The 57,671-nt window shown below is 48.4% G+C and carries 44 protein-coding genes, 2 tRNA genes and 1 pseudogene (1 of these 47 only partly in view); 26 read left to right on the top strand and 21 right to left on the bottom strand.

Annotated elements, in window-relative coordinates; all coding sequences use genetic code 11:
* From BSZ32_RS17660 to BSZ32_RS17645, 4 genes are all read left to right on the top strand, one after another.
* On the top strand, window positions 1-650 hold the 3' portion of the coding sequence (locus BSZ32_RS17660) for an HD family phosphohydrolase (RefSeq protein WP_240610680.1). It extends 985 nt beyond the left edge of the window; only the last 650 of its 1,635 coding nucleotides appear in the window; its start codon lies beyond the left edge, outside the window; it ends in the stop codon at window positions 648-650.
* A 2-nt stretch (window positions 651-652) separates the two neighbouring features.
* Window positions 653-1,108: an rRNA maturation RNase YbeY gene (gene ybeY / locus BSZ32_RS17655; RefSeq protein WP_105044635.1), complete on the top strand. Its 456-nt coding sequence runs from the start codon at window positions 653-655 to the stop codon at window positions 1,106-1,108.
* A gap of 567 nt (window positions 1,109-1,675) precedes the next feature.
* Window positions 1,676-3,004, top strand: coding sequence for an adenosylmethionine--8-amino-7-oxononanoate transaminase (bioA, locus tag BSZ32_RS17650; RefSeq protein WP_105044634.1), 1,329 nt, complete (start codon window positions 1,676-1,678; stop codon window positions 3,002-3,004).
* 72 nt (window positions 3,005-3,076) lie between these two features.
* Window positions 3,077-3,153, top strand: a tRNA-Cys gene (locus BSZ32_RS17645).
* A gap of 300 nt (window positions 3,154-3,453) precedes the next feature.
* Here BSZ32_RS17645 and BSZ32_RS17640 read toward each other — a convergent pair.
* Together BSZ32_RS17640 and BSZ32_RS17635 are read right to left on the bottom strand one after the other, a co-directional pair.
* Window positions 3,454-3,527: transfer RNA gene (locus tag BSZ32_RS17640), tRNA-Gln, on the bottom strand.
* Between the two features lie 298 nt (window positions 3,528-3,825).
* On the bottom strand, window positions 3,826-4,890 hold the full coding sequence (locus tag BSZ32_RS17635; RefSeq protein ID WP_105044633.1) for a 3-deoxy-7-phosphoheptulonate synthase: 1,065 nt from the start codon (window positions 4,888-4,890) through the stop codon (window positions 3,826-3,828).
* 82 nt (window positions 4,891-4,972) lie between these two features.
* Between BSZ32_RS17635 and BSZ32_RS17630 the strand changes: the two genes are divergently transcribed.
* On the top strand, window positions 4,973-5,647 hold the full coding sequence (locus BSZ32_RS17630) for a lipoate--protein ligase family protein (RefSeq protein WP_105044632.1): 675 nt from the start codon (window positions 4,973-4,975) through the stop codon (window positions 5,645-5,647).
* Between the two features lies 1 nt (window position 5,648).
* Here the strand turns inward: BSZ32_RS17630 and BSZ32_RS17625 are convergent, their stop codons facing one another.
* Complete coding sequence (locus BSZ32_RS17625) at window positions 5,649-6,254, bottom strand: FHA domain-containing protein (protein WP_105044631.1); 606 nt, start codon at window positions 6,252-6,254, stop codon at window positions 5,649-5,651.
* Between the two features lie 197 nt (window positions 6,255-6,451).
* On the bottom strand, window positions 6,452-7,915 hold the full coding sequence (gene modF, locus BSZ32_RS17620; RefSeq protein WP_105044630.1) for a molybdate ABC transporter ATP-binding protein ModF: 1,464 nt from the start codon (window positions 7,913-7,915) through the stop codon (window positions 6,452-6,454).
* Window positions 7,916-7,968: 53 nt separating this feature from the next.
* Here modF and ilvY point away from each other — a divergent pair, with 53 nt between their 5' ends.
* The 4 genes and pseudogenes from ilvY to BSZ32_RS17600 all read left to right on the top strand — a co-directional run bounded on the left by ilvY (window position 7,969) and on the right by BSZ32_RS17600 (window position 12,537).
* Window positions 7,969-9,660 carry an HTH-type transcriptional activator IlvY gene (gene ilvY / locus BSZ32_RS19490; RefSeq protein WP_206018898.1) on the top strand — a complete coding sequence of 564 codons (1,692 nt, stop codon included), beginning with the start codon at window positions 7,969-7,971 and terminating at the stop codon, window positions 9,658-9,660.
* 201 nt (window positions 9,661-9,861) lie between these two features.
* A complete protein-coding gene (locus BSZ32_RS17605) occupies window positions 9,862-11,013 on the top strand; it encodes a porin (protein WP_105044628.1) in 1,152 nt (383 codons plus the stop codon).
* A 354-nt stretch (window positions 11,014-11,367) separates the two neighbouring features.
* A pseudogene (locus BSZ32_RS19925) lies at window positions 11,368-11,670 on the top strand (IS4 family transposase); the annotation flags it as partial.
* Window positions 11,671-11,847: 177 nt separating this feature from the next.
* Entirely contained in the window at window positions 11,848-12,537 is a 690-nt protein-coding gene (locus tag BSZ32_RS17600) for a carbonic anhydrase family protein (protein ID WP_105044627.1), read from the top strand.
* A gap of 94 nt (window positions 12,538-12,631) precedes the next feature.
* Here the strand turns inward: BSZ32_RS17600 and moaC are convergent, their stop codons facing one another.
* Window positions 12,632-13,111 carry a cyclic pyranopterin monophosphate synthase MoaC gene (gene moaC, locus BSZ32_RS17595; protein ID WP_105044902.1) on the bottom strand — a complete coding sequence of 160 codons (480 nt, stop codon included), beginning with the start codon at window positions 13,109-13,111 and terminating at the stop codon, window positions 12,632-12,634.
* Between the two features lie 119 nt (window positions 13,112-13,230).
* Between moaC and BSZ32_RS17590 the strand changes: the two genes are divergently transcribed.
* Complete coding sequence (locus tag BSZ32_RS17590) at window positions 13,231-13,734, top strand: MOSC domain-containing protein (RefSeq protein WP_105044901.1); 504 nt, start codon at window positions 13,231-13,233, stop codon at window positions 13,732-13,734.
* Window positions 13,691-14,518 carry a formate dehydrogenase accessory sulfurtransferase FdhD gene (gene fdhD / locus BSZ32_RS17585; protein ID WP_338066247.1) on the top strand — a complete coding sequence of 276 codons (828 nt, stop codon included), beginning with the start codon at window positions 13,691-13,693 and terminating at the stop codon, window positions 14,516-14,518. Before BSZ32_RS17590 ends, fdhD begins: the two co-directional genes overlap by 44 nt.
* Window positions 14,519-14,671: 153 nt before the next feature.
* Here fdhD and BSZ32_RS17580 read toward each other — a convergent pair whose 3' ends face one another.
* From BSZ32_RS17580 to BSZ32_RS20445, 4 genes are all read right to left on the bottom strand, one after another.
* On the bottom strand, window positions 14,672-15,202 hold the full coding sequence (locus tag BSZ32_RS17580; protein ID WP_105044625.1) for a hypothetical protein: 531 nt from the start codon (window positions 15,200-15,202) through the stop codon (window positions 14,672-14,674).
* Between the two features lie 23 nt (window positions 15,203-15,225).
* Window positions 15,226-16,263, bottom strand: coding sequence for a flotillin-like protein FloA (gene floA, locus BSZ32_RS17575; RefSeq protein WP_105044624.1), 1,038 nt, complete (start codon window positions 16,261-16,263; stop codon window positions 15,226-15,228).
* A 17-nt stretch (window positions 16,264-16,280) separates the two neighbouring features.
* On the bottom strand, window positions 16,281-18,005 hold the full coding sequence (polX, locus tag BSZ32_RS17570) for a DNA polymerase/3'-5' exonuclease PolX (RefSeq protein ID WP_105044623.1): 1,725 nt from the start codon (window positions 18,003-18,005) through the stop codon (window positions 16,281-16,283).
* Window positions 18,006-18,145: 140 nt separating this feature from the next.
* On the bottom strand, window positions 18,146-18,328 hold the full coding sequence (locus BSZ32_RS20445; protein WP_343125957.1) for a DUF1289 domain-containing protein: 183 nt from the start codon (window positions 18,326-18,328) through the stop codon (window positions 18,146-18,148).
* A 161-nt stretch (window positions 18,329-18,489) separates the two neighbouring features.
* Here BSZ32_RS20445 and uvrB point away from each other — a divergent pair, with 161 nt between their 5' ends.
* From uvrB to BSZ32_RS17550, 3 genes are all read left to right on the top strand, one after another.
* Window positions 18,490-20,661, top strand: coding sequence for an excinuclease ABC subunit UvrB (gene uvrB, locus BSZ32_RS17560; protein ID WP_105044622.1), 2,172 nt, complete (start codon window positions 18,490-18,492; stop codon window positions 20,659-20,661).
* Between the two features lie 79 nt (window positions 20,662-20,740).
* Window positions 20,741-21,238, top strand: coding sequence for a rhodanese-like domain-containing protein (locus BSZ32_RS17555; RefSeq protein WP_105044621.1), 498 nt, complete (start codon window positions 20,741-20,743; stop codon window positions 21,236-21,238).
* Window positions 21,239-21,241: 3 nt separating this feature from the next.
* A complete protein-coding gene (locus tag BSZ32_RS17550) occupies window positions 21,242-21,931 on the top strand; it encodes a DUF3109 family protein (protein WP_105044620.1) in 690 nt (229 codons plus the stop codon).
* On the opposite strand, the gene alr is transcribed toward BSZ32_RS17550, so the two are convergent.
* Window positions 21,925-23,013, bottom strand: coding sequence for an alanine racemase (gene alr, locus BSZ32_RS17545; RefSeq protein WP_240610678.1), 1,089 nt, complete (start codon window positions 23,011-23,013; stop codon window positions 21,925-21,927). The genes BSZ32_RS17550 and alr overlap by 7 nt on opposite strands.
* Before the next feature lie 103 nt (window positions 23,014-23,116).
* On the opposite strand from alr, the gene BSZ32_RS17540 reads away from it, so the two are divergent.
* The 4 genes from BSZ32_RS17540 (at window position 23,117) to BSZ32_RS17525 (ending at window position 29,973) form a co-directional block, all read left to right on the top strand.
* On the top strand, window positions 23,117-25,504 hold the full coding sequence (locus tag BSZ32_RS17540; RefSeq protein ID WP_105044619.1) for an ATP-binding protein: 2,388 nt from the start codon (window positions 23,117-23,119) through the stop codon (window positions 25,502-25,504).
* Window positions 25,505-25,591: 87 nt separating this feature from the next.
* Window positions 25,592-27,430 carry a DNA mismatch repair endonuclease MutL gene (mutL, locus tag BSZ32_RS17535; protein WP_105044618.1) on the top strand — a complete coding sequence of 613 codons (1,839 nt, stop codon included), beginning with the start codon at window positions 25,592-25,594 and terminating at the stop codon, window positions 27,428-27,430.
* Between the two features lie 102 nt (window positions 27,431-27,532).
* Window positions 27,533-28,462: a c-type cytochrome gene (locus BSZ32_RS17530; RefSeq protein ID WP_105044617.1), complete on the top strand. Its 930-nt coding sequence runs from the start codon at window positions 27,533-27,535 to the stop codon at window positions 28,460-28,462.
* A gap of 11 nt (window positions 28,463-28,473) precedes the next feature.
* A complete protein-coding gene (locus BSZ32_RS17525) occupies window positions 28,474-29,973 on the top strand; it encodes a DUF7133 domain-containing protein (RefSeq protein ID WP_105044616.1) in 1,500 nt (499 codons plus the stop codon).
* 105 nt (window positions 29,974-30,078) lie between these two features.
* Here the strand turns inward: BSZ32_RS17525 and nirD are convergent, their stop codons facing one another.
* The 4 genes from nirD to BSZ32_RS17505 all read right to left on the bottom strand — a co-directional run bounded on the left by nirD (window position 30,079) and on the right by BSZ32_RS17505 (window position 35,564).
* Window positions 30,079-30,414 (bottom strand): nitrite reductase small subunit NirD, encoded by a 336-nt coding sequence (gene nirD, locus BSZ32_RS17520; protein ID WP_105044615.1) that lies wholly within the window; start codon window positions 30,412-30,414, stop codon window positions 30,079-30,081.
* Between the two features lie 244 nt (window positions 30,415-30,658).
* Window positions 30,659-33,190 carry a nitrite reductase large subunit NirB gene (nirB, locus tag BSZ32_RS17515; protein ID WP_105044614.1) on the bottom strand — a complete coding sequence of 844 codons (2,532 nt, stop codon included), beginning with the start codon at window positions 33,188-33,190 and terminating at the stop codon, window positions 30,659-30,661.
* Between the two features lie 116 nt (window positions 33,191-33,306).
* Window positions 33,307-34,542 (bottom strand): alginate export family protein, encoded by a 1,236-nt coding sequence (locus tag BSZ32_RS17510; RefSeq protein ID WP_105044613.1) that lies wholly within the window; start codon window positions 34,540-34,542, stop codon window positions 33,307-33,309.
* 89 nt (window positions 34,543-34,631) lie between these two features.
* A complete protein-coding gene (locus tag BSZ32_RS17505) occupies window positions 34,632-35,564 on the bottom strand; it encodes a LysR family transcriptional regulator (protein WP_105044612.1) in 933 nt (310 codons plus the stop codon).
* Between the two features lie 214 nt (window positions 35,565-35,778).
* Between BSZ32_RS17505 and BSZ32_RS17500 the strand changes: the two genes are divergently transcribed.
* The 8 genes from BSZ32_RS17500 to BSZ32_RS17465 all read left to right on the top strand — a co-directional run bounded on the left by BSZ32_RS17500 (window position 35,779) and on the right by BSZ32_RS17465 (window position 48,315).
* Complete coding sequence (locus BSZ32_RS17500; RefSeq protein WP_343125956.1) at window positions 35,779-37,113, top strand: CmpA/NrtA family ABC transporter substrate-binding protein; 1,335 nt, start codon at window positions 35,779-35,781, stop codon at window positions 37,111-37,113.
* A 309-nt stretch (window positions 37,114-37,422) separates the two neighbouring features.
* Window positions 37,423-39,042 carry an ABC transporter permease gene (locus BSZ32_RS17495; protein ID WP_206018895.1) on the top strand — a complete coding sequence of 540 codons (1,620 nt, stop codon included), beginning with the start codon at window positions 37,423-37,425 and terminating at the stop codon, window positions 39,040-39,042.
* A 21-nt stretch (window positions 39,043-39,063) separates the two neighbouring features.
* Complete coding sequence (locus BSZ32_RS17490) at window positions 39,064-39,966, top strand: ABC transporter ATP-binding protein (protein ID WP_105044610.1); 903 nt, start codon at window positions 39,064-39,066, stop codon at window positions 39,964-39,966.
* Between the two features lie 2 nt (window positions 39,967-39,968).
* Complete coding sequence (locus tag BSZ32_RS17485; RefSeq protein ID WP_105044609.1) at window positions 39,969-40,859, top strand: ABC transporter ATP-binding protein; 891 nt, start codon at window positions 39,969-39,971, stop codon at window positions 40,857-40,859.
* A gap of 114 nt (window positions 40,860-40,973) precedes the next feature.
* Window positions 40,974-42,446: a NarK family nitrate/nitrite MFS transporter gene (locus tag BSZ32_RS17480; RefSeq protein WP_105044608.1), complete on the top strand. Its 1,473-nt coding sequence runs from the start codon at window positions 40,974-40,976 to the stop codon at window positions 42,444-42,446.
* 115 nt (window positions 42,447-42,561) lie between these two features.
* Entirely contained in the window at window positions 42,562-44,313 is a 1,752-nt protein-coding gene (locus tag BSZ32_RS17475) for a bifunctional protein-serine/threonine kinase/phosphatase (RefSeq protein WP_105044607.1), read from the top strand.
* 76 nt (window positions 44,314-44,389) lie between these two features.
* Entirely contained in the window at window positions 44,390-46,090 is a 1,701-nt protein-coding gene (locus tag BSZ32_RS17470) for a DmsC/YnfH family molybdoenzyme membrane anchor subunit (protein WP_105044606.1), read from the top strand.
* Window positions 46,091-46,095: 5 nt separating this feature from the next.
* Window positions 46,096-48,315, top strand: coding sequence for a molybdopterin oxidoreductase family protein (locus tag BSZ32_RS17465; RefSeq protein ID WP_105044605.1), 2,220 nt, complete (start codon window positions 46,096-46,098; stop codon window positions 48,313-48,315).
* Between the two features lie 618 nt (window positions 48,316-48,933).
* On the opposite strand, the gene BSZ32_RS17460 is transcribed toward BSZ32_RS17465, so the two are convergent.
* The 7 genes from BSZ32_RS17460 to BSZ32_RS17430 form a co-directional block, all read right to left on the bottom strand.
* A complete protein-coding gene (locus BSZ32_RS17460) occupies window positions 48,934-52,068 on the bottom strand; it encodes a type I restriction endonuclease subunit R (protein WP_105044604.1) in 3,135 nt (1,044 codons plus the stop codon).
* 352 nt (window positions 52,069-52,420) lie between these two features.
* Entirely contained in the window at window positions 52,421-53,257 is an 837-nt protein-coding gene (locus BSZ32_RS17455) for a hypothetical protein (RefSeq protein ID WP_105044603.1), read from the bottom strand.
* Window positions 53,254-54,363: a hypothetical protein gene (locus BSZ32_RS17450; protein WP_105044602.1), complete on the bottom strand. Its 1,110-nt coding sequence runs from the start codon at window positions 54,361-54,363 to the stop codon at window positions 53,254-53,256. The genes BSZ32_RS17455 and BSZ32_RS17450 overlap by 4 nt, the downstream gene beginning before the upstream one ends.
* A gap of 220 nt (window positions 54,364-54,583) precedes the next feature.
* Window positions 54,584-54,940: a four helix bundle protein gene (locus tag BSZ32_RS17445; protein ID WP_105044601.1), complete on the bottom strand. Its 357-nt coding sequence runs from the start codon at window positions 54,938-54,940 to the stop codon at window positions 54,584-54,586.
* 70 nt (window positions 54,941-55,010) lie between these two features.
* Window positions 55,011-55,346, bottom strand: a complete 336-nt coding sequence (locus tag BSZ32_RS17440) for a GIY-YIG nuclease family protein (RefSeq protein WP_105044600.1) — start codon at window positions 55,344-55,346, stop codon at window positions 55,011-55,013.
* Window positions 55,347-55,348: 2 nt separating this feature from the next.
* Window positions 55,349-56,131, bottom strand: coding sequence for an HNH endonuclease (locus BSZ32_RS17435; RefSeq protein ID WP_206018894.1), 783 nt, complete (start codon window positions 56,129-56,131; stop codon window positions 55,349-55,351).
* 75 nt (window positions 56,132-56,206) lie between these two features.
* Window positions 56,207-57,671: AAA family ATPase (locus BSZ32_RS17430; RefSeq protein ID WP_105044598.1), on the bottom strand; the 1,465-nt coding region annotated here is incomplete at its 5' end.

Genomic DNA, 57,671 nt, shown 5'->3' with positions numbered 1-57,671 from the left:
ACGATAGTTTGACGCCAAGTATGTCGGCATTGATAATCATTGCGCATGTCAAAGATGGGGTGGATCTAGCAATCAAGAAGAAGTTGAATCCAGTGATTATTGATGTGATTCGCGAGCATCATGGTGACTCTTTAGTCTATTATTTCTACCACAAGGCGAGAGAAGCTCGAAGAGACGCTGAGAATAAGGCAGGTAAAGGTTTGGAGAATATCGAAGACCTTCCAGATGTAGACGAGAAAAACTTCCGCTATGCCGGGCCACGGCCGCGCACACCAGAGAGTGGGATTATCAGCCTTGCTGACTGTGTGGAGAGTGCCTCACGCTCGTTGACTAAGCCTACAGCAGCTAAGATCGGGAGCTTGGTGAATGATATCGTAGCTAAACGTATCGCCGAAGGGCAGATGGATGACTGTGGTTTGACGCTTAAAGATCTGAAAAAAGTCCGTGAGAGTTTCTCTAAAACTCTTCGAAGCATGCTTCACAGCCGCATTGATTATCCCAAAGAGGCTGATCGTAAAAATGATGCTGAGTTGCGTATGGCTGGACGTCCTTCGTCACTTCAGCGCAAAAATGAGAATTCTTTAGAGAATAGGAAGTCTGGTAAACGGACTGGTAAACAGACAGACAAGCTTGACCAATCTGCCAAGTAAACATGGTAGAGGTTTATAATAATCAAGATGCTGTCGCTCTGAGCGACACGATTCTTGATAGGCTGGAGGAGGTGGCTCAACTGGCATTACCACTAGCGTTAGCAAATCCAGCTCATGGAGGAGGTGTCTTGCCTGAGCTTGATCTCGTGGAGGTTAGTATCGTGGATGACCCGACGATCGATCAGGTCCATCGCGATTTCATGGATATCTCAGGGCCCACAGATGTGATTACTTTTGCCCACGGTGAGATTGTTATTAGTGTGGAGACTGCCCAGCGCTACGCCAAGGAGTACAGCAATGGCTTTGAGAGAGAGCTGATGCTCTACATTGTTCATGGACTATTACACCTTTCCGGGCACGAAGACGCAATTGATTCAGAGCGACAAGCGATGGAGAAGGTGCAGTTCGAGATCCTTGAGAAGGTTTGGACGGGCACCAGGACTGAGGAGAAACGCTGATTTATCAAGAATCAGCGCCCAGCGCGCACTCATTCCGCAAAGCGCATTTTCCTAAAAGCCCAAAAAACAACATTGGTCTCTTTTGATTCACTAAGTGGTATTAGGTATCTAGCCCAGTGAAGCTATTTTACCGCGAAAAAGACGAAAGCTTCGAAAGGCCAGGGATGTTTCTCAGAAATCGTCCAGCGAGGTTGGCTCCCCGCCGTCCCAGCTCCTCATCTATCACCCGCATTACGCACTAATTCGGATTGCACCTCACCACACTAACTAGCCCAACGGGCTAACGCCACTAAGCCTAGGGTTGGCACAGCGTGGCTACCCTAGGTCACCACATGAAACACAGCCAACGCTGAAAGTGTTGTGTATGAGCGAACACCCCCCACATTCCACCAATCTGGGTAGTCGAATTACATCACACTCAGCAAATTCACAGCTACAGCCAATTTTGTTAATTCTGTAAATTCTGTCTAAAAAGAAACCCATCGTCCCGGCTCCTCACTTCTTTATCATCTATCACCCGTTCCACGCTCTAATTGGGATTGCACCTCACCACCATCTTGGCTACCCATGACTGCATCAATGAATGAGCAACTCGCAGATTGGATAGCCAAAGACAAGGCGTATTGCTGGCACCCCTTTACCGCCCAGGACACATGGACTGCCTCTGAGCACGAACCTCTGATGCTCGTCTCCGGCGATGGTGTCTGGCTAGAAGACGCACACGGCAAGCGTTATATCGATGGCAATTCCTCGATATGGACTAACATCCACGGCCACGCTCACCCACAGCTCAATGCCGCGATCAGCGCACAGTTAGCCAAAGTGGCGCACACCTCATTCCTCGGGTATTCCCATCCACTAGCAGCCGAGCTATCCGCCAGACTCGCCGAATTTTTCCCAAACTCCTCATTGTCCCGGACATTCTTCTCCGACGATGGATCCACCGCCATCGAATGCGCACTGAAAATGGCACTGCAGTACCGAATGCAGACCGGCCAGCCTGAGCGATGCGAGTTCGTCGCATTTATCAATTGCTACCACGGCGACACCATGGGCGCAGCCTCGCTCGGTGGAGTGGAAGCCTTCTTCTCACGCTTTCGTAAATTCGGCATGACAGTACGCTTCGTCCGCGACCTCGATGAACTGCGCGCGTTGGAAGGTCTTGATAGGGTTGCAGGTGTAGTGATCGAGCCGCTGGTCCAGGGGGTAAATCAGATTCACGTCTGGCCGCAGGGGATGCTCAGTGAGCTAAGGGAATTCACCCAAGAGCAGGGGATTCACCTGATTTTAGACGAGGTCATGACCGGATTCGGCCGCACCGGCACCATGTTTGCCTGCCAGCAAGAACAAGTCGTGCCTGATTTCCTCTGTCTCGCCAAAGGACTCACCGCGGGCTACCTGCCGATGGCTGCCACCATGGTGCGCGAGGAAATCTACGATGGATTCAGCGGGGAACGCGAAAACGCCTTCTACTACGGTCACAGCTACACCGCCAACCCGCTCGGATGCGCTGCCGCTCTCGCGTCGCTAGACCTCTTCACCAGCGACCAAGTCCTCGAGCTACTCCCAGCGAAGATAAACCACCTGCAACAAGCGCTCCAACAACTAGCCGACAGCCACCCCGAAGTCTGGCAAACGCGCCAATGCGGCATGATCGCAGGCATAGAGCTCCGCCAAGCCGATGGCTCCCCATACCCCCAAGCCCTACGAATAGGCGAAAAAGTCTGCCTCGCTGCCCGCGAATTTGGCCTGCTCACACGGCCAGTGCTCGACACCATTGTGTTTCTCCCACCACTCAGCATCACCTCGGAAGAAATCGATCTTTCCTTTGCTGCTATTGCTCAAGGGATTACTGCCGTTCTTTCGGATGGCCGCAAAAACAATACCATTGAATAGTTGACAGCTGGGCCCCCTAGAGTTATCAAATCCCCGCACTGAAGGATCTCCTTCGGCGCATCAATACAAGCAGGCGGAGTGGCCAAGTGGTCTAAGGCGCGGGTTTGCAAAATCTGTATTCGCGGGTTCGAATCCCGCCTCCGCCTCCAGTGTTAATAAAAAAGAGCAACCATTGTGGTTGCTCTTTTTGTTTGGCGGAGTGGGGTTCGAACGCGGTTTGACTACTCAGCGTGTATCACGCGATTTAATCATGAAAATGCGGAGGTGCGTTTTGCTAACCGTAGATCAGGAACGAAAAATGGTCACTTATATTTCTGAAAAATCAGGTCAAAGCCTGTCGCAAGTGATCAGAAGAATACGAGTGATCCAGACAACAAAAAACCCTTACAAAGTAAGGGTTCAGTGAGCTTTAGTCTCTCTCTGTCGCAACCAGTCGGTTGGGAAGAAAATGGTAGGCCTACCAGGGCTCGAACCTGGAATGACGGAATCAAAATCCGGAGTGTTACCATTACACTATAGGCCTATCTATTTGTTTACTGCCTTGCGGCTGCGGGCGAATAATTACGCTCACTCTGGCTTAGATGCAATAAAAAACTGCATGAATATCGGAGTTTTTTTGAGTTTATGAAATGCGCTTAGATTCCAGTGAATAGGTTGATTTCTTTAAATAGATTATAAGCCATTTAGATTCTGAGATCAAGGTGGTTGCTTATGAGGATCGGGGGAGGGACTGAAGCTTTATTTAAGCTGTGAATAAAAAACAGCCGAGAGGAAGTAGATTCCCGCTCGGCTGTGGTTTTAAATTGGTTTGAGCCTAAAGTTTAGTGTGCGCGGCGTGCTTTTACCGCGACTGAGAGAGCGTCGATGACGTCCTCGGTGCTCTGCCAGCTGATACATTGGTCGGTGACGGACTGGCCGTAGACGAGCTTCGATGAGTCGTCGCCAAGTTTCTGAGCACCTTCGATCAGGTTAGATTCGATCATGACGGAGGCAACGGCTTTGGAGCCGGCTGCGACCTGAGTGCAGAGGTCTTCGATGACTGCGGGCTGGTTGCGGTAGTCTTTTTTCGAGTTGCCGTGTGAGGCGTCTACCATCAGTTGTTCTGGTAGGCCTTTCGCAGTGAGGCGGGCAGCGCAGGCGGCGACGTCTTCTTTAGAGAAGTTAGGGCCATCTGAGGAACCGCGGAGGATGATATGTCCGGCATTGTTGCCAGTGGTGGTGACAATCGCTGAGACGCCTTGCTTGGTGACAGAAAGGAAGTGGTGTGAACCTTGGGCTGCCTGGATGGCATCGAGGGCGATTTGGATAGAACCGCCGGTGCCATTCTTGAAGCCGATTGGCATCGAGAGGCCAGAGGCTAGTTCGCGGTGGACTTGTGACTCAGTGGTGCGAGCACCGATAGCTCCCCAGGAGATGAGGTCGGCTATGAACTGAGGGGAAATGGCATCGAGGAATTCTGTGGCAGCAGGCATGCCCATGGTGTTGAGTTCGAGTAGCAGCTCACGTGCGATATGGAGTCCGCGGTTGATGTCGAATGTGCCATCGAGGTGTGGGTCGTTGATCAGACCTTTCCAGCCAACAGTGGTGCGAGGCTTCTCAAAATAGACGCGCATGATGATGCAAAGGTCGTCTGTGTAGCGGTCGGCGAGCGCCTTGAGGCGTTCAGCGTATTCGATCGCAGCGCTAGGGTCATGGATGGAACATGGGCCAACGACAACGAGGATGCGGTCGTCATTGCCGCAGAGGATAGCTTCAGCTTGTTGGCGCGCTTTAGTCACGGTGTCAGCCGCTTTTTCAGTGATTGGAAGGTAGTAGGACAGCACCGCCGGTGAAATCAGAGGGGAAATGGCTTTGATACGTAAGTCTTCAGTTGGAGAATGGTTCACGGCAAATAACTTTGCCCTGATCAGGCAGGGGTTCAAGTATTAGTTTGTGGCAGAATGAAAATCTCTCTACAGGATGTAGAGGATGGCAGTATTTTCAGAACTAGAAGTATGGATTGACCCACTTGCACGGAGTGGTGCCGAGAATATGGCGGTGGATGAAATGCTCCACATTACTAGTGGTGAGCTTCCGCTGCTGCGCATTTACCATTGGCGTCGTGCTGCTGTTAGCTTTGGCTATTTTGAAAAACTGAGTGATGCGATGCGCGATTTCCCAGGTGAGGAGATCGAGTACGTGCGTCGCTGGACTGGTGGCGGGATTGTGGATCATCGAGTTGATCTAACTTACACGCTGAGTATTCCAAAAGGACACCCGCTAGAGCAACAACGCGGCAGTGCGAGTTATGCCGTGATTCACCAGGCGCTAGCAACGTCGATGCAGGCCTGTGGGGTGGCGTGTGAGTTGGCTGAGGTAGGGACTGACAACGAGAAGCGATCATGTTTCGTCAAGCCAGTGCCATTTGATATCGTTGATCCTAGCGGTCGAAAGTTGGCTGGCGCAGGTCAAAAGCGCTCGCGCCATGGTTTACTGCATCAGGGGAGTGTGCAGGGAGTGGAGAATAGCGAGGCTTGGCAAGTGGCATTGATCCAGTCTCTGACTACCAATGCCAAAGAAAAAGGCTTAAGCGATCCCGGTGATGTCTCAAAAGTGGTGAGCGCGCGTTATGGGAACTCAGCTTGGACGCGAAAGCGCCTTTAGCTTACTCAGTAGGAGTAGCCGGTGCGGCTGGAGCCACTGGTGCTTCTTTGGCTGGTGCCGATAGAACGTCTTGATAATGACGAATGTAGAAGCCTAGAGCGAGAGCGAGGATGGCAAGAACAACGAAGAGAATGGTGTCCATGCCACCTTTGGCAACAGCAGGAGTGGCGAAGGAGTCTTCTTCCTGTTCTTCTTCCTTATCAATAAATTCTTCCTCAGCCACTTCTTCTTCTTCTGTGGGCACTTGGCTTGGAAGCATTGCTTGCTGCTGGCTTTCGAATTCTTCTGAACCAAGCTCTGCAATTTCTTCCTCAGTGAGAGTGAACTCTAGTGTGACGTCATCGCCAATTTTCACCGACATTCCATCTTCTAGGTCAATGACGCGAAAGAGTGTGTTATCAGTTTTGATACCATTAGTCGAACCTAGATCCTCCAGAGTAAAGCCACCAAGCGCACGTTTCATAAAGCAGTGGTGGGTAGATGCCGAGCCAGCTTCGATAATGATGTCATTGTCACTTCCTCGGCCAATCGTAGTCATGGCGCGGTCAACTTTAAGGCGGTAGGGTTGTGCTGATTTCCCTGGTTCATTGATAATGATTTTTGGCATAAATTACTTGTTAAGTGTGAGGTTAGAATAGGCTACAATGCTTGACTGACAATAAAAAGATTTTTGGAAACGAGCTGATATTCCTAGCAGGATACTGTAGCTATAAATAATCCTGCTAAGTTACAGACTAAGGTCATTTCTTCTAATTTTTTTTTAGAAAAGCTCCTGATCACAGTTTTCTACTCACAATCCATAAGTTAGAGTTGCCTGAGATGAACAGAATAAAGAGGTGCTGTGGATGGGGCTGCTTCTGTAAACTCTGGAATGGAGGTGAAACTAAGCTCATGGGTGAGGCATTGAAGTTTATTTTCAGGCTCGTGAGAGATGTAGATGATTTGCGCAATCTTGCGGCAAGCGATCTGCTCGATCAGCTGAATCACTAGGGCTCTATTGATGGGGTCGAGCCCTTGGCAAGGTTCATCGAGAATCAATAAATAAGGACGCTTGATCAATGCTCTAGCAATCAGCAGCATCCGTTGTTGGCCAAAGGATAAGTTCTGAAAGTGTGTGTCCTTGAATTTGTCGAGACCGATAAACTTTAACCACTCATTAGCAATTTGTTTATGTGTGGGAGTCACGGGTCGATAAACTCCTATAGTGTCAAAAAATCCAGAGAGAACGACTGTCTCAGCTGTCACTGTGATCCTGTATTGTTGGTGTAGGCTAGTAGACATCAATCCCATGTGGTGTTTCACCTCCCAGATGGATTCGGCACCGCCACGTTTTTGCCCGAAAAGGTGGATGTTGTTAGAGTAGCATTGTGGGTGGTCGCCAGAGATAAGGTTGACGAGGGTGGATTTACCGCATCCATTTGGGCCACTGACTTTCCAGTGCTGACCGGGCATGATTTCCCAGTTTAAGCCGTCGAGGATCGTCTTATTGTGGTAGGCGACTCTTATGTCGCTGAGGCTGATGACTGCCTTATTAGGAACAGGAGTGTACGGCGAGTTGACTGTGGGGATTTTGGATGGAAGAGGCTGGTGCGGACCTTGGTCTAACGACTGAAGTTGCTGGAAGAGTTTGCTAGAGAGAGCGCCTTCCTTGGTGTCTTGGTAGACTAACTCCATCTGATGGAGGCAGGCAATGTGAGTAGTGGCTTCTGAGATGTGAGACAGACGGTTGACGATGAGGACTGTGGGTGTAGTCCTGGAAATGGAAGTGATGACTGTGGAGAGGTGGCTAGTAAATTCCTTATCCAGCCCATCGTATGGTTCGTCTAGGATGAGTAGCATAGGGCTGGCTGCTAGAGCACGCGCTAGCATAAGCCGTCTACGTTCCCCAGTGGAGAGTAGCCGAAACCCTGTGTCTATACATTGCTGGAGCTGGAGAGTTTCAATAAGCGTCTCTATTGTAACGTCGTTAGATAAATTCTCAGTGATGAGCTCTCTGGTAGTTCTACCGTTATCCACTTGGTTCAGCCATTCACTGTCATCCTCATAGATTTCACGTTCGAGCAAGGCTTGCTCATTTTCGAAGGAAACGAATTGAGCTCGTAGGGAGGAGTCAGCGTCTTTAAGCATCCTTGCGAAAGTAGATTTCCCAGATCCGTTGCCACCAATGACTACCCAATGTTGTTGTTTCTCGAGGCTGAAGTTTTCCACCTCAATTGTGGGAAGAGGAGTGAGTGAGCTGGAACTATTTTTGATTTGGAGGATCGACATTGATACGACTGCGTGGTTGCGATGCTATTGATTATGCCTATGCTGAATGAGATTTGAACCACCACGAGATAAAAAATTTTCTAACTGTAGCCGAACAACTCCATTTTGGACGTGCAAGTGTGCTGTGTAATCTGAGTCCATCAGCACTGACTCGCAGTATTCAGAGGCTAGAAAATGAACTCGATCAAGAGTTATTCATTCGTGACAAGCGACAGGTACAGCTCACTTTGGCTGGTGAGAAGTTTCTTCGATATGCAGTCAAGGCGATGAGGGATTGGCAGAGTGTTTGCGAAGATCTAGTGGATGATGGCTCTGTAGAGGGAGTGGTTTCTATCTACGCATCGGTGACTGCTGTCTATTCTGTGCTTCCAGATTTATTAGAAGCTTACAGAGATGCTTACCCGAAGGTGCGCTTGAGCCTGAGAACTGGCGCTGCAGAGGATTCATTGGATAAGCTATTTACTGGCGATATTGATATGGCTGTTGCGGCTTTGCCTGATAGGCAACTGGAGCGTGTGGATTTCATTCCTCTAGTGACGACTCGTTTAGTTTTTGTTGGGCCAAAGAATCCGTTGCCAGATCTGCGCTATAATGAACCGAACGACCTCAAAAAATTGCCCTTAGTTTTGGCTAGGAGCGGTGTTTCGCGTTCTCGAGTCAATCAATGTTTACGGGAGCTAGGCGCACATACTGCTAGAATTAGTGAGGTTTCAGGCAATGAGGCAATTCTGGCAATGGTTCGGCTAGGTTGTGGCGTTGGGGTTGTGCCTGAACTTGTGTTAGAGCGTAGCCCGTTCAGACAGGATCTAGAGGTCTTAGAGAACACACCGGTGTTGGATCCCTATATCGTTGGCTTGTGCTCCAGCCAGAAAAGTCAAGCGAGAGCGAGTGTGGCAGCCTCTGGGAGTTGGCTCAAAAGCGATCTTCAGAGAAATATTAATAAGTCATTTCGGCTGAGATTGTTGCTTGCCATGTGTGGGAATCGTGAAGAGAATCCGCGCGTGACTTCGACATCCTCACCCACTGGCTATGCACTATTCGATCTCGACCAGACAATTGTTCCCTGGGATACGCAGTTGTTATTCTGCAATTTCATTTTAAAGCGTCAGCGCATCAGAACGCTCTATTTGTTGGGGTTTATCCCATTTTCTCCTTTTGCCAAACTCTTGGGGCCTGAGACAATGAAGCGGGTATTTTTAAATTACCTAGCAGGTATGGATGGCCAAGTACTCGACCAATACGCGCGCGATTTTGTAGATGACCTCGTGCCTAATGGTTTGTATTCTGAGGTTGTTAAAATTGTGGAGAAGCACAAGGCTGATGGATTACTGACTATCCTCAACTCAGCGAGCCCGGAGATCTGGGTGCAGCATCTCTCTGAGAAGTTAGGTTTCGACCATTACTATGGCACGCAGGTAGTTATCAATGGGAGGGTTTCACTTTTTCCCGATATCCAAGGGAAGAATAACAAGGGGGAGGTGAAAATAGGTAGAATGCGCCACCACTTTCCTGCTGATTGGGCAGAGGGTGACGTCTTACCCAATAGCTATGGTTATTCTGATAGTCACGCGGATCTGCCGATGCTGATGTTGTGTGAGCGCAATGTGATGGTTCATCCTACTGATAAATTGCGGGAATATGGCAAAAGATTCGGTTGGCTTGAGATTAACCCATTGAGGCCAACGCAGTCGAAGTGGGAATTCGCAGTTGCATGCGCAAAACAGGCCATAGGTTTTTATCCATAGTTGATTAGATATTTCATTGAATACTTAAAGTGTCACTGGACTTTGTAAATAGATCCATGATTCCCCGAGTGTTTTTTGGATTGTGACAAATCTTACACACAAATATATTTCCGTAATCCTCAATATATCCTAAACAGATTGTGCGAAACGAAATAGCGAGAGTTTCTACTCTTAGCCAATTCGCAAAACCACATATTAATTATGAAAAACAAAGTAGTAACAACAATGATCAGCGCTGCAGCTTTTGCCGGTGCTGCTTACGCTGGTGAAGTAGTAGCTGAACAACCACAGCCTACAGCTGAGAGTCACACATGTGATGCGCTTAAGTCGCTCGGTAAGCTTTACAAGGATGATTTTAATCCATTCATTCAGGAAGTTAAGTTCTTCGGTCGCGGTCAGTTCCAGTACGGATATGTTGATGGCTCAGAAGAGTCAGAAGGCTATTCTGAATGGCGTCGTGTTCGTCTCGGAGCTCAGGTGAAATTTGCTAAATTCTTCGACGTAATGCTACGCGCAAACTTAGAAAATGGTGGTAGAAATGATCACAACTTTGAATTTGGTGGTTATGATGAAGCTAAAGTTGGTGTAAACTTAGGTAAGGCATTTGGTATCGATTCTTTCGATAAAGTTTACCTTTCTTATGGTCGTGACAAGATTGAGATCGGTGAAGATGTGCACACCTCTTCTAAGAAGATCAAAACTGTAGAGCGTACAGCTCTCACTGGCAAAATTCGCCCAGATAACTCAACAGGATTCGCTCTGAGCCTTGAAAAAGGTGACTGGAAAGGCGCCGTTGGTGTATTCTCTGCAGACGAAGGTGACGATGAAGTACTTTTTGATGACTTCAGTTCAGAAAAGTTTTTCTACGCGACTTCAACATTCGGGCTTACGGGTGGAGATCTCATCGTCGATCTCATTATCAATCCTGATGCAGACGAAGTTGATAGTGACTATAGAAATAATTGGGCAACATCTGTAGCATACCGTACAGAGGTGTTTGACTGGGATCTGGCTCTCAACGCAGTACTCGGTGACGAGGAGGAAGACGGCCTTTTCTATGGTCTTGTAGTGCAGCCATCTAAGTACATCATCGAAGATAAGCTTGAGATTGTAGGTCGTTACTACTTCCAGGCATCTGATAACGAAAGTGGTATTAAGCCAAATAGCCGTGTTTCAAGTAAAGCTCTTGGTGGGAGTGGTGACATGCACCATAGTGTCTATGCTGGTCTTAACTACTATCTTTGCGGACATAACGCTAAGCTAGTGACTGGTATTGAGTACGAAGCTTTGGATACTCCAGATGGCGGCAACAATGCCACTACTCTTTGGGGTGCATTCCGTTTCTACTTCTAAGATGATTGCTGCGACTTAGATCCTCATTAAATCGAACATAAAATGCTCTATTCGACTTTCGGATAGAGCATTTTTTATTTACCTTCTTTAGCAATATCTCTCTATCCTGAATCCGTGAGTTAGTTTTGAGAAAATATTGGGAATCTTCCTAGTTACTAGCTTAAGAGTTGTTTACCACAACCACCCAACGGGTTACCAAGATGAAATTATCACTGATCAACGAAAGGATCAATGCTCAAGGCGGCTTAAATCTCACCGGATCTATACTATCCTATCACACACCACTCGCCAGACTATTTGCAAAGCGACTTTCAGCCCGCTCTGACAAGATTAGTGATGTGGACATTTTGACGGGGCATCGAAGTATTCTTTAAGCAGATCAAACAGACCCTACAAGTTTGTGACTTCCTAGGACACAGTAAGCATGCGATACGCTGGCAACTATGGGCAGCTTTGCTTCTGTACGTCTTGATGTGTTTTCAAGGTCAAGTAGCAGGATGGTCTCACAGTTTTTCACGTCTACTCGCTATAGTTCGTGGGGTGGTCTGGGATCGAATAAATCTGATGAGCCTGCTCAAATCCTATGGGACAGCAGGTGGCAGCTATCGAATGCGGATAGCTTGCGAGACATCATACCTAGTAGGTTTTGCTCCATAATTCTATGGGACAGCACGCGGGCAGGAAGCCAGTAAATAAAGAACGTCTCTTCTTGAATTCAAAAAACGAAGTCGCCGAATCGGTCAAAAAATAACGCTAACTCAAGGATTACAGCTACTCATTGAGTTGCTATGGGGTGACTGTGAATGAAAATTGATAATCCCAAAAAATAAGCCGATGAATATATTCACTAAAGTAGCCGCAATCTCTGTAACATCTCTCAGACTAGCTTTTTCTGCTAGCGCGCAGACGAGTATTGAGACGCAAAAATCAATCACGCCCAAAGCAGTTCTCAGTGAATTACTGGAAGGAAATAAACGCTACATGAAAGGAGACGTGACATCACCAGAAATCCTAAAACGTATAGAAGCCACAACGAAAGGCCAGCACCCAAAGGCTGTGACACTATCCTGTCTCGATTCACGTGTTCCAGTAGAAATCGTCTTTGACCAAGGAATTGGTGATCTTTTTGTCGGCCGGGTGGCGGGTAACGTGGAAAATGTGGATCAGTTAAGATCGATGGAGTTTGCTACTAAGTTAGCCGGATCAAAACTCGTTATGGTACTCGGTCACACTGCCTGTGGAGCTGTAAAAGGCGCATGTGATCATGCTGAGATGGGTAACTTGACTGCTCTGCTAGCTAAAATAAAACCTGCGGTTGAAGCAGTAAAAGGCCACGAGGAAAAAGGTCGTAACTCTAAGAATATTGAGTTCGTCAACGATGTGGTGGAAGCCAACGTACGCCAGACTGTGAGTGACATCCGTGAGCGCAGTAAGGTTCTAGCTGATCTCGAGAAAAGTGGCGACATCATGATTGTTGGAGCAGTTTACGACCTGCACACAGGTGGAGTCACACTACTTAAATAACAGTAGATATTATATTACTAACATTTAGAATGCACCATCTACGGCTGGTGCATTTTTTTTCATCTAGGCTGATTAGGCGTGTATTGAACTAAAGTCAGTACTCACTCTTGAAATCGGATTTCCCGCCAGTTTTACTAAGCAACCGAGTGTGTTCGATGGTGATGGATTTACTTACAGCCTTGCACATATCATAAATGGTGAGTGCTGCTGCTGAGGCCCCTGTGAGAGCTTCCATTTCAATCCCAGTTCTGGCAGTGGTGAGGCATGTGCACTGCACGCGGACTTGCGTCGTATTGATAGCCTCGATTTTAAACTTACATTTCTCCAGCGGTAGCGGGTGGCAAAAGGGGATCCAATCGGAAGTTTTCTTTGCTGCCATGGTGCCAGCAATAATGGCGGTCTGAAAAACCGGGCCTTTCTTAGACTCGATATCACCATCCTGCATGTGCTGCATGATTTCAGTACCTAGCGTGACAATAGACTCAGCGGTGGCTTCGCGGCGTGTGGTGTCTTTATTTGAGACGTCGACCATACCGGGTTGGTTCTCTGGATCGACGTGGGTGAATGGGTGCATGGCTTGATTGTGAAAGTTCGACGGGATGAGGCAAAGGATTTTTTTTGCGGAATGGCTGAATCTGGTGTGGTATTTGGCTGTAATGCTTGCTTTGATGAGTTGCATCCCAAATGACCTCTATGAAAGCGACGATAAAGCATCTCTATATTTCACCTGATCACAATTATTTTGGTCGATACGGAATGGCTTCGATGAAGAATCCTATTGTGGAATGTGATTCCCTTGAGCTAGTCGCTGGTAGTGGAATTGTCAGTGATCGGTTCTTTGATTACGAGCCAGACTATAAGGGGCAAATCACCTTTTTTGACTGGGCTGTGTATCAGAAAATTAGTTCAAGATTCCCTGCCGAGGAATTTGCTGCTGCCGTTTTTCGACGGAATGTCGTAGTCGAGGGAGTGGATCTCAATAGTTTGATAGGAAAAAGATTTCGCATCAATGGGATGGAATTCACCGGCTCCTGCGAATGCTCGCCCTGCTTTTGGATGGACGAGGCAGTGGGGGATGGAGCAGAAGATTTCCTTAAAGGTAGAGGCGGGCTGAGAGCTAGGATTGTGAGCGGAGGTTCACTGGTGGCTGGAGATGCCAATTTTAAAGTATTGGGGGATGTCGAGAGTGAAGCCTGAGACTAGGTCCCAGCACTATTCTATAGTGCAGTACAGGGCTGGTGCTCGTGCTACGGTGGAAGATAGTATCTCAGCGGAAGAGCCGCTACAAATCACTCTGGATGGGCATCCGATTGCTGTGGTGATGCGGACACCATGCGATGATCTCGATCTAGTTAGAGGATTTCTGCTAAGTGAGGGTGTTTTACCAAACCTTGATGGTGTGACTAGGATCGACCTAGAGAAGAATCAAAACCACGCATTGGTGTTTCTGAAGGACGAGGTCACCGTGGATTTCGCACGTCACCAACGAAATTTATACTCAGCCTCATCCTGTGGGATTTGTGGCAAGGCCACTATTGACTCGATTCGGCAAAATCACCCGAGAGTGATGGGAGAGTTTAGTGTGAAGAGTGAAGTCTTGTTAGGCCTGCCGGATAAGCTGCGTGAGGCGCAACGAGTATTTGAGAGCACAGGAGGACTGCATGCCGCTGGATTATTTGACAGCGAAGGGACGCTTCTTGTGTTGCGCGAAGATGTGGGACGTCACAATGCCATCGATAAGGTGTTAGGCTTTGCCGCTGTGGAGTCACTGGATTTAAGTTCGGTGATTCTTCAGGTCTCGGGTCGAGTCTCATTCGAGGTAATGCAGAAAGCGCATGCGCTTGGAGTGCCAATGATTTCGGCGATCTCAGCACCCACCAGTCTAGCTGTAGATTTCGCTCAAGAAAGTGGCCAGACGCTCATCGGTTTTTTGCGGCCACCTAGGTTCAATTGCTACGCGGGTGTCGAGCGGATTAGGTAAGCATCTCATAAATTCAGGTAATACTGTTTTTTATACAGGATTTTCAGAATTTCTAAGAATGGACAAAATTTATTTTTGGTTACCTGCTTGAGAACGAGTCTTCGAATGTATCGATTGCTAATTCTAAACTGCTAATTGGAGCGCAGCGATCCTCTATTGAAAGGCCTTAGGTGTACCTAGGATTTGCTTTACGAGCAATGCCTGGCGCAGGCTTCCCTTGTGGCGTAATTTCCTGTGTAAAGGGATGAGAGTGATGTTAGATGTCCGTTTTTTATCGGCTTTAGCAGAGCTTACGCTTGGGCGCTCATAGGCGCTGTTTTGCTTTGCTTTGCGAGCTCGCTCAACATCGTCCATGTTGAAGCGTGGCTTCTGCTCTACGACCGGAAGAGGAGTAATCGATTTTGAGGCGACAGTTTTCGGCAGAGCCGGAGGGGGTGACGCAGTGGATGTGCGTTGCGGAGGGGTGGCAGCTACGTCCCTTTGGGGGGTAGTGGGTGGAGCTTGATGTGCTCTTATTTCATCACGGTATTGGTCATAAAGTGACTCCAGTGTGGAGGAGTCACCTTCTTCTTTTTTTTCCGTAAATTTACCAAAGAGCCACTTCAGAAAACTGAAGACCATCACAATGATAAATAGAATCGCTTGTGCTGGAATTTCAGTTTCTGCAAGTAGCTCAGTGAACATAATAATGAAAGTTAGTTTAGATCTTACTCTTCACCGTCAGCGAGTGAGTCACGCATCTTGGTGTCTGAGTTGATGTTTTGATACTTAGCGTAGTCCATGACACCAAGGTTTCCATTGCGGAATGCTTCAGCGATCGCCATTGGGATTTCAGCTTCAGCTTCTACCACTTTAGCTCGCATTTCTTGAGTTCTAGCTGACATTTCTTGCTCTTCAGCGACGGCTGCTGCACGGCGAACTTCGGCACGAGCCTGAGCGATTTGCTTATCCGCTTCGGCTTGCTCGGCCTGGAGGCGAGCACCAATGTTGTCTGAGACATCCACATCAGCAATATCAATGGAGAGGATTTCAAATGCGGTGGCTGTGTCCACTCCTTTAGAAAGGACAAGCTTCGAAATGGAGTCGGGGTTTTCTAGGACAGCCTTGTAGGACTCAGCTGAACCCACGGCAGTAACGATGCCTTCACCCACACGGGCGATAATGGTTTCTTCGGTAGCTCCACCAACAAATCCATCAAGGTTTGTTCTGACAGTGACTCGGGCGCGAGCATTTACAGCAATACCGTCTTTGGCTACGGCAGTAATTTTGTTGATGCCATTGGTTGGAGTCGGGCAATCAATAACCATAGGGTTGATCGATGTACGAACCGCTTCAAGTACGGATTTCCCAGTGTCCTTCGTCGCGAGGTCAATCGCGCAAGCACGTTGGTAATCGAGGCTGATGCCGGCCTTGTCTGCTGCGATGAGAGCGAGCACGACATTGGAAATGTCACCACCGGCGAGGTAGTGAGCTTCGAGGTTATCTGTGCTGTAGTCGAGTCCAGCTTTGACTGCAGTGATTCGGCTATCGACGATGAGCTCAAATGGTACTTTACGCAGCCACATTCCAATCAGTGAGAGGAAATCGACGGGTGCTTGTGAGAGTTTTGCACGGAGCCAAGTTTTGAAAAACTTAAGCAGGAGGTATGCAAAGATGAGTCCGAAAAGAAGGATCACGCCTGCGATGATTAAGAAAATGATGCTAGGTGGGTCAGCTGGGCCTTGGGCTAGGAAATGTGAGTACATCTTTATGTGTTTGGTGGTTATTGGATAGAAAGGAAATCGAGGATTTCTGGGAGTGCCTTGGTGTTGATTACATCAGACTTGCTAAGCCAGCCTTTACGGGCAAGACGAACTCCAAATGCTAAGAATTGTAATTGTTCTAAACGATGCGCGTCCGGATTGATAGCACATTTAACACCTTTTTCACGCGCTTTATTCCAATGACGCCAATCCATGTCGAGTCGACGTGGATTACAGTTGAGTTCAATGATGGTTCCGGTCGCCGCTGCGCAGTCGATAATTTTATCGATATTTACCGCGTAGGCCTCGCGGCGTAATAGAAGTCGGCCAGTGACGTGACCTAACATAGTAACGTGTGGGTTCTCCATGGCACGAATAATACGAGCCGTCATTTCTTTCTCTGGTAGGGTGAAAGAATTGTGCACTGAGGCTACCACATAATCTAACTGTGAGAGAATATCATCAGCGAAATCGAGTGTGCCATCCTTAAGAATATCTACCTCTGAGCCGGCGAGAAGGCGAAAGGAGCCATTCCATTGTTGGTTGAGCTTCTTGATTTCTGCTACCTGGCGGAGGAGGCGGTCAGGATAGAGCCCATTTGCCTGGAATGACGCCTTGGAGTGATCGGCGATGCCTAAGTACTCCAGCCCGAGCTCGATCGCGGCTTCTGCCATTTCTTCGAGAGAGTTCCTACCGTCTGAGGCCGTTGTGTGATTGTGGAAGGTACCACGAAGGTTTTCTAGTTCGATGAGACGGGGGATCTTCCCATTCTCAGCAGCTTCGATTTCACCCCGGTTTTCGCGCAGTTCGGGCGGAATGAAGTCGAGCCCGAGAGCTTGATAGATATCGGCTTCTTCGTGGACTACTGGTGGTTGCTCGGCTCCTTCTTTGACGGTGAAGTCGTACTCGTTGAGCGACCATCCACGCTTGAGTGCGCGTTGGCGGATCGCCACATTGTGTTCTTTGCTGCCGCTAAAGTATTGCAGGGCGAACGGGAAGGCTGAGTTAGAGACAGCTCGAAGATCAGCTTGGAGGCCGCCATCGAGTCTGATAGAAACTTTGGTTTCGCCACAGACGATTACCTCGGCGACTTCATCTAACTGGGAGAAATACTCAGTAAGTTCCGCTGGTCTGTCGGTTGCTACCAGGATGTCGATATCGTGTAAAATCTCTTTGGAACGGCGATATGATCCTGCGTGACAGCAACGAAGAGTCGCTGGGTGCGCTCGCACGTGGTCGAGTAATGTTTCTGCCATCACAGCGACGTCACCGAGTCGGAAGTGTGAGGCAAATTTCTCTCTGAGCTCGATAGCCGCTAAGATTTTTTCAACCGTCTTCTTAGCAAAGCCTTTTAGTGCGCTAATAGAGCCACTTTCGCAGGCAGTTTTGAGTGACTCGACCGAATCAATTTTGAGTTGATCGTAGAGGGCTTTGATCTTTTTAGGTCCAAGACCTTGAATTTCAAAAAGATCAAAAAGAGTAGGAGGGAACTCAGCACGCAGGTTCTCATAAAACTCGAGCTTTCCAGTTGTCGCAAGTTCGTGGATTTTTTGCTGTAGCGCCTTGCCTAGTCCAGCAATGCCGTCGAGTTTGTTTTCTTTGGCAAGGGCAACGATATCCGCATCATTTGAGCGCACAATCTCAGCACCATTCCTGTAAGCGCGTGTCTTAAAGATATTTTCGCCCTTCAACTCAAGAAGGAGTGCGATTTGGTCTAATACGTCGGCTATATCTTCTCGGTCCATGGTTTAGATTAGTGGGAATAATGTGGTGTCAGTCAATGCTGGAAGAACAAATACATGCAGATGGAGCAAAGAGGTCGGAAGCGCTCTTCTAAGTGGCGAACGAAAATTATTAGGCAGGCTAATAGTAATAAAATTTTTATTTACCCGAGTATAGCTCTCGTATCATTCTCGTTCAAGCTCGCAGAGGCATTACATCTTTCGAGGATTTTCATTTTTTGATCTGTGCCCATATTCGACCAATCGATGATTTCGTCTATCGAGCGGTGGCAACCGAGGCATATTTGATCGTCACCTAGATTACAGTTGTTTGAGCATGGGCTCATTGTCATGTTTTGATTGTCAATCATCAGGTCGAGGTAGATTTTCCTAACACTCATTTGGCGAGGATACCACTGCAATTTGGACGTTATTAATGAAATCAAATCGAGGTTCTGTTCGTTGGTGCTTGATTCTATCTACTAGATTCTCAACTCTTCAAGGAGAGATGTTCGAGTTAGTAAGTGAATACACGCCGGAAGGTGATCAGCAACAGGCGATTGATAAAATGGTCAAATCTTTGCAGGTGGGTAATGGTCACCAATCGGTGCTTGGTGTCACAGGTTCAGGTAAGACATTCACTATGGCAAATGTCATCAAGCAGGTGAATAAACCGACCTTGATTATGAGTCACAACAAGACTCTTGCCGCCCAACTCTATTCGGAATTTAGAGCCTTCTTTCCCAATAATGCGGTCGAGTATTTCGTGAGTTACTTCGATTACTACCAGCCCGAAGCCTACATCCCAGCTTCTGATACCTACATTGAGAAGGACTCAGCGATCAATGAAGAGATCGAGCGCATGCGGCTCAGTACGATGGGAAGTCTGATCACCCGCGATGACGTGATCGTGATCGCCTCGGTCAGTTGTATCTATGGTCTGGGCTCGCCGGATGACTATAAGGACATGATGCTGCCAGTGAATGTCGGGCAACAGATCGGACGAGATGAATTCTTGGCGATGTTGGTTGAGGTGTTATTTGAGCGCAACGACATCGCATTCCAGCGGGGTCATTTCCGAGTCCGTGGCGATGTGGTGGAGGTGCGTCCTGCATACCTCGAAGACACCGCAATACGCGTGGAGTTCTTTGGTGACGAGATTGATCGTATTTCTGAGATCTCAGCGACGAGTGGCACCAAGCGCGGCGAGATGAAGGATTACCTTTTTTTTCCAGCAAAGCAATTCGTCTCGTCTGGTCCTAAAATGAAGGAGGCGATCAAGTCGATCCGCAAGGAGATGAAGGAGACGGTTGCCGATTTTGAGAAAGATGGGAAATTGATCGAAGCTCAGCGAGTGCGGATGCGTACTGAGTACGATATTGAGATGATGCGCGAGATGGGATTCTGCCAAGGAATCGAGAATTACTCGCGGCATGTGACTGGTCGTGCTCCGGGAGCTAGACCATACACCTTATTGGATTTTTTTCCCGAGGATTACCTTTTGTTAGTCGATGAGAGTCATGCGACTATTCCGCAGGTCGGTGGGATGTTTGAAGGAGATAAAAGTCGTAAGACGATGCTGGTAAATCATGGCTTCCGTTTGCCGAGTGCGCTAGATAACCGTCCTCTACGCTTTGCCGAGTTCATGGAGATGACAAACCAACGAGTGTATGTTTCCGCGACTCCTGGGCCATTTGAGATGATCAATTCGCGGCCAGAAAATAAGCGCTACATTCCTTGGGTGAAGGGGGAGATGTCCGCTAATCAGGCAATCAAGATGCTGCGCAAGCAGATCTCACCGAGTCCATCGTTAGAGAGCGTCGAGGACTTTGACGTATGCACGCGTGGCGCCACACTTATGGCTGAACAAATCATCCGGCCTACTGGATTGTTGGATCCCGTGTTGACTCTATTACCGCTGGATGGGCAGATCGATAAAACGATCGAACTTTGTAGAGAACGGGTGAAGAAGCATGAGCGAGTGTTGATTACTACTTTAACCAAGAAGACTGCCGAGGATTTAGCTGACTATTTAGAGAAAGTGGGTTTGAAGGCTCGCTACTTGCACTCAGACATCGATACGGTTGAACGGGTGGAAATCCTCCGCGCCCTGCGAGCCGCCGAGTTCGATATTCTGATTGGCATCAATCTCTTGCGTGAGGGCTTGGATCTTCCAGAGGTTTCGTTAGTGTGCATTTTAGATGCAGACAAAGAAGGATTCTTGAGGAACGAAACAAGCCTGGTGCAGACTGCAGGACGAGCGGCACGTCACCTCAATGGTGAGTGTGTACTGTTCTGTGATAAAGTGACTGAATCTATAAAGCAGTTACTTTCGATCACCGAATACCGACGCGAAATCCAAATTGCCTACAATGAGAAGCATGGAGTAGTGCCGCGAAGTGTCGTGCGGCCAGTCCAGCAGAGCCTTCAGACATATGGTGATGATGATGAAGCAGCTAGTTCTGTGCCCATGCTTAGGGTGGCTGAAGATGAGGTTACTTATAATGCACTTGAGATCATTTCTCAGCTCCAAGAAGAAATGCGCGAAGCCGCTGGCAGACTAGAATTCGAGCGAGCCGCCCACCTCCGCGACCAAATCGAAGAGTTACAGCAAAGAGAGAAAATACGGCAAGCAAAGACAAACGACAAAAGGAAAGTAGATTATCGGGATTTGGAGTGAGTCGCCTAATTTGACTCGTAGATTGCTATTACAAGCAAGTGACTTGCCGAGATTGCTTTGTTAGGCATAGAATAGCGCCATGAAAACAATCTCCGTGATTTCCATCCTTATTGGTGGAGCTGTGACTAGCAGCTGTACCAGCAGTTTGTCAGAGCTAGATAAGAGCGATGCCGAGAGTTCCGCCACGCAAGTAAAAGAGAAACAGGTCGCGGAGAGTGCGGGAGCTGAGAAGGAAACAGCAGCTCCTGTGGTGGTCAGTGAATTGCCGATAGAGAAGGTGTTCGAGCTACAACAGACAGGTTCTATTCTTTTGATCGATACAAGATCGCCAATTTTCTATAAGCTTGGCCATATTGATGGAGCCTACAGTCTCCCTTTGAAATCGTTTGACAAGAACTTTGAGTCCTCAAGGAGCACCCTCGATGCTGCTGTTACTAAAGGGAAGAAGATCGTTATCTATTGTCAGAGCGAAAAGTGTCCAGACTCACTCAAAATGGCTAGGTCGCTTGCGAAATCTGGATACAAGGTGAGTGTTTTTAAAGGTGGCTGGGAGCTGTGGAAAATGTCAGGACTCTAAACCGTGTCTGAACTTACCCATTATAAAGAGACCGCCGCAGATCTCCGCATGCAGTTAGATGAGGCTCTCATCGACCATGAGGCATTTGAAACTCTTCTGAAGCCATGTACTTTGGAGCGTTGCTCAGCCACATGTTGCTATGATGGGGTTTACCTCTCAGATGAGGAGGCTAGGGGAGTGAACTGGTTAGTTGAGAATGAGCGTGAGAGGTTTGTCGACTATGGCTTAAAGCTACCAACGGATACCGTGGTGAAGGTGAGAAATGGCAAAGCGCAAAAGACCGCCACACGGCCCGCCGAAGTTGGTGAGCTTGCTAAAGATTTTCCACAGCATTTCGAGAAAACCCGCTGTGTCTTTCTTGATAGTTTAGGGCGCTGCGGCATCCAGAGAATGTGCATGGAGGATGACCTTGGCGATTGGTACCTTAAGCCGCTGACGTGTTGGATTCACCCCATTGTTATCTTACCTAAGTCAAGGGAACGCCCTCGACCAATCATTACGATTGTGCAGTTAGATAAAGACCCTCAAAAGACTGACGGCTACCCGGGATTCGCTTCTTGCACCCATTGCGGACGTGCTGAGAAAGGTGGCGAGCCCGCATGGCGAGTGCTGGAGAAAGAGCTCCATGCTCTCGGTGAAGTGGCTGGAAGAGACATCTTCGCTGAACTCAGCGCGCCAAAAATCGACTATTGATAGGTGCGGGTGACACGCGGTGTGATGCCTGTGAGTACTTCCCAGGCGATGGTGTGCGCCTTCTCAGCAATTTCTGAGACGAGAATGTTGGAGCCAAAGAGTTCTACTTCGTCACCAGATTCACAGAGTGGTAGATCGCTAACATCCACCATGATTTGATCCATGGTGACTCGCCCTAACACTGGGCAACGTTGATTACGGATGAAAACTTCGGCACCATTATTTGAAATTGCTCGGGGGTATCCGTCTCCATAGCCGGCACCGATAGTCGCCACTCGTGTGTCCTTCTTTAAAATAGCATCACGGCCATAAGATATGCCGTGACCTGCCGGCAGGGTGCGGATGAGGGAAACGCGTGATTTCAGAGTCATCACAGGCTGTAACATTTGCTGGTAGCTAGCAATCGGGGATATGCCGTAGAGCATGAGGCCTGGCCGAACGAGGTTTGTCGAATCTGATGAGTAGTCTAGCAGCCCCGCTGAGTTTGAGAGGTGGATGTATTTGAATGGCTTATCCTTCACTGCCGCCTCGAATGTTGCAAACTGTCTGAGGGTGAATGCTCGGTCTTCATCCGCACTCGGGAGATGTGAGCCAATTCCTTCAATCTTGATATTTGGTAGCTGAGTGATCTTATCGATTGCTGTATCGAGCGCTGCTGGTAAAAATCCACCACGGCCCATGCCAGTATCGAGCGTAATGTGCACTACATTTATCTTGCTGGCTGAAGCGAGTCGGTTAAAGTCTTCAGCTTCTTCAAGAGAAGAAATACTCGGAGTCCAGCCATTTTCAATAACTTCAGCACGCTCCTCATGGAAGGTGGGTCCGAGTAAATAGATGGGGGTTTGTATGCCAGCTTGGGTGATTTTACGGGCCTCGATGACGCTCGCTACGCCGAAGTAGGCGAGGTTTTCTGATTCTAGAGCGAGAGCGATTTGCTCGATTCCATGACCATAGGCACCCGCTTTCAGCACCGCCATTACCGCTTGGTTAGAATGGCTGCGGATGAAGTCTAAATTATGCTTGAGAGCTGAGAAACTAATCTCAGCCCATGCGCGAGGTGGTGATATCGTTGGGTGTGTCAAAGCGGTACTATTGAAATGGCTAGTTAGGCTTCTGAAAAGCAGCAATGTCTGATTATGCTGAGTTTTCTTGCGTGAAGTAGCACGAGTGTCGTATTGCTAGAGTATGAATATTGAGCAAAGTGCTTTCCAGAAATTAGGTTCCTTCTATTTAGGGCGTGAGTACGACCAGCCAAAGAAGGCGCTTCGAGACGATCTCGTGCTGTACGATTCTAAAGATTTAGTGACGCATGGTGTGGTGTTAGGAATGACGGGATCGGGGAAGACTGGTCTATGTTTGAGCCTGCTAGAAGAGGCGGCTATGGACAACATCCCAGCTATCGTGATCGATCCGAAAGGGGATATAGCCAACCTAATGCTGACATTTCCCGATTTTAAAGGGTCAGATTTTCGACCGTGGATAAATGAATCAGACGCTCAGAATAAGGGACTAAGTCCGGATGACTATGCTGAGAAGACTGCTAAAATGTGGCAGAAAGGAACTTCTGACTGGGGGCAAAATTCGGATCGTGTCAGATTCTTCAAAGAGAATGTCGACGTCAACATCTTCACACCAGGCAGCAAGGCTGGTGTTCCAGTGTCTATCTTGGGTTCATTGGCTGCCCCGCCATTTGAGGTGCTGGATGACAGTGAGTTATTAGGAGACTACATCGAGAGCTCGGTCAGTTCCTTGCTTTCTTTGGTGGGAATTAATGAGGACAGCATTCAGAGTCCAGAAGCTGTCTTGTTAGGATCAATTTTCAATCATCACTGGCAAGCTGGCGAAAGTCTGACGATGGAGGGCCTCATTCGCACCATCCAGAAGCCACCTTTCGGCAAGGTGGGCGTGATCGATCTCGAATCGTATTACCCAGCTAAAAAGCGCCAGGACCTAGCGATCCGCTTTAACAATCTGATAGCTTCACCAGGGTTTAGCACATGGATGCAAGGGCCAGATCTAGATATTCAAAAATTTCTCTACCAAGACAATGGAAAGGCGAGGATTTCTATCTTTTCAATCGCCCATCTCAGCGATAGCGAGCGGATGTTTTTTGTCAGTATATTGCTAAATAAAATGTTAGCCTGGATGCGGACTCAGAGTGGAACGACGAGCCTCCGAGCCATGCTTTATATGGATGAGATCTACGGCTACCTACCACCAAGCGCCAATCCTCCGAGCAAAAAGCCGATGATGACGATTCTCAAGCAGGGTCGAGCATTTGGCTTAGGTGCATTGCTGGCGACGCAGAATCCAGTCGATCTTGATTACAAAGCATTATCAAATATCGGGACGTGGTGGCTGGGCCGGCTACAGACCGAGCGCGACAAGATGCGTGTGTTGGATGGTCTTGAGGGAGCTGCGGCGTCGCAAGACGGAGGATTTGACCGCCAGCAGATGGAGCAATTGTTAGCTGGACTAGATAGCCGGGTATTTCTGATGAACAACGTACACGACAGTGCGCCCACAGTATTCCATGTGAGGTGGGTGATGAATTACATGCGTGGCCCTTTGACTCGCTCACAAATAAAGTCGCTAATGGATCCCAAGCGCGCCGCTTGGACTAACGAGTCAACTACCGCGCCGAGTAACCCGATGGGCTTGCCTAGTTCTGGTAATCGAGTAGTTAAAAATGCTACCAGACCATCGCTCGGTAATGGTGTCAGCGAGTGGTTCGACGGTGACGGCCAATATTCACCACACCTTATACGCCAAGCCAGAATCTATTTCCACAACACGAAGTCAGGAGTCGATGGCTCTCGAATGCTGCGCTTAGTCAACCCAATCAAGGAATCAGCGATTGATTGGAATGAAATGGTGAACTGTGACACTGCGCTCAGTCATCTAGCCACAGAGCCAGAATCTGGGAGCGCTTTTGAACCCTTAGCTGGTTACGCAATGAATCAGGCGAACTACAAGAGTGTCGAGAAAGATTGGCAGGACCAGATCTACCGCAATGAGCGAGTCCATGTTTTTCACGCGCCATTGGTGAAAGAATATTCAAAAATGGGAGAAGGTGAGGGAGAGTTTAGAGCTAGGATCGCGCACCAAGCCCGTGAAGTGCGGGACTCCGCAATAGAAAAGTTGCGTGACAAAATGCAAAGCAAGTTACGCACCAAGGAGAGTCAACTGACGCGAGCGCTCGCAGCCGTGGATCGTGAGAAGTCACAGGCGCAGTCAGCTAAGATCGACGCGGGGGCGAGCATACTGAACACCATTTTTGGTGTGTTGCTAGGGTCGAAGAAACTGTCATCTACAAATATCCGCCGAGGGTCATCGTTTGCCCGATCGGCGGGTAGGGCAGCACAACAGCATCGAGACATTGAAGTAGCTGAAGCAAAAGCTGATGACATTCAGGCGATTATGCATGAAATGCAAACGGAACTCGCTGATGATATAGATGCCTTGGAAGAAAAGTTTGATCCGAGCGCTTTGGAGTTAGAGACCCTGAGTATCAAGCCTTACAAAAAGGATATCAGCATCGAAGCTGTCGGGTTGCTTTGGCTGGGGGAGTAGTGGGGACTCGGTTTTTTTAGGTACTGCAAAGCTGGGGCTTGGCGCTCCCAGCTTCTATTTTCTAAATTCGGGGTTGTTTCTTCGGGTGTGGCTGGCATTTTTCTTTTGATGCCAAAGATTGCGATACTACCAGATGTTTTAGCCAGCCAAGTAGCGGCGGGTGAAGTGGTCGAACGTCCAGCGAGTGTGGTGAAGGAGATGGTGGAAAACTCGATCGATGCGGGGGCGAAGTCGATCGAAGTCGAAATTCAAAAAGGCGGAGCGAGCCTGATCAAGATCACTGATGATGGCTCAGGTATGGGGAGGGAAGATGCGCTGATGTGTCTAGAGCGCCACGCGACTAGTAAGCTGAAAAATGCGAAGCAACTCTCGGCCATCACGACAATGGGATTTCGCGGTGAGGCGGTGCCGAGTATTGCATCGGTCTCAAAGTTCCGTCTAGCAACACGCGAACACGACGCGGTAGAGGGAACTGAGATCATCGTTGATGGTGGTATTGTCCAGGATGTTAAGGTGGCGGGGCTGCAGCCGGGGACAATTTTTGAGATTCGCCAGTTATTTTTCAATATTCCAGCGCGTCGGAAATTTATGCGTGCTGAGTCGACTGAGAGCGCGCATGTCGAGCACCAGGTGAAGCTGCATGCCTTGGCCTGGCCGAATGTGCGATTCACCATGCGCAAAGATGGCAGGACGATTTTTGATCTCCCGGCAACGACGGATAAGCGTATGCGTATATCAGGAGTTTCTGGCTCGGATGCGGGTAGAGCATTGATTGAAGTGCCGCCATGTGAGGAGTCTGGCATGGAGGTGCATGGGTATATCTTGCCCGCAGAATTTGCCCGCAAGGGACGGCGCCAGCAATTTGTCTTTCTTAATGGACGCCCAATCGAAGACCCAGCCATTAGCCGAGCACTGAAAGATGCTTTCAAAGGAGCTTTGGCTGATGGGTTGAATCCGTCGGCCTGGTTGTGGATAGAGATGGATCCAAAGTTGGTGGATGTGAATGTCCACCCAGCGAAAAAAGAGGTGCGTTTTCACAAGCCCTTTGAAGTCCGTCACTTGGTCCTCACTGCTGTGGAGGCCGCTTTGGGCGCTAAATCGGAGACTGCGAGTTCGCTCCGTGGTGAGCCAAAAATCATTTCACGTAAGGATGGATCTAGTTCACCAGTGAGGCAGCCATTTGAGAATAAATCTGAGCCCGAGGTGCATCCACCAGCTCATAGTCGCGAGGCTGTGTCGGCTCCGACATCTAGCCAATCTGAGAAAAATGCCTCAACTGAACCTGAGGTGAAACCAAGTTTTGCAGTGAAGACTACGGTGGAACAAAAAGAGTTAGAGGTAGAGGCTAATGTCAAAGACACTCCTCAATTTTTGATTCTAGGCGTGCTGCACGACCGATATATTTTACTGCAGGGGGATGATGGATTAGTCGTCATGGACCCAAAGGCTGCTAGAGAGCGTTTAGTCTACGAGTCCTTGCTCGATGACGGTTCTGCGGGTGTGGAGTCCCAAGGTCTGCTGGTCCCGGAACTCGTCGACCTCGACCCAAGGGATTTTGATGTGGTCATGACCAATCTGGAGAATTTTACCGAAGCTGGCATCAGCTTGGAACCATTCGGTGGAGGAACAATCCAGGTGCGGAGTATGCCTGCCGTGCTAGCTGATAAAGACCCGCGGGCATTCATCACGGCATTGATCGATGAGTTGGTCGACACGGTGGGAGGAAAGCGGGGGAAGTCGATGGCGTTTGAGGTGTTTGCCGAAAAGCTAGCCAAACGTGCTGCTTGGAATGAGGTGGCTAAACGGAACGGTGTTGAGCCATTTCTCGAAGCGCTCTTTTCTTGTGACTTACCCTACTGTGCCCCAGACGGCAGGCCAACATTGATCCAGCTTTCGCTAAAGGAGCTTGAGCGAAAATTTAGTTAGGCAGGTAGATGTAAGAACGATCTGTCGCATAGAGTATGGTGTTTAGACGCAATTCAATTATCATGAGCCAATTGATAATGCTAGATTGTTTTAGATAAATGTATGGAACACCGAACACAGCACCGAGTCCTCGCCATTCTCATGTCGATTGCGGCATCATCGCAAGCTTTCGCTATAGAGCCTGCGAGTGAGATCTTTAAGAAAAATTGTTCTGCGTGCCACCAGCTAGCTAATGAAAAAAAGCCAGTGGTGGGGCCGAGTTTAGTTGAAATAAACCATCTCTATCAAGGGGATGAGAAAAAATTTATAGATTGGTGTGTCAAGCCGGGCAAAGTCCGCGCGGGTGCTATCCAGATGCCGTCAATGGCCCACTTGAAAAAAGAGGAATTGGCAGCTGTCCATGGCTGGATAAAGGAATCTACCAAGGGGAAAACTTTTGTTAAAGAAGTTAAGAAAAAAAAGCCGGTTGATCCTTATAAAATTAGTGAAAAAGACTCGAAAGAGCCACGGATACAAAGAATTTTCCTGCCATTCTCCAGCCCCGCCTCAGTGGCAATTACTCTGGATGGTGAGCATTCCCTTTGCTGGGACACGCTAAGCTGCCGGCTGCGTTATGTTTGGAAGGGTGGATTCATAGATGGGTACCCGTATTGGCGAGGTAATGGTGGCCAAGTCGCCAAGATCGTAGGAGATATTTATTACCAAGCTCCGCTGGGTCTTGCAGCATCAATGACGCTGGCAGATAGCTCAGCCAAGCCGAAATATGAAGGATACAAAGTAATCAATGGCTTACCTGAGTTTCAGTACTCAATCGGCCAAGTGAAGGTTTCAGAGACCATTTCAAATGCTTCAGGGAAAATGGAAATAACTATCAAGACCTCTGGAGTGGTCGGTGCGCTCACTTATCCTCTTGGCGATCTGAGCAAGTGTGACTTCAGCTACTCTAAAGGGAAACTTGTTGATGGTGCATTGGTGCTTAATTCGAAGGATGCGAGTGAGTTTGAAATCCGTTTTTCAGCTAAACAAAAATAATTACGAAAGTGATGAATAAATTATTAAGAATTTTGCTAGGTACGCTGTCTGTGTCCAATTTGATGGCGGCGGAGACTTGGTCCGATATTTGTGACTATTCCAAACTCCCGCTTCCCAGTGGGATCGATCCCCAGATTGGGGCATTAGGGCTGTTGCCAAATGGAAATATCATTGCGGCATTTCACCGCGGTGAGGTTATGGTGTTAGAGGGTGGTAAGTGGAAGCTCTGGGCGTCGGGGTTGCATGAACCGCTGGGAATGCACGTGGAGAATGATGGCTCGATCGTGGTGGTTCAGAGGGCTGAACTCACTAAGATCTCGGATACTGATGCGAATGGCGTTGCGGATACTTATCAGTCACTCAGTTCAGGATGGGGGATGACTGGCAACTACCACGAGTTTGCATTTGGTGCTGCGAAGGCGCCGGATGGTGATTTCTATGTTGCCCTGGGGACAGGTTCTAATAATGGCGGCACCAGACCTGAAATCCGTGGCGCTTGGAATGATGCCGGTGGTATTACCCATGAAAGCACGAAGCCGACTTGGACGGGTAAGAGGGAAAAATCTCTACCTAGAATGTTTGCCCGTGTTCCTTACCGAGGTTTTGTGATAAAAATCAATCCTAAATCTGGTGAGATCACACCTGTAGCCTCTGGTTTACGAACTCCACATGGAGTACATGTCAACGAAGCCGGTGAGCTCTTTATCAATGACAACCAAGGTGACTGGCTAGGGTCGAGTAAGCTCTACAAAATCGAGCAAGGGAAATTTTACGGCCATGCCGATAGTTTGATTTGGATGGACGGATGGGACCGTGGGACGCCGTCAGAACTTGCCGGAGAGGAACTGGACAAGTTACGCACGAAATCACTGTGCTTTTTACCACAAGGGGATTTGGCCAACTCACCGACGCAGATACTCACACTGCCTGAGGATGGTTTTGGTCCCTATGGTGGAGATCTTATTATGGGGGAGATGAATCAGGCACGCTTGGTTAGATTTCTTCCCGATGAAGTGAATGGCAAAGATCAAGGGGCGGTGATGAAATTCATGGAGCACCCTGAGTTAGGAATGGGGAATGCAAAGCTGGCATTAGCTGCGGATGACACGATTTATGTGGGGAAAACCCATTTGTCGTGGGCGGGTGATCAAGGCATCGTGGCGTTGAAATACAATAGCACTCCGCACCTCGCTATCGATAAGATAGAAATGACTAAGTCGGGATTTAGGGTGACTCTGAATGAAGCCGCAGACGCCACGGATATTGCAGTGAAAGCTGTGAGATACGGCCTGCATTACCACAAAAAATACGGTTCACCTAAGGTCGACGAAACATCCCTCGGTACAAAATCAATCAATGTGGATGAGGCCGTGATTGAATTCGACTTTGCGTCTGAAATGGTACCTAAACAAATCTACGACATTACTCTAACGGGAGTTAAGTCTGACGAGCTCGGGAAATTGATAGAACCTCGGTTTTTCTACACAGCGCACGAAGTTTACACCAAGTAGGAACTCAATAAAAAATATTCATCTAGCTGTATTCGATACAGCGGATAAATAAAAACGCCTAGGCAATAAATTGGCTAGGCGTTTTTATTCCTGTTGAAGAGTTCTCTAAGCTTCGATGACTAGCGAGTCGCCGTCGACTTTGATCGGGAAGGTTTCCAGGCTGTACGTGCTTTCCGTGAAGCACTCGCCAGTTTCGAGTGAGTAGCGGTATTTATGGAGCGGGCAAATGACGATTGGCACACCATCGGCATCACCAGTGAGTCCACGTGAGAGCACCATGCGCTGGTTCTGTGGGTTGAAGTTTTGTACTGCGTACCACTTTTGCTCCGTTGGGAGATTGAAGATGGCGATTTGTTTGCCGCCGACTTTCACGCAGCTGCCAAGGTTGAGTGGGTAGTTCGATACTGGACCGATATTTGTCCATGTGGATTCAGTGATCATGATAGTTGTTCTAGTTTGATATATGGGCACCTCCGGCAACTACCGACGATGCTGTTTTGTATGTTTAGGTTAAAAATTTGTAAGCGAAGCTTAGATGATTAAAATAGAAACTTACGGGCAGAAAAGTAACCCTGCGTATCGCTTCGTTCCATTTCACACAGAGATATTTATCTCTGTGTGAAATGCGCCTTGCTCTACTTGTTTTACTTTCCTGCATCATCATCGCTAGTTACCATAGCTACCCTTATGCTTTTGCGAGTTCATCTGATTCTTCCTCATTTGCCTCGTTGAGGCGGGCTGGGCAGATCTGACCACGAATGTCTACAAATTCGACAGTTTCATCTACTTCCTCCGTGTTTTGGAAGTGGCTGAATCGCTTGAGTTTCTCGGGGTCTTCAATGGCGTTTTTCCATTCACATTCGTAGCTACCAATGAGGTGTGCCATTTGTGATTCAAGTTCTTCACAGATGCCGAGCGAGTCGTTGATGACCACGTCTTGGAGGTGAGCGAGGCCGCCTTCGAGCTTGGTCATCCATGTGGATGTTCGCTCGAGTCTGTCGGCAGTCTTGATGTAGTACATGAGGAATCGATCGATGTATTTGATTAGAGTCTCACGGTCGAGGTCGGTGGCGAAGAGGTCGCCGTGGCGAGGGGTGATGCCACCATTTCCACAGACAAAGAGGTTCCAGCCTTTTTCAGTGGCAATAATGCCGAAATCTTTGCTGCGAGCTTCAGCGCATTCGCGAGTACAACCGGAAACGCCACCCTTTAGTTTGTGAGGTGAGCGGATTCCGCGGTAGCGCTTTTCAATGTCGATAGCGAGGGTGGTGGAGTCTTGGACGCCGAAGCGGCACCAAGTCGAGCCGACGCAGGACTTCACAGTACGAAGTGCTTTTCCGTAAGCGTGACCAGATTCAAAACCAGCATCAATGAGCTCTTTCCAAATAGGTGGGAGGTCCGCGGCGCGGGCACCTAATAGGTCGATTCTCTGACCACCAGTGAGCTTCATGTAGAGATTGTACTTTTTAGCCACTTCTCCAATCACGATGAGCTTGTCAGGTGTGATTTCCCCACCGGGGATGCGGGGGATGACTGAATAGGTTCCGTCTTGCTGGATGTTTGCAAGGAATGCATCGTTTGAATCCTGTAACGAGGAGTGCTCTAGGATAGGCAAGTTCCAAGTGGATGCCAGGATGTTGGCTGCAGCTGGCTTACAGATTTCACAACCGAGTCCGGTGCCGTGCTTTTCTAGTAGTTCGTCAAAGCTCTTGATGCCAGTAGCGCGTACGACTTGGTACATTTGCTTGCGTGAAAGGTCGAAGTGCTCGCAGAGGCGGTCACTTACTTCGGCACCAGATTCGCGCATTTTTTGCTTAAACAGGTCGGTTATCATCGGGACACAACCACCACAGCCAGTACCAGCCTTGGTGCAAGACTTGAGTTCTGCAACTGACGAACAACCCTTTTCAATTGCGGAACAAAGATCTCCCTTGGTCACAGCCTCACAGGAACAAATCTGTGCTGAGTCCGGTAAATCGCCTACACCAACACCAGCTGGCTCACCATCGCTGGCTGGCATGATGAGTTGGATTGGATCGCATTTGATCGTCATCTCGTTCAGATACATCTGGTGGAGTGTGCCGTAAGCGCTTGCGTCACCGACTAGGATGCCGCCGAGCAGCTTCGTGCCATCTTCAGAGATGATGAGCTTCTTAAATAGGTTGTTGTGGGTATCGTTGATAACGATCTCACGCGCATTGGAGTCTGCTGGGATTTCAATAGCACCAAAGCTTGCGACATCTGTACCGATGAGTTTGAGCTTGGTTGACATGTCTGCGCCTGTGAAGGTCGCTTCATTGCCCATCAATAACTCACTCACAGCATCAGCCATCTGGTAGCCGGGAGCCACAAGGCCGTAGATCATGCCTTCGTAGAGAGCACACTCGCCAATGGCGAAGATGTTAGGGTCGCTTGTAAGAAGGTAGCTATCGACTTGGATACCTCCCCGAGGTCCCACTTCGAGCCCTGTATCTCTGGCAAGCTCGTCACGAGGCTTGATGCCTGCGGAAACGATAATCATGTCGACCTTGAGTTCAGAACCGTCGGCGAACTCCATGGCCTTTACTTCACCATCTCCGGCAATGTTGGAAGTGGACTTCGAGAGGTGCACCTTGATACCTCGGTCTTCAATGACATCTTTAAGGAGAGTTCCAGCAGCATTGTCGAGCTGTCTGGGCATGAGGCGCGGAGCGAACTCGACAACGTGTGTCGTCAATCCGAGATCCTGGGCTGCTTTGGCAGCCTCTAGGCCGAGTAGTCCACCGCCGATGACAGCACATGTTCTCGCGCCCTTTGAATATTCTTTTATAGCATCAAGATCTTCGATCGTACGGTAGACGAAGACACCTTTGTTATCGATACCGGGGACTGGAGGAACGAAAGGGGCGGAACCTGTAGCCATGACCAACTTGTCATATTTAACTACTTTTCCTGACGAAGTGATGACGTGCTTTGCCACTTTATCGATCTGTGTGACTTTTTCACCGACGTGGAGTTCCACACCATTTTCTTCATACCAATCGAACTTAGCCATGCTGAGATCATCAGCTGATTTTCCAGAAAAGTACTCGGACAGATGCACTCGGTCATACGCTGGTCGAGGCTCTTCGCAGAACGTGACGATCTGAAATTTGTTTTCACTATCTTTCTCAGCGAGTCGTTCACAAAACTTGTAGCCGACCATTCCATTTCCGATAACTATTACTCTCTCTTTCATAAATTTAGTGCCATTTGGCTTACATGATGTTTAGCAAGTGACGTGCCATAAAAAATCTGGTCTATGAACTAAATTCATAGACCAGATGATTTTTTTCTAGGTGTATAACCGGGAGATTAGAAGGTGTAGTTGAGCTCTACGGAAAACTGAGCAACGTTGTTGTCGAATTTATTGGTCGCGTCATTGTCTCCGAAGAAATAGGCATACTTAACAACAGCCTTGAGCTCATCACTCAGTTTTTTCGCTGCTACTACGTCGAATTCTAAACCATAGAACTGATCGACGTCCTTATCAAAGAAGCCGTGGACAAATCCTTTAAGGGCCACTCCGCCAGGGATTTTAGTTCCGACACTGGCATACATATCGGTGAGACCGTCCCACTGAGCTGGTCCAGCGGTGAGTCCAAGCCGGTCAGCAATGAATAGATCAGCAAAACCATTGAAGGCATGCACTGTTGCTAGAGGTGTGACGAAGTCTTTTCCTATATACTCGACACCAAAGTTGTAAGAAAAATCATTCACTTTATTGCCGTAATAGACATGTCCATAGACATCTTCGTACTCTGCTTGGTTACCTGCTTCTGTTTGGTAGGCTAACTCTGTATGGAGATTTCCGCGGGGGAGGCTGAAATCAAATGAGCCACCAAAGGTATTGTTGCTAGCACGTTTAAATTGCTGTTCGGAGAAGTCCATGAGGTAGGCGTAGCCAGTGAACTTATGTTCTTTAAATTTGTAAGAACCATTCAATAGGTGCGCATCGCCCTCCAGCGCCTTGACTGCTCCCGATGCATCTGAGCCAAAGATGCGATTGACGCGATTCGCATAGGCATACTTAAACTGGAATGCCTCCTTTTTGTAATCTAGCAAGCCAGCGTCAAGGGTCTGCTCATTCTGACGCCATCCGACATTACCGATGAATGCCGCATTGTCATAGATGAGTCGCTGACGGCCAACTCGTGCAAGAGCACCGTGTCCCTTATACTGAGCATAAAGCTGATTCAGTTCGTTATTTTCAGGGTCAGAAATTGCAGTGTTGCCTGGTGTGTGTGGGGTGAACTGCGCTGACTGAGGGCTTCCGACCTGGTAGTCGTCGATGAACGCTAGAGTATGCTCAGTCTGTACAAATGCAGCAAAGCCTTCATCCTTACCTAGGTAGAAGCCAGGTCTGATACGGAATGTCCCAGCCCATGAGTTGTCTGCTCCTTGTTGGTTGCGCTGCTCGATACGTGCCCTAGCTTCGACTGAAAATTTAAACCACTCAGTTTTTTCTTCAGTGATTGGCAGAGTTTCTCCGGCAAAGAGTGAGCATGGGGTGAGAGCTAATAAGGGTAATAATAATTTTTTGTTATTCATACATCACATCACTGAGCAGCGAGTGTGCCAATATTAGTCTCGTAGAGCTAGACTTTGCACATTATCTACATGAGTAATATTCATGATGCTTAGAGTGCTTCTAATTGGCGCCCAGCATGGATTGCATTACTCATTTCAGTGCGACATATAGTAAGAAAGTCTTCTTCAGGGAGTGAGAATGTTTTGCCACTATTTGAGAATGCTCCCCAGTTACGTTTCGGTGGTGGTGTAGAAATAACGTGTGCCACTAATTCACCTCTAGCGAATTCTTGTTTAGCAACCCACGGTGGAATAATACCAACTCCCAAGCCCTGTTTAGCCATTTCCTTAATAGCTTCCATATTCCCAAGCGTGAGTGGGTGGTGAAAAGTTATTGTGTTATCATTAAAGTGTTTTGTAATGAGCCGCATAGTTTCACTCTCTGCGCTATAGGAAATAAGCCGCACATCTTTGAGTGACCCACCACGGTTAGTCTGCCTAGAGACCCAGTCATGTTCAGGTGAGGTGACAAAACAAAGAGTGTCATCAGTGAGTGGAGTGAATATGAAATTATTGTCGCTGGGAGCTAGGTGTATACCAATGGCTAGATCGAGCCTGCCTCGGGTAAGCTTTTTCAGCATATCTGGAGTGTCACCTAGATCGATTGTAACTTCGCATCTGGGATGTTTTTTTGCAAATTCCTTAAGTATTTTCGGCATGATGTATTGGCACACGGTATCTGAAGTGCCAATTCGTATTGAGGAATACCCCCAACGCTTAAGGGTCTCAATTTTCGTCAATGCTGTTTCAAGTTCAACAATCACTCTCTTAGCGTGATGCAGGAACACTTCTCCATATGGGGTAAGTGTGATGCGTTTTCCCATGCGTTCGATCAGCGCGCAGTCTAGTTGCTTTTCAAGTGACTTAATGGAATGCGAAACTGCGGATTGAGTTATAAAATTCTTACTCGCCGCTGCGGTGAAGGAACGCGTTTCTTCTAGCGCGATGAATATTTTGAGTTGGCGAATTTCAGGTAATGTCATAAATAAATGGTGGTAATGGCTGTAGAGCGATGGATATAGTCCATCAAGCACGTTGCGTACCAAATTATTGCTTTATGAATGGCGTTCATGCAAACGATGTCTAATCGAACAAGCTGGGTAGGTGAAATTGGCACGATGGATGCTCGGTTGTTATTGTCTTCTTATTATGAAAACATATCCAATATTAAAGAAAGCTGGCACACTTGTAGTTCTTATGAGTGTGGTTACTAGCCCTACATCATTTGCTGAACAACTTGATGTGGAAAAAGATTCACTCAAGTTTGGCTTCATCAAACTGACTGACTGTGCACCTATCGTCATAGCAAAGGAAAAGGGGTTTTTTGATGACGAGGGACTGCAGGTAGATGTAGTAGCTCAACCAAACTGGAAAACTCTGCTAGATAATGTTATCAGTGGTGATCTAGATGGAGCACACATGCTTTCAGGTCAGCCCTTGGCTGCCACTATAGGCTTTGGAACAAAAGCGCACATCATCACATCTTTTACTATGGATCTAAACGGTAATGGTATCACAGTTTCCAATAATGTTTGGAAACAAATGCAGGGTAACGACCCAAAATTAGATTCGGATACTCCTCCACATCCGATAACAGCAGACTCTTTAGTTCCTGTGGTTAAGGAAAAGCTTGCAGATGGTGAGAAGTTACAGATGGGAATGGTGTTCCCAACATCGACGCACAACTACGAACTTCGCTATTGGTTAGCTGCTGCAGGGATAAATCCAGGGATGTATACAAAATCTGATGTAGGAGGGCGTACCGATGCTCAAGTTGAGCTCTCTGTGACACCACCACCGATGATGCCGGCAACTCTAGAGTCTGGTAATATTCAAGGTTACTGTGTTGGTGAACCATGGAACCAGAAAGCTGTCAGCATGGGTATCGGTGTCCCAGTGACTACTAACTATGATATTTGGAAAAATAATCCGGAAAAAGTATTTGGCGTTTCCAAGTCTTGGGCAGATGAAAATCCAAACACATACATCGCGGTGACTAAAGCATTGATCCTCGCAGGTCAGTGGTTGGATGAGATTGACGCGGATGGCAACTTCAAGAACCGTGAGGAAGCAGCACGAATTTTATCACGTTCAGACTATGTCGGTGCTGACTACGACATCATCAAGAACTCAATGACTGGCTTCTTCATGTTTCAAAAAACTGATAAACGTGAAATGCCTGAGTTTAACGTTTTCTTTAAAGGTCACGCCACCTACCCTTGGTATTCAGATGGAGTCTGGTTTCTCACTCAAATGCGTCGATGGGGACAGATTTCTGAGGCTCGTCCAAAGTCTTGGTATCTTGAAACCGCAAAGAGTGTCTACAAACCTGCTATCTATCTAAAAGCGGCTGAAATGCTTCTTGAAGAAGGCAAGGTGAAGAAAGCTGACATCCCATGGGATACAGATGGCTTCAAAGTGGCTACAACTGACTTCATTGACGGTGTTGAGTACGATGGTAAAGAGCCAATCAAATACCTGAATTCTCACAAGATCGGCAACAAAGATCCTGAGGCAAAAAGCACTCATTGAATTTAGACCTAGTATAAACGTTGTTGTTTTTTGAGTCAGCTGATTTCAGGTGGCTCATTTTTTGTGCCCGACAATGCAAATTGGCTTAAGGGGGGGGAGCAGGCCTTTTGTGGGCTCGGTCAGTTGAACGAACAGCTGAGTCTCGCGAGGTGTCATCATTAGCGCCCTCAATTGTCGGCGGCCGGAGTAGTTCAGCTACCTACTCGATACTGGAATTCTCATGAACTTCATCAACGCTATGAGTATAACTAATAAGTAGTGGTATGCAGTCTGCTTTACATTAATTAACTATCATTCAGTTAATTGGTTATGAAGTTTACAGATAAATTTAAATACACACTTTTAAAAGTGATTGACCTTAGTGGAATGACCTTCTTGTCACCAGTTATTCGCTTATGTTACGGCGAGGAACCAAAGGTACAGTTGCAGAAAATTGGCCAGTGGATTCTCGTTCCTATCGCTGGAGTTTTGGCGTTTTTGTTTCTTTGGCATGTGACTTCTGGGAGCATCAAAACCAAGTCTGGAACCTTGCCTAATCCTGAACAAACTTGGCGTGGTTATAAAGCCATCAATGCTCATGCTGAGCGCGAAAACCTCAAAATGGAGGCCTACGATATAGTAGGGGAAGAGAGAGAGGAGATGTTGGCTGATGCTCGACTACAGCTTTCATTGGTGGCGCCGCGTGTAGTTAGTACAAATGCAGAGGTGACTAGAGCTAAAGAGGCAATTGAAATAGAAACCAAAGCTCTCATTGAGCCACTCGATACAGAATATAAAGAGAAGAAGTCTGAGTTTAAGGCAACTGCGTTAGAGCGTAAGGAATTCCTTATTCTAGCTGCGGAATCCTTACCTTTAGGAAATGTAGAAGCTTACGAAAAATTCCTAGCTGAGGTCAAAGCTGCTGAATCACATAATGAGGCGGATAAAGATGAGTTGAGTTTATTGAAAAAAGAAATCGACAAGATTCGTGAGATTAAGTCACCAGATGTTGCAGATGCTTTGAATGAACAAACTTTAGCTGCAGAAGAGCAGCAGTTTTTGATGAAACAGATCGAATTATTAAGTGATCGTAATCGTGCAATCCAAGTGGAGGCTGCGACCGGTAAAATATTAGATTACAAAAAAGATTTTCTATCACTCACTGGTAAGGATGCCTACGCCAAGGCTCGCACGATTGCCAGGGAACAATCCCGATTAAGTAAAATGGGAGATTCATCTTACGCTAAGCCTGCGACTATTTGGTACCAAGTGAAACGTTCGGTTTTCTGTGTTTTCACTGGTTTCCTTATAGGTACTGCGATTGCTGTACCTGTGGGCATATTCTGTGGCTTGAACTCAACCTTCATGGCGGCAATGACTCCGTTCATTGCTATCTTTAAGCCGGTTTCTCCCATTGTGTGGTTACCAATCGCGCTGATTGTTGTGAGTGGATTAATTCCAGATCCAGACAACAACCCATTTATCGAGTTCCTCTGGGATCTACCATTTATTGGAGTGTATAAAATAAACCCCGCATTCATAGCATCGGCCGTGACTGTAGCCTTGTGCTCATTGTGGGCAACGCTTGCTAATACAGCACTCGGCGTGGCATCGATCGATAAAGACTACATCAATGTCGCCCGTGTACTTAAGCTCGGTTTCTTTGCTAGACTCTTTAAGATTGTTATCCCATCTGCCCTGCCACTTATCTTCGCAGGTTTGCGCATCTCCCTTGGAGTTGGCTGGATGGTGCTGATTGCCGCGGAGCTACTCTCATCCTCTGAAGGTATTGGTAAGTTTGTATGGGATCAGTTCAACAATGGCGCTTCAGATTCGTTGGCCAAGATGATGGTTGTGGTCTTCCTCGTAGGTATCATTGGACTGATTCTCGATAGAATCATGATCGTGTTCCAACGCTTAGTCACATTCGAAGGAACTGTGAGCGTGTAACTAATTTAAAGAACTATTACTATGGCAATTTTAGAAGTAAATAACGCGTCCGTAAGCTTTGGACCTATTTCAAACCGTTATGAAGTACTCAATGACCTGAACCTAAAGGTTGAAGAAAATGAGTTTGTAGCAATCATTGGTTTTTCTGGAGCTGGGAAATCGACCTTGATGTCACTGCTCGCGGGTCTACAGAAGGCAACAAGTGGGAAGGTTTTATTCAAACAGAAGCCGATATCAGAGCCTAGGCCAGATTTGGGGATAATGTTTCAGAATTACTCCTTACTTCCGTGGTTGAGCGTATTGGATAATGTGAAGATTGCTATCAATGCTGTCCAACCCAAGTTGAGTAAATCTGCACTGGATGAAAAAGCGCATCATTATGTGAAAATGGTGAAGTTGGATCACGCTGTGGATAAAAAACCTCAAGAACTCTCTGGAGGGATGCGCCAACGCGCATCACTAGCCCGAACCTTATCACTGGATCCAGAGGTTCTCTTGTTGGATGAACCCTTATCCGCCCTGGATGCGCTGACTCGCTCGGAGCTACAGGATCAGATACTCAATATTTGGGAAAAGAATAAAAGAACTGTCGTTATGATCACCAATGATGTGGACGAAGCGGTACTGATGGCGGACCGGATTATTCCACTTACAATGGGACCTGCTGCGACACTCTCAGATGAATTTAAGGTCAATATGGAGCGGCCACGTAATCGACATACTCTCAATGACCATCCTGAGTTCATGCGGCTGAAATCCGAGATCACAGCCTTTATGATGGGGCTTAATCAAGAAAGTAAAAAAGGCACTGGAGATGTAATACCGATGCCAAAGGTGAAACCGAAAAGCTTTTCACTACCCGTCATGTCTCCCACATTTAAACAGAATCCTGTGCCTGTTAAAAATTCAAGCAACGTAGCATAATTATGACCGAAAATTCAAAATTTGTTGAAATCTCAAACCTGATAAAAGAATACCCTAACCCCTACGGTGATCCATTTCGAGTCGTCGAAGACTTTAATCTAAAAATCAAAGAAGGTGAATTTATTTCGCTCATTGGTCACTCCGGATGTGGTAAATCCACTGTGCTCACTATGCTGGCGGGACTCAATGAAATTTCAGGGGGAGGTATCATTCTTGGTAACAAGGAAATCGATGGTCCGGGCCCTGATAGAGCTGTGGTCTTCCAATCACCATGCTTGATGCCTTGGCTTAATGCATTCGGAAATGTGATGCTGGGTGTTAAGAATGTCTACCCACATGTTGATAAGGCGACTCAGACGCAAATAGTTGAACATTCTCTCTCTGTAGTCGGACTTGCTGATTCTATGAAGAAGTACCCAAAAGAGCTTTCAGGCGGGATGCAGCAACGTGTAGGTATTGCCCGTGCTATAGCTCTTCAGCCAAAAGTTCTCTTGTTAGATGAACCCTTTGGTCGTTTGGATTCTTTGACAAGGATGGAGCTCCAAGATGTCATCATTGAGGTGCTAGAGCGTGAAAAGCTGACGGCTATGATTGTCACCCATGATGTCGATGAGGCTATCTTTATGGCTGATCGATGCGTGATGATGTCTAATGGCCCGCGAGCGGGACTAGGTGAAATCCTCGAAATCGACTTCCCCAGACCACGTAACCGGCGTGATATTTTCAATGATCCTAAATTCTTCGGCTATCGAGAGCACTTGCTGGCGTTTCTGGAGCAACGATCACACATCAAGGGGGATACGCGGCTGTTTAGTGGCGGTGATATGATGGGCTTTCTAAAGAAAGGGCAGATCAAAGATTTGACAGACAATCATATGGGGGTTGTCGCCTAATACAGATACTCAGGAACTTGACCCCATAGATTCATGAATCCCATTCATCAATAGAATTATTTATAGTAAAGCTCTCTGAATAATGATTGGCACGGTCAATGCTAAGGCCAAAAGGTGAATAACGAAAAACTTAATGTCCTTAATCTTAAGAATCCTAGCATTCGAACCTTGCACATTTCTTGGGTCGCATTTTTCATTAGCTTCGTAGTGTGGTTTAACCACGCTCCACTAGGTGCTGTGATTTCGGAAGCTTTCAATCTAACTAAGCCACAGTGGAAAGCTCTTCTGATACTTAACGTAGCTCTCACGATTCCTTCGCGAGTGATTGTTGGAATGCTGGTGGATAAATTAGGGCCGAGAAAAACCTTCTCTACGCTCCTCTTGGTATCCGGCATTCTCTGTGCTTTGTTTGCCTCAGCTCAGACTTATGAGCAACTAGCGATTGCACGTTTTGCAATGGGTTTTGTGGGTGCTGGATTCGTGATCGGCATTCGTATGGTTGGTGAGTGGTTCCCAGCACGCCAAGTGGGACTAGCCGAAGGGATCTATGGAGGTTGGGGGAACTTTGGTTCTGCTGCGGCAGCGATGACCTTACCAATACTAGCAACCCTCTTTGGTGGTGAAAATGGCTGGAGATATTCTCTCTACTGCACAGCAGTGATAGCCTTCGCGTACGGCATATTTTTTTACATCGTGGCACGTGACACACCCAAAGGGTCTACCTACTTCAAACCGAAGAAAAATGGAGGTATGGAGGTGAGCACTCGTCGTGATTTCTATTTTCTCATTGTGATGACCATTCCTATGTATGCTGCTCTTGCTGTCCTCGCTTGGAAGCTTTCCCCATCCAACATAAATCTTCTTAGTCAGTCAGCAGTGTATCTTATTTACGCAGGACTGGTCGGGCTCTTCGCATTTCAGGTGAGTCAGATTTACCGTGTCAATAAGACGATGCTTAAAGAGGGAGATGTTCCTGAAATGTTCCGCTACAAGTTTAAGCAAGTCGCTATTCTTGATCTCAACTACTTCGTCACTTTTGGTTCTGAACTTGCCGTCGTGTCAATGCTACCATTCTTCTTCATGGAGACATTTAACCTATCACCAGTAACTGCAGGACTTCTGGCTTCAGGCTTTGCTTTTATGAATTTGATCGCTCGCCCAGCTGGGGGACTTATTTCTGATAAGTTTGGCCGTCGTAAAAGCATGATGATCTTCATGGTTGGCCTAGCACTGGGCTACACATTAATGAGCCAGATTGATGGCACATGGGCAATCCCGCTCGCAGTGCTAGCGACTATGTGCTGTTCATTTTTCGTACAGTCTGGCGAGGGTGCAGTGTTCGCCATGGTGCCGCTGGTGCAGCGGCGCATGACTGGGCAGATTGCCGGAATGGCCGGAGCCTACGGAAATGTGGGAGCTGTTGTATTTCTTACGATTTTCTCCTTTGTTGATGCGTCAACCTTCTTCATGGTCATTGCTGCCTCAAGTTCAATCGGCTTTATCGCTACCTACTTCCTCGAAGAGCCTGCTGGACATACAGCTGAGGTGATGCCTGACGGTTCCGTTGAGTTGATCGAAGTTGCTTAAGGGTAATATCCACCCTTGAATAAGAACCAATCGATACGCAATATTTCTTTCCGACTACTCTGTAAGTAATAGCGACAACGCTAATACGGGTTGCCGGAGGTGACTTTAAATACATATGATTCCCCAATCACTTACTGAGGTGGCGCTGAAAATCTCAGTAGGCCAATGCTCCCGTGCTGGACTGAAGCTGCAAAATGAAGACTGCACTGGGGTGCATGTTCCAGATCCAGCCTCGCTGTATACGAAGGGGATTGCTGCCGTCATAGCAGACGGGGTGAGTGCGGCGAGTGGCGGCAAAATTGCGGCAAGGATGTGTGTGCAGAGTTTTATATCTGACTACTACAGCACGCCAGATTCCTGGTCGGTGAAGACCTCTGGTCAAAGGGTGCTTACCGCTCTGAATCGCTGGCTTTATAGCCAAGGGCATAGTGAGGGCTTAGCAAATGAAAAGGGCTATTTGTCGACTCATAGCTCCATCGTGGTGTCGTCAAACACAGCTCACATTTTTCACATAGGTGACTCGAGAATCTACCGCATGCGCGGTGGTGACATCGAGCAGATGACCAACGACCACAGCACACAGATTTCTAAGAAGACGACCTACCTGAGTCGCGCGATGGGCTTGAACCTGAATCCCAAAGTGGATTTCAAAGAGTTCGGCGTAGAGGTGGGTGATATTTTCCTGATGAGCACCGATGGTGTCCATGAATGGCTCCGGGATGAACAGTTGGCGCAATTCGTTGATGGGCATGATTCGCTAGACGAGGCCGCAAGTAACATTGTTGATGCCGCGCTAGCTGCTGGCAGCAGTGATAATGTGACGTGCTTGTTAGTACGAGTGGATGAGGTGCCTAAGGCAAATCACGAGGAGATTCAGCGCTTTTTGCGCGAGCGTCCATTTCCACCATTGCTTTATCCCGGGATGACGATGGATGGCCTAGAGGTAGAAGAAATTCTATTTGAAAGCCCCCGAAGCCAACTTTACAAAGTGCGGGACACCGTGACTGGTGAGGGGTTTGTCATGAAAACACCTTCTCCGAACTACATCGATGACCCAGCGTACATCGAGCGCTTCGTCGCGGAAGAATGGATAGGCAGGCGAGTCGACCACAAGAATCTCATCAAACTTATAGAGCGCCCACAGAAAGCCACATTTCTCTATTATTTGATGGAGGAAGTGAAAGGGGAGACTTTGGCTCAGTGGATGGACGGTCACAAGGGGGACGTGGATACCTTGAAGGTTGTTCGGGTGATCGAGCAGGTAGTATCAGGAGTGCGTGCGCTTCATCGCAAAGAAACAATCCACCAAGACCTCAAGCTTGATAACATCATGTTTGCCGATGGAATGCGGCCAGTCGTGATCGACTACGGTTCGTGTCGTGTCGAGAGCCTGCATGGTAAGAATACTGGGGTTGAGCAACCGACCGCGCTGGGGACGATTGATTTTTCAGCGCCAGAATACCGTCTTGAAATGGAGTCCTCTATAGGAGTGCGTTCTGATCAATTTTCGATAGCCATGATTGCCTACCACTTACTGACTGGCGGGAAATGTCCCTACGGTGATAAGTGGACAAAGGCCCGAACTTATAGCGATTTTAGTGAGTTAATCCACACTCCAGCCTTCAAGCATAAGCCAATGGTCCCAGTCTGGATCGATGGGGCACTGCGCAAGGCTCTAAGCATCCACGCCGAGTCGCGCTACACGAGCATGAGCGAATTTGTAGCCGACCTGAAGGAGCCAAATCCGCTCTTTATCGAATCACGCCACATGCCTCTCATGGAGCGTGACCCGCTATCTTTCTGGAAGACTGTATCTGGTGTGCTCTTTGTGATTGTCTTGCTGCTTCTGTTTTTAAGTGATCGATGAAATAGATTCATTCACAGCATTTGATTTGATTCATTGATTGCAGCTCTGCTGGCACGCATCGTGCTGAATACAGAGTATGGCTGAGATGAGTAAAAAGATGCGTGCAGGAGATCGCATCGACACATCAGTGATTTCTGACCTACTTGACACCAACAGTGAAATCACCCTCATCGACCAACTTTTAACGGAGCAGCGCACACTCACAGCTGTCGAGCGCTTCAGCCAGAAACATGAGGATGCTACGGCACCGATTCAGTCAAAATATTACCAAGACCTCATACCGATTCGCAAGCCATCCACTGGCGAGCAATACGGCTTTGAGGTCGATCTAGATAAATGCACTGGCTGCAAGGCCTGCGTTGTCGCCTGTCACAGTCTCAATGGCTTGAAAGAGGAAGAGTCCTGGAGGGATATCGGAGCCATCCGCGGTATTGCGGATGGAGTTGCGGAGCAGCAAACTGTCACATCGGCCTGCCATCATTGCCTTGATCCAGCCTGCCTCAGCGGTTGTCCAGTAGGAGCCTATGAGAAAATGCCAGACACTGGTGTGGTGCGTCATTTAGATGACCAATGCATCGGCTGCCAGTATTGTTCACTAAAATGCCCCTACGACGTACCAAAGTACGACAAGAGCCTAGGCATTGTTAGGAAGTGCGATATGTGCCACGAGCGTCTGGCAGAAGGCGAGGCACCAGCCTGTGTTCAGTCATGCCCGAGTGGTGCTATTTCCATTCAGCTGATAAATGTCGAAGAGAAAAAAGCGGAAGCGACACAGGGCGGGAGTATGATTGCTGGAGCATTCCGCTCAGACTACACACTGCCGACTACTAATTTCAGGACAAAGCGGAAGCTGACATCTGGCATGGAATCCGCCGATGAGATGGACCTCACTCCCGCGCATGGCCACTCTCCCTTGGTGTGGATGTTAATGCTCACTCAGGTGGCAGTGGGGGTCTCTGTGATCGATGGTCTTGGGCGATTGTTTGCGCCAGAGCATTTTGAATCACTCTCTCAGGTGCTCACGGTTATAGCCGTGGTGTTAGGGAATATTGGTCTAGGATCGAGCTTACTCCATTTAGGCAGTCCACTGGGAGCTTGGAGGGTATTCCTTGGCCTCAAAACATCGTGGCTCAGCCGTGAAATTGTAATCTTTGGAGCGTGGATGCCAGCTTTGATGCTCTATGCATCTCTCGTCTGGTTCCCAGTCTGCAGCAATTTCTTAGCTAGCGCTTTGCAGCTGGAAATACCTACTACAGTAATCACTCTATCAGCATTAGCAGCAGCAGGCTTGGGTATCCTCAGTGTCTTTTGTTCCATCATGGTATACGTGGACACTAAGAGAGATTTCTGGACGATGAAGCGAACAGCGGGTAGATTCTTTGGTTCGATGCTTCTTGGCGGATTTTCTGGTCTCATTTTCACAGAGGGATTGATCAACGGGGAGGTGGCTGCAACTACTGGCGTCGCTTTCTTAGCTGCACTGCTATTTAAGGTTTTTGTGGAAGCCTGCTTGTTAGTTCCAGTTAGAAGTAAGGAATGGAGCTATTCAAAAAAGAGTGCCTTGATCCAGTTGCGCTCACTCAGATCAATCCTCAAGCTACGTTGGACGAGTTTTGCTGCAGCATTGATTTGTGGAGTAGTATCTCTCTACATGCCATCCATAGCCTTGCTTGTATTACCAACGATACTACTTGGTGAATGGCTGGAGCGTCGTATCTTCTTCCAGGCAGTAGTTACTCTCAAGATGCCCGGCGAACTCAATCAATCGTCACACTAAATTTCATGGCAAAAATTCGAGCAGCATTAGAAAAAGTCATTCCACCACTCCAACAGTGGCATGGGCCGAAGACTTCTGAATTGTTGCGTACGCCGGGAAAATTTGGCCTTGGCCAAGTTCCTGAGAAATGCCAACCAGATGCCACCACCAATGTCGTTTGCGGTTTTTGTTCTACCGGCTGTGGGCTGAATATTCACCTCAAAGATGGCAAGGCAGTAGGGCTGACACCATCCACCGATTACCCAGTCAACCTCGGCATGGCGTGTCCAAAAGGTTGGGAGGCACTCACTCCTCTCGAGGCAGATGATCGAGCCACGACACCAATGATTCGCAAACAGCGGGGTGGGGAACTAGAACCAGTGAGTTGGGAGTCGGCGATGAGCTCATTCTGCTCTAACTTTAAAAACATCCAGCAAGAGCATGGTGATGAGTCAGTTGCTTTTATTAGTACTGGCCAGATAGTCACTGAGGAGATGGCCTTCCTCGGGGCGCTCGCAAAATTTGGTATGGGAATACGCCACGGCGATGGTAACACCCGTCAGTGCATGGCGACCTCCGTGGTTGCCTACAAACAGAGCTTCGGATTTGATGCGCCACCCTACACTTATCAAGATTTTGAAGAGTCAGATGTGATCGTGCTCATCGGTTCTAACCTCTGTATCGCACACCCTATCATGTGGCAGCGAATCGAGCGAAATAAGCACAACCCAGAGATCATCGTTGTCGACCCTCGCAAGACGGAGACAGCTGTCGCAGCAACCCAACATTTTCCAATTTTACCGAAATCAGACCTCTACTTTCTCTACGGACTCGCACGAGTCTTGATCGAAAATGGCTGGGTTGATGAACAATGGATTGCTCAACACACCAATGAGTACGAAGCATTCTGTAGCCACGTGCAGACATTCACCGCCGAGCAGGTAGAGCAACAAAGTGGCATCACTGCCGAGCAAATGCTCAAGCTTGCTGAGACCATTCACCGCGGCGAGCGTGTCTCGTTTTGGTGGACGATGGGAGTCAACCAAAGCCACGAAGGAGTGCGTACGGCGCAGGCGATTATCAACCTCGCATTGATGACTGGAAATATCGGACGACCAGGCACAGGTGCTAACTCGATCACTGGCCAATGCAACGCGATGGGCTCGCGGCTCTTCTCGAACACCACCAACTTGTTAGGCGGTCACGATTTCGCAAACTCCGAGCACCGAGCTAAAGTCGCGAAGATTCTCGAAATCGATGAAGACCGTATCCCTCGCGAATTAGGCATGGCATACGACCAGATTGTCGAGGGCATCCACGCCGGAAAAATCAAAGGTCTCTGGGTGCTTGCCACCAATGGATCGCATTCGTGGATCCACCAGGAACGCTATAAGGAAGCAATGGAGAAGCTCGACTACCTCGTCGTGCAGGACATGTATTCCACCACCGAGACCGCCCAGCAGGCTGATCTCATTTTACCCGCCGCTGGCTGGGCTGAGAAGGATGGCGTCTTTATCAATTCTGAGCGCCGGATCGGATTGGTGAAAAAAGTGGCTGAAGCACCGGCTGAAGCACTGTCAGATTTCAATATTTTCAAGCTCATTTCTCATTATTGGGGATGTGCAGAGATGTTCAAAAAATGGAGCACACCCGAAGCTACCTTTAAGTTACTTGCGGAACTGAGCCAAGACCAACCGTGTGACTTCTCAGGTGTTACGGGCTATCGAATGGTCGATGATCTAGGCGGTGTTCAATGGCCGTGCAAACCAAGCGATGTCGCAGGCCTGGCCTCTGATAATCAACGTAGGCTATTTACTTATAATCTTTTCTACCATACCGACTCAAAGGCGAAGTTCATCTTCGCAGAGCCGACAGAAGTGGCAGAGCCGACGAGCAAGGAATATCCCTTCGTCCTACTCACCGGCAGGGGAACCTCAGCCCAGTGGCATACAGAGACTCGCACCAAAAAATCAGCCGTTCTACGCAAACTCTATCCAGCATCTATCTATATCGAAATCCACCCAGATGATGCTGAACGCCTAGCAATCACTCCTAACAGCCTGATCAAGGTGAAGTCACGCCGAGCAACTATCGAGGTGACAGCCAGTGTCACCCCAAGCGTTTTCCCCGGCCAACTCTTCATGCCAATGCACTACGCCAAGGCAAATCAGCTGACCCAAGCATCCTTCGATCCCTACTCACGCCAGCCCAGTTACAAATTCTGCGCTGTCGAGATCGTGGTATAGTGAATTTCTAACCGCGAAACACGCGAAAAGTACGAAAGCTCGTAAAGGCTAGCACGATGAAACAGCTCCACCACGAATTACACGAATTTTACTAATCGCAAGGCTGGGATGCTAGATTCCAAAGCACAGAAATTCTTAATTGGAGTAGCGCGACCGTCTCGGTCGCTCAAAATAATCCCAGCGAAGCTGCTGACTTCACAGCTCTCAGACCTCACCAGCGAGCTGCCACCTACCATTCAGACCTATATAGACTGTCACATGGTGCCATTACGATGCCGATGAGGAGCTTTCACTTCAGAGAGGTGGGTGTCTAATTCTGCCATGTTGGCAATTTAGCAATTGCTGTCATCTGTCTAGACGATGCTGAAAATATAAACACTGGTTAACATTCTAATAGTTAGAAGTGAGTTGTAATAGGTCGAAAATTGTCAGGTGGTCAGTATGAGACAGATCAACCTGCTCTTGTTGTGCCATCAACTCTGTGCCGCTGGCTCATTGACCATTGATCGGCCTCAATGCCCGCCCGCAGGGTTCCTCTCCACTTTTGAATCCCTTATAAGCAAAAGGATTTCTCAATTCCCAGCTTTATTAGTCTTATAAATTTAAAGTAACAAGCTTCTACGCCACGTGCCCACCATAGACGCTTTCTCCGGTGTCGGGGTACTTCTGGAGGACGTGTTGGTAGAGGGCTCCGCACTTGGCTTCGAACAGATCGATAGTGTACTTCTCTGGGAGGCCGGCATCGAGCATCTCCTCGATGGCGATACGCACTGCTGCTCTGGCTGTGCGCTTCTGACGCCAGGAGAGTACTAGCTTCTCGGTCTTGAGCTTGGCTAGCATATCACGGCAGACTTTCTTGATCGCTGTGGTTTCAGCATCGCTTAGGTCTGGACCCGGGCGAGTGAGGATGTCGAACACCGCGAGTTCTTCCTCGCTGATGTTCTCGCGCATGTGGCGCTGTTCTTCCTCGTTGAGTTCCTTGGATAGGTTGACGAGTTGCTCGAAGAGTTCTTCGATGCTGTGGGCACCGTTGTTGTAGTCTTCGATCATCTTGTGGAAGCGATCTAGGTAGTCGTGGCGCGTGCTGTTCAGGCGGATCAGCTTATCAAGCTTCTGCTCGATGAGCGCCCGGAGCTTCTGCGTCTCGGTGTTCTTGTTCGGAGTCTGTTCAAATTTGCTCTCTAGCGCTTCGAAGTCGATCTTACTGAGGTCGACAGTCTTGGCTACAGCACCGGGCTCTAGCTGGGGCTCAGCGATGATGGAGGAGTCGAGCTTACTGCTGATGTCATCGAGCACTTGAGAGATGTCTACCAGCGGCTTCGTGGCATGGATGGCTTTAGCTAGTTCACTGATGACCTGGCAAGTCGGGGCGAGAGTCGGAATGATCGGGTCTGGCATCACAGCCTTGTAGAGCCTGTTGACGTCGGTAGCTTGCGCTAGGAAATTGTCCTTGATCTCGTCGTTCTTCAGCAGTGAGTTGACCGCCGAATAGAAGTGCTTCTGCGTGTCTTGCTGAACGTCACTGAGACTAACGCCTTGTTTACTACAAAAATCAGCAACCTGCTCTAGTGCTATCGTGAGGGCCTCGACGAGCTCAGTCTTATCCTTCACTGGGAGCTCACCGCCCTTGCTGCCTGTGCCGTAGATCGCCAGTGCTTTCTCAAGTTCCTGGAAGACGTTGGCGTAGTCGATGATGAGTCCGTTCATCTTGTCGCCATAGACCCGGTTGGCACGGGCGATAGTCTGCATCAGCGTGTGACCACGCATCGGCTTGTCGAGATAGAGAGTCGAGCAGTTAGGAGAGTCAAAGCCGGTCAGCCACATCGCACAGACAAAGGCGATACGGAAATTGTCCTCGGGGTCCTTGAAGCGTTCTTCTAGATCCTCTTTGATGATGCGCTCACGGTGCGGTCGCATATCGATGCCGTGCTTCTTCATGTCCTCGACTTCGTTCTGACCGGTCGAGACGACCACAGCCATGTCGGTATCGGTGAGGATAGTGAGGCGTGCGTGGAGTCCTGCGTAGTCAGGTGACTGCGGGCTCATGGCTAGAACCTTGGTGCGGACACGTTCGGTCTCGGCTAACCACTCGTCGTGAACCTTGTGGTACATCTTCAGTGTGGTGAGCTTATCGATGGATACCACCATAGCCTTACCTTGGTAGCCACGGTTGAGGAAGTGGTGGACAATGTCTTTGGCGATCTTTTCGAGCCGGTCGTCCCGGGTGATAAGGTGGTACTTCTTGCCAAGGACTAGTTCCAACTTCTTCTCCTGATCTTCGTCGAGGTTGGCATCTTCGATGACATCGTAGATTTCCTCGTTGAGATCTGGGTTAGTGATCTCTAGCTCAGGCGTGCGGTTCTCGTAGTAGAGGGGGACAGTCGCGCCATCGTCGACGGATTGTTTAAAGTCGTAGACACTTGAGTATTCACCGAAGACCTCTTTCGTCCGTTCTTCTCCAGAGATGAGTGGTGTGCCGGTGAAGGCGACGAACTTAGCATTCGGCAGAGCGCTGCGCATATTCATCGCGAGCGTGTTGTACTGGCTGCGGTGCGCTTCGTCAGTGAGCACGATAATGTCGTCGCGCTCGGAGAGCACTGGGTGTGTCTCGCCGGGTTCGGTACGGAACTTGTGAATCAGTGTGAACACGTAACGGTGGTCCTGTCCTAGCAGCGTGCGTAGTTGCTTGGAGTTCTCCGCGTGGCACTCGACACCACGTGCAGCACCACAAGTAGCAAAGGTACGGTAAATCTGTTTATCGAGTTCCTTGCGGTCGGTGATAATCACAAAGGTCCAGTTGCCTGCTATCTTACGGAAAACCTTCTCAGCAAAGAACACCATCGAGTAACTCTTGCCTGAGCCCTGGGTGTGCCAGAATACACCGACCCGGTGGTCCTTGGTCGTTTGCAGAGCTTCCACGGTGCGGTTCACTCCGAGGAACTGGTGGTTACGCGCGACTAGCTTGTTGACCGTGCCCTTGCTCTCGGAAAAGAGCGTGTAGCTCTCTAGTAGATCGATCAGCCTGCTAGGCTCACATGTGCCAATCAGTAAATTGTCTAAGCTGGTTTCCGGTTCTTCGCTCTCACTCGCCGCCTTCTTCCAGTCGTTGTAGTGCTCCCACGGCGCAGTCAGGCTGCCTAGTTTGTTCTCCACTCCATTGGAGACTAGGATGAAGGCATTGTAGTGAAACAACTTCGGGATGCTCGACTTGTAGTCCTTGATGTTCTTGTTGAACCCTTCGCTGACGCGGACACTCGGCTTCTTGAACTCCATCAGCACGAGAGGGAGTCCGTTGACAAAGCCTACGCAGTCCGGGCGCTTGGTGTAGTGCTCACCTTCCACCCAGAGCTGGGAGGTGAGGAAGTAGTCGTTGTTCTCAGGCGTGCTCCAGTCGATAGCTGCCACCTGTTTGGTTTCCTGCTGCTGGTTTGCCGGGTCAGTGACCTTGACCTTCACGCCTTCCTTCAGCAGGTGATAGATTTCTCGGTTCGCTTCTACTAGACTCAGTGCCGAGCGATCGCGTGGAAGTTCTTCTAGCGCCTGGTCGATACCTTCTTCCGGGACGGCTGGGTTGAGCCTGACCAGAGCGGCGCGTAGTCGGCTCTTTAGCACAACCTCATGCTTCGTCTTGCGCCCGAGCGTGCCAGCCTCACCGAATGTCTCGCTGTAACAATTCAGGTACTCCCAGCCAAGCTGGTCTTTCAGGATAGCTATGGCGGGTTGCTCGACGAGATGGTCTTCGGTGTAGGACATGTATTAGGAGTGTGAAGTTGGGAGTTTAAAGTGTGAAGGGTCAACGTGACTGCTGATGCTTGTTGGTGTGTGGGGCACTAATAAGTTGACGGATCCGGATATCTGTGCGAAATAAAAGTCAATACGGCCTCCGCCTCTTTCTTCGGAAACGCGGGGGTTTTCTTTTGCCCTGATGTCTGGTGTTACTTCCATGGAGGCCAGTCCTCCCAATTATAGGTGCACACATTTCTTAGTTGCTTAGTGCGGTTTTTCCATGGGCGGGAGTAGGACATAAGTAGCTGCGTGCACCACGCATGCTAAACTGTTAGCTTGTAGCTAGTGCCGTTACCAGCGGAAAAGTTAGGGCGTCTCGTTAGTCACCTAAAAGGGAGAGAGCTATGCTCACTAGGTCTTGGCGTAGTAGATCTCTTTCTTCTTCATTGCCGCCACCTGCACCAAGGTAAAAGTTGCAGGCTGCCCGTGGTCCGGCCGATGTGTCTTCACTAAAATGTTCGCGCAGTACTTGTTGGGCGAAGGCGAAGCCTGAGTTGTCCTCGCTCGCTTCAGCTAGGAAGCCATCGATAGCGGCCTGTGCGCCCTCTGAGTAGGAGCTCACAGCAACTAGAATATCGTAGGCGTCCTTCATGCGGTCTTGTTCGTTTCGCTGACCAAAGGCATTAAGCTTGAGTACGAGAAGGGGGCCTATACCGCAGAGCGGGATGTGAAAGACTTGTTCTTCCTCATGGCGATTGAGCCCTGTGATCGGCACTAACTTCCTACATGCTAGAGCCCGGTCGATTCCTGGGCACACAGTCGCAGTTACGTCGCTGACATTCCGGGTGCCTGGCAGGTTAGCAGGTCGGTGCTCAGTGAGGAAGTCGATGTAGAGGTTGCCAAACTCACCACGCTTGACCATGCGCCTATTCTCATCAGGCCTGTAGCCTAGCATCCCTAGGTCCCAGTCGACTGATCCAGACATGCCGCCATCAGTAGCAAGGCTGATTCCTAGATCGATGTCTAGGGTGCAGGTGCCACGGTAACGCGGTTGGGTTTTATCCTTGGTGTGGTAGTGGACTGCGAGACCTCCTACCAACACAAGGTCACGATGGTAGTTCTCTAGACCTTGCCACATTTCTAGTAAGGCCACTTCTGCAGATACTAGACTGTGCGCTGGGTAGTTGGTGAGTTCTGTAGGTCTTTGTTCGTTCATGCTTTCCAGCCTCCGTTGAAGTTATCGTCAGTTCTCAGCTCATTTGCTTGTTCATCCGCACGCAGCCCGGCACCTTGGAGATCGAGGAGGATCTGTAGGTCAGAGACTAATGTGTGGCCGTTGACCTGTTGCTTACCTAACGTCACCCCTTTATGGTCTTTACTGCGTATCAGGCGGAGTCTGCCTCCTGATTTTACACGACGGGCTTGTAGAATAGTTTTTAGTGAAATTTCGTCAATGAAGTCACTGACATAAAGGCTCACCACCGGGGGAACGGTGTAGGGTTTCCTCAAGTAGCCTGCATACCACTGGGTGTAAGCCAGATCGATATCCAGCGCAGGCACTAGCATAGCCTCGATGGAACTAGAGAGATGTTCTACGTCGCACTCCAGTATGGAATACTCTCGGACCTCAGTGCGCTCGCTGAACTTATCTGCCGCTAACCAGGCATCCAGCAGCTTGCCGGGCTGGGTGATGATAATGCCCTTCTCGGTGTCATGCGCATACTCGTGATCGATGAGTAGCTTACGCACCTTACTGACCAGCCCTAGACTGACACCCGCAGTTGTGGCGAGGTCCTGCACCTTATGCGCTTTTAGTGGGCCTTGTAGTAGTGCCCTCAGCACCCGGCAGGATTTCTCCGAGAAGAGGGACTTGAGTGGGCGTGATTCTTTGTACAGGTTGGGTTTCCCCGCTATTTCAACGTAGACGGAGCTAAACGAGAGGTAGGCGTTACCGCTAAGGTCAAGGTAGCCCACGTCTTCCTCGCGACAGATTGCCGCCGCTTGTTCGGAGATGTAGGGGGATACGATGAGTAGGTAGGTGTTGGAGGTAGGCTGTCGCTTCCACTGCGCTTTCGCAGCGTAGATGGCGTTGCGCAGATGGCGTGGTTGAGCGTTAGGTAGAAGCACAGCATGGAGAGTCCACGTGGAATCTCCGACATGCACTACTTGCTTGAGGGAATAACGAAGGTCAGAGGGGTGACCGACTTCTCGACCAACCCATTGGTGCTCCGGTACAGACTCGACACTAGGTAATTTACCAAGGTAAGTCTGCAGGTATGCATGCGCCTCTTGCTGGAACTCCTCTATTGTTTTTTCACTCATGTTCGTTGTTTCACCGTTTGGTGAAACCCTGTCAAAACGTGGTTGCGTTGTCAAGTTTTCACTAATATTAGATATTTCACCGGATGGTGAAATGGGGGTATTTGTTGCTGTTTAGTCTAGAGGTCGCAGCTTAGCTGTTCTTCCGCTTCACTTCATCCAGTGTCTTGCCGTCTGGGTACAATAGAAGAGTGAATGGTGAAGATTGAAAAGTGAATGGAAGTTAGGCTTCGCGGGAATTTTTTACAATGGTGGTGAGGATGGCGACAAGTTGGTTGGATTCGTCGAGCAAGCCTGAGAGCTGAGCTTCGGCAATGATATCGCATTTAATGAGTAGCCGCAGCCAGTAGTGAGTCTCGCGGGCCTCTTTACAGGCAATAGACATTTTAGCCGTGAAGTCGCGTTTGCTTTGGCTGCCTTGTGCTTCCTCAATGTTGGCACCAACAGAGGTTCCTGATCGGAGAAGTTGGTTAGAAAGCGTGCGCGAAACGCCTGGAGAATCATTCAACTTCTGACAAAGTTTCACCACGCGTGCTGCAAACTCAAAGGAGCGCTCCTGTATGTCTTTTCCTTGTTTCATCGTCCTAGATTTCACTCTTCATGCTTCTGCTTCATCGTCCTAGCTTTCACCATTCAATCCTCATCATTCACTATTCTCTGAAGTGCGCCTTGGTGAACTCCATGGTCTTGGATATGCACACCAGCGCTACGTTCCACCAGTCCTTCTGCTTGTTGTGTTGTTTGAGACGTGTGCCGCAGTCTTCAGCTTCGCCGATGTAGAGCTGGGTGAGCTTGCCGGGTGTCGTGTCGCCGAAGAGGAAGTAGACGCCGACATTCGCAAGCTCAGAGCGTTTGAGTGCTAGCTCTAGCTGGGTGCGTGGCACCTGTACGGCTTGGATTGTGCGGCTGGTGAACTCGGCGATCTTCATACCTCGCGGGTTACCGTCGGGCAGGAATATCTGGATGGTTTTTGCGTGGGAGATCATGATTAGTCCGACAGAGCTTCAAGGAAATCAGGCAAGGAGTTTAGAATAGCCCTGTATAAAGGGGCTTTCCAACTGTTTACGTTAATTGATCGAGCTGCCTCAAGTTGCTTCTCTAAGTGAAGCCTAGTAATATCTATACCGGCTGTTTCAGTTAGGCTGGTGAGAGTGAGTTTTTGACATGCTAGCTCATCAGCTGAGTACGTTGCATATAATTCTGCAAGTTTGAGTTGATCAAAGTGGTGTTGAGCTCTGGCTAGTTGTTCAGGTGACCAATGAGTTGGCGAGGTAGTTCTGTATGAAACAGCAGACCATGTAGCATCAAGCTCGGCTATTACCCATTCAGAACTCGTGTCATCGTCGAAATAGGGGTGAATGTAATGATCATTTTGAGAGCTCGGAACATCAGCATGTTTCTCTTTGTTGCACTCTGAACATGAGGGGATTAGGTTACATGGAGTAACAACGTATGCTGGGTAGCGGCTTTCAGGTAGGAAGTGATCTAGAGTGTTGAAGGGGCGTGTACCACAATACGGACACATTTTTAGGTCGCCTTGAGTGACCATAATTCGAGAATATATAGAGTAGCCTGCAGCCTTTTCTTTCGCCATCCTATCGGTGTAGACTTTTACAAGCTCTTTATTGGTAACTGATCCAATAGCTACTTCATCCTTAGGTAGGAGGTGTAGATCATACTTAGGGGCATGATCAATGTATGTGTTCTCACGGGTATTGATTTCTTGAGCAATAGACTCGAACCTAACTTTCAGGTCAGGCTGAGACTGCATGACTCTGACTTTACTGATGCATAGTTCATAGCTCTCGATTGCGCTAATAGGAGGAAGCTCGAATTTGATCATAGACTATTGATTTTTAGTCGCGAATAGGTTTCTTAAGATCGCTTGAGCTTCGAACCCTAGTGAGCCATTAAAATCTTCCATAGCTTCATCGAACGAAACGAAATTATCCACGGCCTGCTCGAGTAAGGAATGAAAGCCGGCTTGATCGACGATTATCCCAAAAATTTCCCGAGTTAATATACCTGTGTTTTCACCGAATGTTTCAATCGTGGGTCGGCTTAAGCTAACATCAGCTCCATATCTATCCATTCTCCAGACACAGCTTTTTGGAACTTCTTGTAAAATTACAGGGGAGTGAGTAGCTACAATAGCTACGCCGTTTCGGTCTGTGAGCAAGTCCGAGAGAGCTCTAATAAATGCTGCAATGAGAGGGGGATGGAGGTGACCTTCTGGTTCATCAAGTAGAACTAGTGTCTTCTCTTCCGTGTGCTCAACTAAAGCCGTGAGGGTTAGAAGTATAATTTGGTGCCCTGAACTAAGTTTTTTAAACCACTTACATACCTCGAGTCTATGACCTTCATTTGCTATAGACCATGCTTCAGGTGTGTCGACGGCTGGTTTATGACTCTCCCACATCTCAAATAGGCATAGAGGGTTCGTATATGCGAAGAGAGTATCATTGGATAGTCTCTCTATGACCAATTTTAATCTTCTCGTTTTAGCTGAAGCTGCCGAACAAGCGCAAAAGTTTTCATGGAAATCATTTGCAAGCATATCTGGGCTTTTCGGGGTGCCCACTGGCGCTCCTCGATTGCTAGTCCTGCGTAAGCCTATATATTTATAAGTCAGTTCGGAGTCTTCAGCTGAGAGGTCAAAATCATCGAAAGCGCTAAAACTGACAGAAACTAAGTTAGAGAATAGGTAGTTGCCAGCTTGCATTCTGCTTCCAGTCCTCGTAACGAAATTTCCGTGTTGAGCTGCAGACCTTGATGGGTAGATCAGAGATTTTGCCATCTTGTTTAGCGTACGGCTCTTGCCTACGCCGTTTCTACCTATCAGAACGTGAATGTTCGATGGCGGTAACGACTCGGGTTTGACCACAAACGATAGCGTTCTACCCGAGCTTTGATCTCCTCTAGCCCTTGGTAGATTATATAGAAAGTCATATTCCGTGAGTCGGGCTGCCCCCTTAGTCATGCGTCTGAATTGATTAAGAATCCAAGACTCTTTCACACCTCTAGTTACAGAAATTTTAGTGATCTCTAATTCTTTGACTTCTTGATATATAGAGTCATTTGCTGCTATGTCTCTTAAGGCTATGAGGGCCTCGGCTCTGTATGTGTCACCTATTTCATTTAGATTTTCATAATAAGTGTCTTCTTGCCCTAAAGAAAAATAGTGATCAGGAAATGATTCAAACTCCGTGTCTAATGGAGGCCTACCTTGCGTAAAGTCAAAGGCGCCAATTTTAAGCTCTCCAATCTTTTTAGGGAAATCTTGATCAGAGCTACTGTAGTATATTAACCTG

Source organism: Rubritalea profundi (assembly GCF_002954445.1).
Classification (GTDB): Bacteria; Verrucomicrobiota; Verrucomicrobiia; order Verrucomicrobiales; family Akkermansiaceae; genus Rubritalea; species Rubritalea profundi.
The sequence above is the reverse complement of the archived record's forward strand: the minus strand, read 5'-3'. Positions and strand labels throughout refer to the sequence as shown.

Coding starts and splice junctions, on each gene's coding strand:
- ybeY (WP_105044635.1), top strand. CDS start 653: ATGGTAGAGGTTTATAATAATCAAGATGCTGTCGCTCTGAGCGACACG.
- bioA (WP_105044634.1), top strand. CDS start 1,676: ATGACTGCATCAATGAATGAGCAACTCGCAGATTGGATAGCCAAAGAC.
- BSZ32_RS17630 (WP_105044632.1), top strand. CDS start 4,973: ATGGCAGTATTTTCAGAACTAGAAGTATGGATTGACCCACTTGCACGG.
- BSZ32_RS17625 (WP_105044631.1), bottom strand. CDS start 6,254: ATGCCAAAAATCATTATCAATGAACCAGGGAAATCAGCACAACCCTAC.
- modF (WP_105044630.1), bottom strand. CDS start 7,915: ATGTCGATCCTCCAAATCAAAAATAGTTCCAGCTCACTCACTCCTCTT.
- BSZ32_RS17605 (WP_105044628.1), top strand. CDS start 9,862: ATGAAAAACAAAGTAGTAACAACAATGATCAGCGCTGCAGCTTTTGCC.
- BSZ32_RS17600 (WP_105044627.1), top strand. CDS start 11,848: ATGAATATATTCACTAAAGTAGCCGCAATCTCTGTAACATCTCTCAGA.
- moaC (WP_105044902.1), bottom strand. CDS start 13,111: ATGCACCCATTCACCCACGTCGATCCAGAGAACCAACCCGGTATGGTC.
- BSZ32_RS17590 (WP_105044901.1), top strand. CDS start 13,231: ATGAAAGCGACGATAAAGCATCTCTATATTTCACCTGATCACAATTAT.
- fdhD (WP_338066247.1), top strand. CDS start 13,691: ATGCCAATTTTAAAGTATTGGGGGATGTCGAGAGTGAAGCCTGAGACT.
- BSZ32_RS17580 (WP_105044625.1), bottom strand. CDS start 15,202: ATGTTCACTGAGCTACTTGCAGAAACTGAAATTCCAGCACAAGCGATT.
- floA (WP_105044624.1), bottom strand. CDS start 16,263: ATGTACTCACATTTCCTAGCCCAAGGCCCAGCTGACCCACCTAGCATC.
- polX (WP_105044623.1), bottom strand. CDS start 18,005: ATGGACCGAGAAGATATAGCCGACGTATTAGACCAAATCGCACTCCTT.
- BSZ32_RS20445 (WP_343125957.1), bottom strand. CDS start 18,328: ATGAGCCCATGCTCAAACAACTGTAATCTAGGTGACGATCAAATATGC.
- uvrB (WP_105044622.1), top strand. CDS start 18,490: ATGTTCGAGTTAGTAAGTGAATACACGCCGGAAGGTGATCAGCAACAG.
- BSZ32_RS17555 (WP_105044621.1), top strand. CDS start 20,741: ATGAAAACAATCTCCGTGATTTCCATCCTTATTGGTGGAGCTGTGACT.
- BSZ32_RS17540 (WP_105044619.1), top strand. CDS start 23,117: ATGAATATTGAGCAAAGTGCTTTCCAGAAATTAGGTTCCTTCTATTTA.
- BSZ32_RS17530 (WP_105044617.1), top strand. CDS start 27,533: ATGGAACACCGAACACAGCACCGAGTCCTCGCCATTCTCATGTCGATT.
- BSZ32_RS17525 (WP_105044616.1), top strand. CDS start 28,474: ATGAATAAATTATTAAGAATTTTGCTAGGTACGCTGTCTGTGTCCAAT.
- nirD (WP_105044615.1), bottom strand. CDS start 30,414: ATGATCACTGAATCCACATGGACAAATATCGGTCCAGTATCGAACTAC.
- nirB (WP_105044614.1), bottom strand. CDS start 33,190: ATGAAAGAGAGAGTAATAGTTATCGGAAATGGAATGGTCGGCTACAAG.
- BSZ32_RS17510 (WP_105044613.1), bottom strand. CDS start 34,542: ATGAATAACAAAAAATTATTATTACCCTTATTAGCTCTCACCCCATGC.
- BSZ32_RS17505 (WP_105044612.1), bottom strand. CDS start 35,564: ATGACATTACCTGAAATTCGCCAACTCAAAATATTCATCGCGCTAGAA.
- BSZ32_RS17500 (WP_343125956.1), top strand. CDS start 35,779: ATGAGTGTGGTTACTAGCCCTACATCATTTGCTGAACAACTTGATGTG.
- BSZ32_RS17495 (WP_206018895.1), top strand. CDS start 37,423: ATGAAGTTTACAGATAAATTTAAATACACACTTTTAAAAGTGATTGAC.
- BSZ32_RS17490 (WP_105044610.1), top strand. CDS start 39,064: ATGGCAATTTTAGAAGTAAATAACGCGTCCGTAAGCTTTGGACCTATT.
- BSZ32_RS17485 (WP_105044609.1), top strand. CDS start 39,969: ATGACCGAAAATTCAAAATTTGTTGAAATCTCAAACCTGATAAAAGAA.
- BSZ32_RS17475 (WP_105044607.1), top strand. CDS start 42,562: ATGATTCCCCAATCACTTACTGAGGTGGCGCTGAAAATCTCAGTAGGC.
- BSZ32_RS17470 (WP_105044606.1), top strand. CDS start 44,390: ATGGCTGAGATGAGTAAAAAGATGCGTGCAGGAGATCGCATCGACACA.
- BSZ32_RS17465 (WP_105044605.1), top strand. CDS start 46,096: ATGGCAAAAATTCGAGCAGCATTAGAAAAAGTCATTCCACCACTCCAA.
- BSZ32_RS17460 (WP_105044604.1), bottom strand. CDS start 52,068: ATGTCCTACACCGAAGACCATCTCGTCGAGCAACCCGCCATAGCTATC.
- BSZ32_RS17455 (WP_105044603.1), bottom strand. CDS start 53,257: ATGAACGAACAAAGACCTACAGAACTCACCAACTACCCAGCGCACAGT.
- BSZ32_RS17450 (WP_105044602.1), bottom strand. CDS start 54,363: ATGAGTGAAAAAACAATAGAGGAGTTCCAGCAAGAGGCGCATGCATAC.
- BSZ32_RS17445 (WP_105044601.1), bottom strand. CDS start 54,940: ATGAAACAAGGAAAAGACATACAGGAGCGCTCCTTTGAGTTTGCAGCA.
- BSZ32_RS17440 (WP_105044600.1), bottom strand. CDS start 55,346: ATGATCTCCCACGCAAAAACCATCCAGATATTCCTGCCCGACGGTAAC.
- BSZ32_RS17435 (WP_206018894.1), bottom strand. CDS start 56,131: ATGCAGTCTCAGCCTGACCTGAAAGTTAGGTTCGAGTCTATTGCTCAA.